Genomic DNA, 57,671 nt, shown 5'->3' with positions numbered 1-57,671 from the left:
AATACAAAACCCACTTTCGGTAAATAGAAATCGGCGTGCTGAACCCGCTCTGCACCAATCGAATAACTGATACTTTGGCCCGTTTCTGTGCCTTTACCTTCACAAGGGGGTGCATTTAATGCATTGGCCTGCAAACTAACGAATTCTAAAGTATCCCCTTTGGTATGACGCTCATATTCTCCCGTCTGGTTAATCGGCACACTAGCATTGCCTTTATTTTGTAGCGCTTTAATTGCCTTCAACGTCTCTTGTAATAACCAAGCCAGACTATATTTCTGCCCTGCATTTGCCTGTTGTTGTAAAGTCTGACTTAAGGTCGTCATGGCTTGCGCTGCTTCTTGTTGTAAGCGCGTTTTAATCGTTGGTTGAATCTTCGGCGTTAAATCGGCCTGACTTGGTTTGCCCATTAAATCAATGAGTGGCACAGCCCAATTACTGAATTTAAGTTTTGGATCTCTTTTCTCTGCTGTTGCACCTACCGATGTGGCAGTCATACTCGTACTTACCGCTGTAGCAGGCACGGATAGGCTCTTTAAAATGCTGCTTCCTAAAGTTGTCGCCTGTGAGAGTAAAGTCGTTAATTTGGCTTGTGTTTCTTGTAAGAATTTTTCTAAATCGCCTGCCACCATTGCATTCAGATGTAAGCCCAAGCGCTTAATATCGGCTTCTTGGATCTTTCCATTTTCAGGATATAAGCATTGAGACATTAAACCGAACATCGGACGTAAAGCCATTCGTGCATGTGCTTCACTACTTGGCTCTGCAAATAATCCAATTAAATTTGCAGCTAGCAAAGCACCCTGTTGTACACCTGCATCCTCGGTTTTACTCTCTGTCGCGTAAAGAACCAGATCGAGTACACTGCCTGTTAAGGCAAAAATATTGGCTACCGTCGGAACATTGGCATTACCCTGTAGCTGCTCTAAACTGGTATTACCACATACCTGTAAATAAAGCTGGATCTGATGGGCAATCATCTGCAAATCAGTCACAGTGTTTACGCTGTCCAAATTAAAAACAGCAAGTTCTACCTTCGACGCTTTTTTATCTGTTGTCTGTTGTGTATTTTCTGTAGCCATTAAACTTAAACCTTAATTCATTTCAATACGTCTATTTTTTAAATCGTTACGCGTTAATTAAATTTGATCCTAACCATTGTTCTTGCCATGAAAACGGTCAACGATGCCTTGCTGAAGTATGGCGTCCACTTTGGTTGCTTGCATTAATTTGCTAGAAGCCTGATCTTTTACAAAATCCATGCCCTGCGCCTTAAGCATATCAACAGACTGACTCGGATTTTTGGCAATTTGCGCAAGACTTTTTATTTGATCTGGCGAAATATTGAGATTTAACTGTTTTGAAACAGCACTTAAAGCAGTATTGCTGACTTGGTCCTTAATTTGCCCAACTGTCTGATCAACCAAGCCGTTCAAAGTATTTTTTCCAATGTTTTTAAGACTATTTTTATCCATTGAAAGTAAACCACTGGTCAACTGCTGTTTCAAATTCTGTCCCAAGGCACTGCTTAATGAAGCTGCAACTTTCTCCACAGGTTCAGCCCACTTATAATCACGTTTAAAGTCACTACTTTGTGCCCATGCACTGGTTTCATCTTTCTCAAAAATAACTTTAGCAGCACCAGGTGCGATGCCTGTGACTTGAGCAAAGCCATTTCCATCGAGCTTGCCAGTAATTTGCTTACCTAATGAATCAATGACTTTATAACTATTCTGTTTAAAGAAATTATTACCGCCATAGCTTCTTAATAGCTGTAATGCGCCTTTCAATGATTTAGCTTGAGGTAACTGTGGTGCATTGCTGCTTGCACTTGCGCCAGAGGCCAACAAATGCTGCCCAGCCTTCGCTTCAAATTTCCCACTGGTCACAGGGAAAATACCTGAGCCATTCAGCTTGATCTGAGAACCACCCGCGGTAATCACAATCTCTTTAGGACTGCTAATCTCAATTCTGTCTTCCGTAGAAATAATTTTTATTCCTGCTTTCGCCAATAGTTCTAAACCATCGCCTTGAGCCTGAACCTCAAACTTACCTTTGGCAGCGACCTGTTTAATCCCATTTTTTGCAGCAAACAGGCTGATTCGGTTTTGCGCATGCGTAATCAGATTCTTCTGTGTACTCAAGTTAATACTGTCGCCCGCAAATTGATTGATCTGCCCATCTGCGGATAAATGAATATCTTCATTGGTGCTTAAGCCAATGCCAGCGGGTGAATTAAGTAATAACAGTGATTTTTTAAATTGGGCGATTTTTTCTTGAATCTGCTCCGCAAATTCTTTGAGCTGATCAAGCGATTCAATCTCATCGGTCTGCTGGTTCTTAGCCACTTCACTTAAGGCTTTGGCATTGCTCTGGTTGCCTTCAAGCTGTTGCTTCGCAGGTTGGGCATCAAGGTGTTCACCTTTGGCTTGATCCTGCTTGTGCGTGGAAAGCAGTAAGCCATCGCCTGCACGGACTGCACCCCATTGATCGGTACGTAGTTCAAACCCTTCACCACGGTCTTCACTTTCAGCCTTGTCTTTAGGATGGCTCAGTTTACCGAGATTGAGTTGGCTGGCAGCATGGCTGCTTTGTAGTTGGGCACTAATTTGTCCTGTGGTGTCATCAAAGCGTAACTGGTTAAAGCCTTCGCCTTGGTATTCTTTGGACTTGATCCCTGCCAGTTTCTTGGTGTCTGGCAGCTTGCCTGCATTGTCGAACTTGGTTGGGCTGCGTTGTGCTTCGTGAATACGACCCACCACAAACGGACGGTCAATATTGCCATCAAAGAAGTCGATCACCACGATTTCATTAATACGTGGTAGGAAGCGGGCTCCATAGCCTTCGCCTGCCCAAGGCGTCAAAACATCGACCCAAGCTGAATCGGTGTCATTGTCATTGGCACCTGCACCACCATCATGGCTGTGGTCTTCATTGCGGGTAAACAGGAAGCGGACTTTAATGCGTCCCCATTCATCGACATGAATTTCTTCGCCACTTGGGCCAACCACTTTGGCGCGTTGTGGAGAGGCTGCTGGTCGGTATTGTAATGGGTTGTATTCAGGTACAATTTTGATGCTGCGGCGTTGCAGGATCAACTGATTGGCTTGGCGCTCGTCATTCTCTTTGCTTTGCCAGTTACTTTGCGTTAGTAACTGTTTGATCTGCTGCTGTAGATCTTTGGGTAAGTTGTTCTGGTTATAGAACTGTTTGCCTGTGATCAGGAATTCTTTGTCTGCGCCACTGTGCTGGTCAATTTCAGGGTGCTCTGCCAGTTCAAACCAGTAACCGACATGGGTGTCACGGACGGTGCTCTTCGCCACGAACTGTTTTGATTGCAGGTCATAGTATTGTCCGAGATTCTGATTGAGCTTTTCAATTTGTGCATTGCCAGATTGGGTTGCGCCATCCTCACCATTGAGGTCTTGCATCCACGCTGGTGAAAAATGCCATGCCTGTTCTAAACCAAGGCTGGCATTGTCATGTTGTTCGCTATGTTTGTGGGTACTCTGTACACTACCTGCACCTTCTTCCTGTTCCAGTGCATCGGCTTGCCAGCGTTGTACATGCACCGCACTCGGTTGCAAGCTACGCTGTCCGACCAGACTGGTCATGCTGTCGTATTGTTCAGTGGCACTGCTGCGATGGTAGCGAATGTGGCGACGGTCTAAAGCTTGGTACTGGCTATTGTCATCAATTAAACGAAGTTTCTGGGCCTGAATCTGTTCACTGGCACTAGCGACTTTTAGCTTTGATTCATCAACCAGCCAGTTAATCCCTTCACTGCGCATCAGACGGGTTAGAAAGTCATAGTCACTTTCATTGGATTGCATGATAAAGGGACGGACGTCATAGTCTTGACTGAGTCCACTTAAATCAAGCGTTAAGCTCGAGGCAAATAAGGGACTTTTTTGTTGCCATTCTTTAAAGACAATTTCCACCACATCACGCACGCTTTTATTCATAAACACGCGGCTGTTACGGCGTTGTTTCCACAGTGCGGTTGGGTCTTCGAGTGTCAGTTTATAGAGGGTTAAGCTACCGTCAGACTGGCCTTGTAAGGCTTGAGTGATAATCCCCGTGACACGGCTCAGTTGGCCCTGATCAGTAACAGTGTCAATTGCGGCTTGGCTGCCAATAAATTGTTTGAGTGGAATGGTGGCATTGGTCGACAGGCAGATCAGTTCTACCTTAAAGCCAGCGTTTAATTCATGCTGGCCATCAATACGTTGCAGGAAGACTTGAGAATTTAAATTTTGATTCGAAAACTGAATATGGATCGCACGTTTCTGTGCTGTGAGGCCTAAACTTTCCAGAGCCTTAAAAATATTGTTCAACATTTTTTATAGAACATTTCATTAAATTTGCCATATTTTACTCAAAAAAACGATTTAATGTCTATACAGTTCTGTCTATAGATGACAATAAATGTCACATTCTATTTATTTTTTTAAACTTCCCTGTTAACTACGCGACACGTCCTTATTAAAAATAAGTTAAAAAATAAACACCTTGTTTTTCTTTAACTTAGCTTCTTTTATTTATTTTACCAAGCGAATGGCTTTTGCATAATGTGTTGGGTTGAGCCTGATCACCAGTATGCTCACCACCACTACCATCGCCAAATGCCAGATCCAGCCGAGTGTATAGCCTCCCGTAAAACCGTGAAATACGGCAAGTAGCCACGGCGCAATGGCTGCAAGTAAGAAACCACCACCTTGCATCAAGGCAGAAAGCTGACCTGCATGTGCGGGATCAGCCAGATGATCGAGCACCACAATCATCAGTAAAGCAAAACTACCACCCAAGCCTGCCCCTAAAACCACGACCCATAGATAAGGCAGATATTCAGGGATAAAAGCCAAGCCCGCAAATCCAAGCAGTTGCATGAGCAAAGTTAAACCAATCCATATCCGCCGGTCTTTATTGGTTCGAGATAAATAAGGCAATAGCAATGCTGCCGCAGCTTGACTGAGTGTCAGTAGCGCCATTAAATTACCGCTTGCTGTTGCACTCCAGCCTCGCTCCTGATAGGCCGGTGCCAGCCATGCCACGATTGAGCTGTAGCCACCATTGATCAGCCCAAAGCAAAAAATTAATAACCATGTCCGTGGCTGTTTCATAAACACGCCAACCGATGGAAGTTTGTATTGAGATTTTGCAGGTCGAGCTAAAAAACAACTGGCAAGCAGCAATGCGGCAATTGCGGGTAAAGTGAAAATAGATAGACCAATTTTCCAGTCCCCACTCATGCTAGTGACCATTGGCGCAATTAAAGCACCCAAAGCCCCGCCGCCCATCAACATGGCCGAATACAGCCCCATCATCGGCCCCAGATGATCCGCAAATTCTCTTTTGATCATACTTGGAAAGCAGGCCTGTACAATCGCCACACCCAAGCCAATAATGGCAGCAGTCAAAATCAAGAATCCACCATTCGGCACAATAAAACGTAATGCACATCCCAGACAGATAATCGCTAAAGCCGTCAGAATGGCCTTACGCTCACCCAGCGCACTTTGTATGGAAGGCCCAACAAAGGCAATGATTCCCATCAACAGCATAGGAACCAAAGTGAGTAAGGCAATCCCTTGCAAACTCAGGCCCGTCCCTGTTCGTATCGGATTCGCAACTGGCCCAATGCTGGTCATAAAAGGGCGTAAATTTAGCCCGACCAATGCCACAGTTGCGATCAGCATCGGACGATGATTAAAGGAGGTCATCATAATTTAGGCCAATGATTTCCAGTAGGCATACAAATCTGGTTTTTGCTCCAGCCGTACAGGGACATAGCGAATCTGCATCGCTTGCTCTGCAAAAGGCTTGGCAAGATCGGCATAAATTGCGGCGGTTGATAGGCCAAAGGGTTCACCTGCTTCATTTGAATAGGCGTAAGTCACGGCCTGTATACCCGCCATACGCATCGCAGCCATACACATCGGACATGGATGGCCACTAGCAAATACAGTGCATCCTTCTAAATTGGCTGAGTTGAGCTGTTTACTGGCAGCACGGATGGCCTGTAATTCTGCATGTGCGGTGGGATCATTGGTGCTGAGAATCTGGTTGACGCCAGAAGCAATCACTTGCCCATCCTTGACAATCACAGCCCCGAATGGACGTCCACCTGCCTCACTATTTTGATAAGCCAGATCAATGGCCTGCCGAAGAAAATCTGTATCGTTAATCATGTTCATACTCTCAGCCTTATTTTGCACCAGCCGCCAATAATGCATTTTCAATCGTCTTGTAACCGCGTGCCTGAGCATGAACCAATGGCGTTACTCCTTCACGATCAGCCAGATTGACATTGGCACCTGCCTGAATTAGAAGGTTGACGATTTGCTGGTATTGCTTATCACCATTGCCCAACATGATGGCTTCCAACAATGCAGTCCAGCCCAGATTGTTGACATGATCAATCTTTACGCCTGCTGCAATCAGTGTTTTGACCGTTTCGACATGACCCCGCTCACAGGCAGGAATCAATGCTGTACCGCCATATCGATTGGTACTTTTCAGGTCTGCACCATGTTGCAACGTCATTTTCAAAATCTCTAAATGCCCTCTTGCACCCGCATAGAGATAAGGACTGTCCTGAATATTATCTTTGGCATTGACATCGGCTCCAGCCTTGATCAAAGCTTGCGCAGCCTGAACATTGTTGGCTCGTGTCGCAATCATCAATGCGGTTGAGCCCGACGAGTCGCGCGCATCTATTTGGGCAGTTTTAGGTAACAGTTGCTCGATTTGGGCCACATCATTTTGTGCCGCAGCCTGACGTAACGCATCATTGTGCATTGGATCTCCTGAGCTTGCATAACCGCATGCGGATAATGTCATCACCAAAGCAGCAGCGATTAGGGACTTGTTCATCGACTTCCTCCATGCAAATACCGAAAAGACAGCAAGATGCAGACAACGCTTTGAGTTGTAGCAATATCATCCTTGCAATCAATCAACTTGTGACTTGAGCATAACGAGATTCACAACTATTTAAAAATTAAATTATTGAATCAAATGTATTAAGATAATGAATATCCATTTAAGTCTTAAATGGAAAAATAATTCCAAACAATGAGTTATTGCGATGTTTGATCCACGCTTGTTACGCGCCTTTGTCACGATTATTGAAGCTGGCAGTTTTACTTTAGCGGCAGAACGCTTGCACATGACCCAATCGACCGTCAGTCAGCAATTGGCAAGACTGGAACAAACTGTGGGCAAACAATTGATTGATCGAAATGCCCGACCACTGCAACTCACCAGTGCAGGCGAATATCTGATTAGCTATGCTCGACGTATTCTGGCACTTCAGCAAGAGGCACAAAATGTGCTCGGTGATCCGACGGGCACCATCCCGATTCATATCGGCTTACCCGAAGATATTATGAATACCGATATGGCGCTGGCATTAAGTGCATTTAGCAAACAGCATCGGAGTATTCGCCTTGATGTGACCGCAGGACTGAGCCGTGATCTGATGGAAGGCTATCGAAATGGACAATTTGATCTGGTCATTGTCAAGGAAACCCTTGCCAGCGCGGATCATCGTGCGACTTTCCCTGAAGAAATGGCTTGGTTTGAAAGTATTGATCATGACGGAAACTGGTCAGATCCGATTCCACTGGTGACCTTTCCACAAGGTGGGCTATATCGAGAAGACATGTTTGAACGAATCGAACGTGATCGGCGACATTGGTATATTGCCTTTACCAGCAATAGTTTAGCCAGCGTACTGGTCGGCGTCGAAACTGGACTCGGCCTGTCGTTGCTACCTGTTGCAACCACCAAAGGCTATCGGGTACGTGAATATCTTCCATTAGGTAAGGCCAATCCGATGACAGTTTCGATCTATGCTTGGGATAAGGACGGCTTGGTGGCAAAGCTGGTGGAGCAAATGACCGCTGTACTGCAAAGACGTTTTGAAATGTCCAAAACAGAAAATTAAATCGTTAGCGTCAATCAAAAACTCAAATGATCCTTAAAATAAAAAGAACAAACCTTTCGATTTGCTCTTTTAGATAAGATCGGAAATGCTTTAAAAACTAAATCCAATATTTAAATTGATGCGGTAAAGCCATTGGTCACTATACGGCGAAACGGTTGAGGTATAGCCTGTAGCATTGGATGCCCCACCAATAATATTGGAGTTTTTACCCCAAGTGTAATCGGCCCACACCATAAATGGCGAAGCAATAAACATCATCCCTGTGGTATTCATTTGTGAAGCCGACCAATCATCACGCTTCTTGTCCATATAGCTATAGTCATTATAGAAACGGATGGCTTTGAGTTTGCCCATATCCTGCACAGGTAAGGTATAAGCAAGGTTTAAACTGGCAACTGTGGCTTCCGAAGCAATGAAATATGCAGGTGTCAGGCCATTGGTACCCATCAAGGTCATATCATTGCTGACTCCATCAGGATTTTTTGCATCATATTGATAATGAATCACAGAGCTTTGTAAATTAAAGCGTTTGTAATTATTATCGGTATGCAGGCCGACCGCATAATACTGACCATTTTTATCAGTGCTTTTATTATGCAATTGCGCAATCGCACCTGAAACGCCAAACTCTTGCTTACCGAATGCGGTTTCCAGCTTGCGTACAATACGCGTGTTAAATTGATGACGCTTTTCGTTTTGATAGGCTTTCTGATTCGGGAAAGCATTTTCTGAAAGATCATCATAAGTTGCACTTTCAGGCGAATAACGCAGACTGGTCTCCAGCATTTGCGGATAATAGCCGAGTTTTACATCCCAGTCCTTGTTATGAAAATTCCAGTTCAAACCTGGCGCAACGTTATTGCCATAGCCGAGGAAGAATGGAATATGGTAAGTCCAGCCATTCTGCGGATAGGGGTAAATTGCAAAAGGTTTATAGACAAAACCTGCTTCTATACTGTTATTTTCATCTAAGTTATAGCCGACATAGGCTTTCTCGACCGAACGCTTTTCCTGATCTTGAAACAGGTAACTGGCATTAAAATAGGCATCATCAAATTTGCCTTTTAAATCCACCCGAAAAATATCGAAATACAGCTTACCGAATCCACCATTCGGCCCTTCCCAATTTTCATAACGCTGATTGAGTCGTACCACACCGCCGACTTGTACTGAATCCGTACCGTCTTCACTTTTCCATTCCAGGGCTGAGCTTTGTGCAAATACATTTGAACTGCTACCCAAATAAAATGCAGCAAATAGCATGGCTATAGAGGTCTTTTTCATCTCTTGATTCCTTGGTTTTTGTTCCAACGATCCTGTTGGCTAGCTTTTTTGTTTTACCTATAAAACATAGTTTTTATCGCTTTATGGACAAAAAAATTTGCCCATAAAGCGGTCTTCACATCAGCACCGACTGCCAATGCTCAGCGGGATTAGTACAATTTTTTCTGTGGTGGCCCTGCAAAGTTCAATGGTCCAATTGAATGCATGTCCAGTTCAATTACGCTTGGGCCTTTGAAATCAACCGCTTCCTGAATCACGGTCTTGAATTCATCCGCACTGCCCACTTTCCAGCTCTTCACCCCCATTGCTTCGCCTAAGACTTTATAGTCTGGGGTATGCAATTCATTGAAATACTGGCGACCACCGAAGTAGTTATTTTGAATACCGCGCATCACGCCATAACCACCATCATTCATGATCATCAGCACCATATTGGTATTTTCTTGCGCCATGGTTGCGATTTCGCCGATGCCTAACATCAAACCGCCATCACCCACCAAGCCAATCACTTTCTTGTCAGGATTGGCTATCGAAGCACCAATCGCTGTTGCCAGACCTAGACCAATGGCACCTGCTAGAGAATGAATATTCTGGTTTGGTGCCTGCACTGGGAATAAGCGACTGCCCCAAGTGCTACCTGACATCGTAATATCACGTACAAAAATGCCATCTTGCGGTAATGCGGCACGTAGGTGATCACAGATCAAGGCATATTGATCAAGCTGCTTGCGTAAAGCATCAATCGCAGCCTGTTTTGCCTGAACCACTGCGGCATCATAATCTGCGTCGACTTTTGAGATACCTTGCAGGCCCGTCAATACACGTTGCAGCACATCTTTGGCGTCACCACAAATGAAATTACGAACTTTGTAATTACGCTGTTGTGCGACTGGATTGGCATCAATCTGGATAATATTGTCAGGGAATTGCACTGAATAGGTCTTGGTTTCATTACTACGTAAACGTGAACCCACCACTACTAATAGATCAGCATCTTTAAGCAACTGCTCTACGCCAGCCGAGTTATGGAATGCGCCTAAGCTACGCGGATGATCATCGGCCAATACGCCACGCGCATGTGTTGATGACACTACAGGAATACCAAGATCAGCAATAGCTTTGACTTCTGCAACGCTATTCAACGTACCACCACCGATCCAGAACACTGGGCGTTTGGCTTTTTTCAGTTCTTCAACAATTAAGTCGACTTCGACCTGTTCAGCTTGTGGCAATTCAAGGGCTTTTACTGGCCCCAAGTTCAGTGGCAAATCGATTTCTGCTGCTTGCACATCAATCGGTAACTCAACGCTCACTGGCCCCATTGGTACTGTCGTTGCCACACGAATCGCTTCACGGATCACACCCACCGCATTGTCAGGGCTGGTGATTCGAAATGCAGCTTTGCTCGATGCACGTAAAAAAGTCAGCTGATCTTTGGTTTCATGAATAAAACTGGCATCACGATCCAAATATTCACGCTCAACTTGCCCGGTTAAATGCAATACAGGACTGCCTGCATTCATTGCTTCAATCAGTGAACCGACTGCATTACCTGCACCCGCGCCAGTACTGGTAAGCGCCACACCGAGTCCTTTAAAACGAGAGTGACCATCTGCCATCGTGACTGCGCCTGCTTCACCGCGAGCCGCTACAAAACGGATTTTTTCACGGCGACCAACTGCATCGGCAATTGGCAAGTTATGGATCGAGATCACGCCATAAATACTGTCTACTTGATGTGCCTCTAAAACACGGGCGATGGCTTCGCCGACATTTACACGTTCTGTCATTTGTATATTCCTCAAAAACTGTTCATTCCATGAATGTATTAATTCGCCCAAGGATTTGGCTGCTCGCTTAATCCCATATAGATACTTTTTTGTTGCATGTAAGACAAAATGCCTAAACGACCTTTTTCGCGCCCGATACCACTTTCTTTAAAGCCACCAAATGGCGCAGAAATCGAGAATTTTTTATAGGTATTGATCCAGACCGTACCGACTTCTAAAGCACGGGCAATTTGCCATGCCTTACGATAGTTTTCAGTCCAGATGCCTGCGGCAAGACCAAAACAACTGTCATTGGCTTGTGCAAGCAAATCTTGTTCATCGTCATATTTCATCACCACCAGCACAGGGCCAAAAATCTCTTCCTGACAGGTTTGTGCTGAATTGCTTAAACCAGTGATGATGGTTGGCAAGTAATAGCTACCTTTGGCAAATTCACCTTCGGTTAGGGCATGACCACCCACAAGGACTTGTCCACCTTCTTGTTTCGCGAGCTGTACATAGTCATCGACAGAAGCCAAATGCTTCGGGTTAATCAAAGAGCCGAGATGTACGCCTGCGGTTTCAGGGTGCCCAACACGCAAGCCTTTGGTAATTTCAACCAAACGGCTTAGGAATTGATCATAGATGCTGCTGTGCACGAACAAACGCGAACCCGCAATACAGGCTTGTCCAGCCGAACTGAAAATACCGTAAGCCACACCTTTTGCAGCTAATTCAATATCTGCATCTGGCAATACAATCGTTGGTGATTTTCCACCCAGCTCCAAAGAGGTTGTGATCAGTTTATCGGCTGCTAAATGTGCCAAATGACGACCAGTCGTGGTTCCACCCGTAAATGAAATTTTACGCACCAAAGGATGCTTTACGATTGCATCACCAATCACAGAACCGCGTCCGACCAATACACTGAGCAAGCCTTTCGGTAATCCCGCTTCTTCAAAGATTTTGGCAAGTTCCAATGCAATCAAAGAAGTCACTTCCGCAGGTTTTAGAATCACTGCATTTCCGCCAGCAAGTGCAGGTGCCAATTTCTGTACTTCACTGGCAATCGGCGAGTTCCACGGGGTAATTGCAGCCACCACACCCACTGGTTCATGCACACTCAAGGTCATGAAATCTGCGGCACGTTGCGTGGTCAGCTCATCATTCAAGGTTTCGCAGGCTGCTGCTACATAACGCGCTGTTGCAGCTGCACTCATGGTCAAGGCACGGGTTTCAGCCAATGGCTTGCCATTATCGCGAGTTTGCAACTTTGAAAGCTCATCTACACGCGCTTCAATAATGTCTGCTACTTTATATAAAATACGGGCACGTTCATGCGGCATGCTGTTGCGCCACTCGGCTTTACGCCAAGCCGCATCAGCCTTTTCAATGGCTTCATTGACATCATCTAAACTCGCCGTTGAAATTTCAGCATTCACCGATTGATCTGCTGGAAATAAACTTTGAATCGTAGCGCCTTTACCTAATCGCCATTCACCTGCGATATAAATTTCCTTTACCATGATCAAATCCTTTTAAATCTGAATTGCTTCAACACTATTGCGGCAAGCGCGAATCACACTTAATGCAGCCAAGGTTGAGGTTTTTGGATTACTCGCCAATGGCACACCGACCAGTTCAATGGTCATTTCACCGAACACACCTTCTGCCACGATAGTGTGCTTGTTTTTGTTGATACTCGGATCAACCGTCAGCTCGACCATCGTGTCATCCATGCCGAGCCCAGCCAGTGCAATCGTGGCGGCCACATTGGCATTGGCTGGAAACTTCAAGGCTGCTTCTCTGGCTGTACCACGGAAAAAAACTGTTGCTTCGCTGACCTGATCGAGGTCAACCAATTGTTCCGCATAGCTACCACGCCAGCTTTTTGGACTCTTACAGCCCTTATAGGTGACCTTTTCCAGACCACCTTCTTTGGCCGCAGAGATCCCATCAATCCCTGCAATGGCACCTGCCAATAAATGCAGGTGCGCATCGTTTTGTTCTGCCGTTTTTTTCAGTTGAATTAAAAATTCGTTATCTGCCAAAGTCCCCACTGAAATCAGGCCAATGGTCCAGCCTTTTTCCAAGACTTTTTGCGCGTGTTCTTTCACCGCAGCCTGTCCTGCCACTTCAATCACATAATCAGGTGTCCCCTGACATTGTTCGATTGAACTAATCACTTGCACATCAGCCGCAACCTGCGCCTGTACTTTTTCTACACTGCGTGTAGGGACCACAATCCATTTAAGTTGCAGGTCTTGTGGCATATGGGCATACACTTCTGCCGCCATCGCTCCAAAACCAATCATCATCAACTGTTTCATGTGAACACCTTATAAATGTTTGTTAAATCCACCAGAGACATCGAGTGTCGAACCTGTGGTATACGATGCTAAAGGCGATGCTAAAAACACCAATGCACGTGCTGGCTCTTCTGGCTTGCCTAAACGTTGCATTGGAATGCCACGGTTTTTGGCAATGTTGCCTGTCCACTGTTCCCATGTTGCATTTGGATCAGAACGGGTTTCAAAACGGCGTTTCCACTGTGCTGATTCCACCATGCCCAAAAGAATTGAGTTGACACGAACACCGTACTGGGTAAATTCATGCGCCAGTGAATGGGTTAAATTCAGCAATGCTGCACGTGCAGATGAAGTCGCAATCATGTGCGGTTCAGGTTGCAGTGCCAGCAAAGAATTCACATTGGTAATCGACCCGCATGCCGAATGTTTTAAATCATTTAAGAATGCACGTACTGGATGTAATACACTGAAATACTTCAGTTCAATTTCTTTCATCCAGTCTTCGTCTTGGGTATTTTCAAAATTAGACACACGCCCCTGACCTGCGTTATTGATCAGCATATCGACATTGCCCAGATTCTGATTGACCTGTTGTGCAAAGCGTTTTACATCTTCTTTATCCAAAACATTGCAAATACTGGTGAAGATATTGGCATGCGGATATTTTTCTAAAATATAGAGTTTTGATGCCGCCAAACGCTGCTCATCTCGACCACACCACGCCACCTTGGCACCTTCTGCAACTAAAATTTCGACTGCAGCCAAACCAATGCCTGACGAGCCACCTGTTACAACTGCTACTTTTCCTTCAACTTGGAAGCTCATATCCATATCTCTCGTTTAAGTCTTAATGTGCCGATAAAACAATGTCGTTAAACTGTTCAGGTTGATCGACATAACTCAGATGACCTGCATCTGTAATGAGATGACATCGGCTCAATTGCATTTCTACAGCAAGTTCCTTGATCGCTTGCGCAGGCGTAATTCCATCCTTGTCACCCGCAATCACCACACAAGGAATTGTAAGTTCTGTTAAATAATTTCGAATTTCGTCATACGCCAGCAAATAAGATGCTCGGGTAAAACCATCTAATGTCAGTTGCCCCATCACCTCACTGACCAAAGCCAGTGCCTGAGGGTCTTGTTTATAAATCAAATGCGGTCCACGGCTGGCAGCCATGCCTGCATTACCCAAGCTTTTCAACATATTCGGGCGTTTCTGATAGACCTGTGCTTTGGTATCGTCATCGGAACGTTGATAACCTTGTGCTGCATTGGCAATGATTAAGGTCTGTATCCGTTCAGGATAAAGATGGGCAACCGCACTGGCCTGTAAAGCACCCAATGAATGTCCAACTACAACGGCTTTGGGAATGTTCAACGCATCCATCAAGCCCAATACTCGCTCCGCATAATCGGCTGCATTGGGTTGATCTGTGTTTAAGCCATCGGATAAGCCATAACCCGGTGCATCCCAGGCAATGACATGAAAATACTGACTGAGTGTCTCCAACTGATTAATCCAAGATGCTGAACCTGAGCTAATTCCATGCAGCAAAATCAGCGGCTGGCCTTGACCTGCTTCACGATAAGCTTGCACAGCGCCATTTACGGCAACGGTTTTGACTGGATAATGAGTTAAACGCTCAATCAGTGTCATCATGTCATTCCTTCAACATTTATAAGATCAATCGGATTAACGTTTGATTTGAGACAACGGATGCTCAGGTGGATAGTTCGGAATGGTTGGTTTACCAGCACCCAACATCACACACATCAAGGCATCTTCCTGACCTGGATTGAACAGACCGCGATAAATACCCGGTGGAATTGAAATCAGGTCACGCTCTTTCAATCTGGTCTCAAATTTTTCCCCGTTATGTTCAATGAACAGGTCAATTTCGCCACGCAACATGAAAAACACTTCTTCAACATCGTGATGAATATGCAAAGGCCCTTCACATTGCGCAGGTAAAACCATGGTTGAAAAAGTAAAGTTTTCAGCTGGAACCGTATTGCCATCATTGACCACACCTGTTGCACCTGTACCCATATAACGCATTTGTGCACGACGATATTTCGGGTCATAGTCCGCTTGGAACTTCAAGGCATCAAAATCATATTTACGTGTTTCAAAGCGTGCGATACGTGTATTCAACCAGTCTTGTAAATTTGTACCTTCAGGTTGTGTCCATGATTCGAATTGTTGAGTAGTCATGTTTTAACTCCTAGGTTTTGTTCAATATTTTGATTAATAACGTTTCAATAAAGGAACTAAGAAGAACGATCCAATCACAGCGACGGCTGCCAAGAAGGTAATTCCTAAATTAAAACTATGTGTTTGCATCACGATGTAACCGATCAGAACAGGTGCAATTGCGCTAGCAAAATTACCCATTCCGTTGAAAATTCCACCCGCAGTTGCACCAACATCGGCAGTTGTTACACGGGCAAGTAAAGCGAATACTGCTGCGACACCAAAGCCCCAAGCCATTGCGCTTAAAGACATTGCTGCGATCACGAGAATCGGATCAGTCATAATGACCATGACATACATAAAGATGCCTGCCACCAACAGGCCACTGAAAACCTGAACAGCACGGCGGCCTAACTTGTCCGAAAGGAAAGCACCGATCACTTCACCAATCAGCATGGCAATAAATGGAAGGCTTGAATAAACACCAAACTCTTTCAGGTTAAAGCCCTTGTCCTGAATCAGATAAGAAGGTACCCAGCTATTTAAGCCCCAGAGATAAGTCATCAATGCAATATTGAAAATGCACACCAGCCAAAAAGCACGGTTCTGTAATAGCACTTTGGTGTTATGAATATGACCTTTGAAATTCAGGCGTTTGCTGGTTGATTCAAGTTCAATGGTTTTCTTGAGTTGTAAATGACGTAGACCAAATGCAATCGCCAGTAGGGCAACCACTGTTAAACCAGACATCACAAAAAATGTGGTGTGCCAGTCGTGCTTCGCAAGCACTGCGGCAGTAATTGGAAAACCCAGAAATGCACCGATCGGCGTACCTAGCAGGAACATGGTCGAAGCACGTGCTTGCTGGCGATCGGTATAGGTTTGCTTCACGATGGCATACGCCAGTGCAAATAAGGGTCCCTCAGCCAAACCAAGCAAAACGCGTAGGATCAACATACCGGTATAGTTGGTGGTAAATCCCATGCAGAACATTAAAATGCCCCACGATGCGACGCTCCAGAACAGCATTTTCTTCGGATTAAAAATATCGCCGAGGAAACTCAAAAAGACCGAGGAAAAACCATAAGCCAACAAGAAGCTGGTCATGAGCCATCCGAGTTTTGCCTTATCTTGTGCAATCCCCATCGCACCTTGGAAGTGCGGGTCAGCAAACAAGACCGCGATACTGATTTTGTCGAAAAATGCCAGAACGACACATACCATCAGGACGAAAGCAGGAACCCAATGCTTTAATCCACTTTTTTCTTCATTACTCATACTTCATCCCTTCGATTGAGTCATGAACCGAATCTAATGTTTATGGTTTTAATTTCATTACATTAAATTCAGGGTCTGCTAATAATTTTGGGTCTAACTCGGTATTCGACTGCATCCAGCGCTTTGCCAGTTTGACCAGTTTTGAATCATTGATTGCGATCATGTTGAGTAAACGGTTTTGCTCATCCAGATATAGATAACTGCATTGATCATCTGCGCTTTTACGAACCACAATCTGCCCTGTTTTTTCAGGTTGATAAGTACCTAAAATCTGAATATTGAAATGATACTGATCTGACCATAACCACGGAATATCGCTATATTCGGTTTCAATACCCAGCATTGATTTTGCAGCGGCAATGGCCTGATTCTGTGCATTGGCCCATGACTGGATGCAATACCCAAGCCCTGGATGAATCGCAACATCACCTGCGGCATAAATATCCTGGTCAGAAGTCTGTCCAAAACAATTCACCACGATGCCATCTTTCACGTCCAAGCCCGCATTAACACCAAGCTCTTTGGCAATATCAGCACCTGCACCTACAACCACACAATCAAACAGTTCGCTTGCATTCGGATGATTGACCACTTCAACTTTTTGCTGACCCGCTTCAATCAAATGCAGATTTTTACTGTCTAAATGAATCTGTGTCCCTTGTTGCTCATGCATGCTTTTTAGGAAAGCAGATACATCAGGGCTAACACTACGTGCACAAAGACGATCGCCATATTCAAAAATATGAACCTCTTTGCCTTGTTTACGTGCCGTCGCTGCAATTTCCAGACCAATCCAGCCACCACCAATCACGGCTAACTTTTGCGAATACTGCAAGATTTCGGCTAAACGCTCACAATCCTGAACATTACGTAAAGTCACCACATTGGGAATAAACTGCCACGTATTCACAGGAACACGCGCACGGCTACCTGTAGCAATCAACAATTTGTCATACGGTAAAACCTGACCGCTTTCCAGAACCACCTGCTTTTGCTGGCGATCTACCTGAGTAGCAACTGCTGGCTTGTGCCATTGGATATTAAAATCCTGCACCTGCTCTGGAGAAAACAGATGCAAGCTTTCATAAGTGGCTTCTTTTGAAAGTACCTGTTTTGACAATGGTGGGCGTTCATAAAACACACGGTCTTCATTTGAGACCACATGAATTTCACCTGAATATCCATTCTGGCGCAAAGTACTGACTGCCCAACCCGCGGCTTGTCCTGCACCCACAATTACGATTCTTTCCATAGCTTGTTCTCCCTGCCTGATCTGTACTTATGCAGGTTTAACCTGACGACGGGTATGATCATCCAGACCGCCTTCAATCGCCCATTCTGTAAAGAGTTCCAGACGATGTTCTTCGATGCGTGGTTGCCATTCTTCAGTCAGGTAGTCATCGTTGGTGTAATACTCAAACGCACCACCGAGCGGTGAATTGACATACCAGAAGTAAGCTGAAGAAATCGGATGACGTCCTGGGCCAATGAACGTTGACCAGTCAGAACGGTTCATGTGTAATCCACCACCAATCACCTCATGGATATCACGAACGACGAATGCGACGTGATTGAGTCCAGCAGGTTTATTAGGTACTGAAAGCAAGAACAGGTCATGGTGGAAACCTTCACCGCGACAGCGTAAGAATGCACCACGATTGCGATAAGCATCTGATAAGAAGAAACCAAGCTTTTCAATATAGAACTGTTCCGTCTTTGCTAAATCAGGCGTGAAAAACACCACATGACCAATCGCAACAGGTTGTCCTTTGTCATATACAGGACTTGCTGCATTGACACGTTGTACATTGCCGTACTGGTTAATGCCTTCTGTTTTCAATGCAGGTAGATCTTGGGTAAAGCTTTTCTGAAAGCGAATCGTCATGCCATTCGGATCCAGACACTGCACCATATCCGCAGTCGCCTGATAACCCTCTACATCATTTAGACGAAGTGCTAAATTTGCCAAATCCTGTGCCGCATCATCTAGCCCCCAAGTCACTTCACGTAAAGTTGAACCTGACTCAATGGCTTTTGGTAAACGATGATCATCACAATCAAATAAGTAAATCTTGCTGCCATTTTGTGTCTGGTAAAGATCAGTGCCTTCAATATCTGACTGACTTTGCTTGAGACCGAAATCTGCCAAAAATTTATTCGAAGCAGCTCTGTCTTCAACGCCAAACTTTAAAATCTCAATCCCTGTAATCATGAGATTACTCCTTAATTAAAGACAAAACCGCCATTTACTAGAATATTCTGTCCTGTCACAAACGAGGACAAATCTGATAGTAAATAAAGGGCTGTTCCGTTCAAATCCTGTGGTAATTGCTGACGTTGAATCGCACGACCATTCACATATAAATCATGGCGTTCTTGTGGCACATAAGCTGTTGCTTCAACCAGAGTTAATCCTGGTGAAAGCGTATTGATACAGATATTGAGTGGCCCAAGTTCTCTCGCCATGGAACGTGTCATTGCGGTTAATGCACCTTTGCTCGCGACATAGGCCATGAGGTTGGGAGCACCCCACAACGCTGTATCCGAAGCCACATTAATGATCTTGCCTGCACTGGACTGTTTAAGATAAGGCACCGCAGCCTTGGTCACTAACCAAGTCCCTTTCACATTAATGTTCATGACACGATCCCAAAGATCTGCGTCATACTCCATCATGCTTTTACCGCCAACATTGGTTGCAAGTGCGGCACAATTCACTAAACCATCCATTCCACCCATGCGCTCAGCTGCTTGCTGAACTGCTTGCTGGATCGAGTCTGCATTTGCCAGATCAATGCTCACCGCATCAACCTTTAAGCCTTGTGCTTGCAAAGCAGCGGCTTCTTCTTGTACCAGATCAGTCAAGATATCAGCCATGACCACTTGAGCGCCTGCTTCCGCAATCGCTTGTGCAAAGTCTCGACCCAAGCCTCTTGCCGCACCTGTGACAAGGACTTTTTTGTCCTGTAACAATGCGACATTAACCATGAACTTCTTCCTGCATTTCAATACGGTTTGAGGTATTCAATGCTGCAATTTTCTTTAACTGTTTTTCCGCTTCTTTTTTCATTAAACGGCGTAAACGAGAGAGACCCACATCATGCTGATAAAGGAATTCGTGTTGACGGGCATTCGGCGCAAGATTTTCTAAAATAATGCGATCCTGTTCCAATACATCCCAATGCAATTTTTCTAAATGGTTACGGTAAAGGAAGCGCCAGACATTACGTTGCCAGCCACTGACTTTACGGCAGCGCCAGAAAAATACACGGGTATTGTTGGCATCAATTGGCGTTGCATAACCCACGATCCAGAACTCGCCGCCTGGGCCAAAGTCTTTACGATACGGAATTGAGAGGCGTAACCAACTTGCACCCGTATTGGCATATTCAACCCAGTCAAAATTTACGCCAATTTGGCCTTCTTTCTCAAAAACAAAACCATTTGGCGTTGAACGGTGTTTCATTTCCGCAGTACGGTCGCCCTCTGCCATTGAGTGCGAGGTGCAATGCAAATAGCTACCGTGCATCGGATCCATGACATTATCAATCGCATACTGATGATTTACTTTCCAGTCCGCCTGACATAAGAATGAACTCCATTCTTCACTTGCCAATTGTTCAGGAAAATCTAGTGGCTTAGGCGCTTCATTGGCATCGATACCAAACCACATGAAAATTGCACCATGCTGCTCAATCACAGGATAGCTTTTGACACATGACGTACCTTTCATTGGACAATCATGTACCGCAGGCACATCTTCCACCACGCCATCATGGCGAACTTCAACACCGTGATACCAGCAAGCTACACGATTGCCTAGATTCCAGCCTAAAGAAAGACGTGCGCCACGATGCGGACAGCGATCTTCCAAAGCATGAACCTGACCTTCTGCGTCACGCCAAACCACGATATTTTCACCTAAACGGGTAATACCGACTGGATTTGCAGCCACTTCCCAGCTTGCTAACACAGGATGCCACTGATCACGTAAACCTAAATCTAAATACTCTTCTACACTTGGAGTAACTGATACTGCTGCGTTCATCACTATTCTTCCTTGAATTAATAACCTAAACGTTGCATTTCTTCTGAGAACTTTTCAGAAGTCCAAAGCTCACCAGATTCACAGCGAAAACCTTGCTGGTTTAAAGACTGGACTAAATCAGTGAGTTCAGTGACGCCTGTAGAAAAGGCTTTGATGAGATGTTGAACAAAATCCTGTTCATAGACAGTTGGCTCTTTATAACGTGTTTGCCAAACCAGTAGCTCTGCCTGTCCCGGTATCTGAATATTGTTAATCCCTGCTTCGGTCGCTGGCGTGGCATGAATCCAGTTCGCTAGCTTCTCATTAAAAGTTTTCATGAGATTCCATCCTTTAAAATAAAACTTATAGTTGAATTTGAACGTCCTGCCCTTCAACACGTACTGGATAGGTGCACAAATCACGGCATCCTGGTCCACTCTTCAACTCACCTGTCTGGATATCAAAGATCGCCTCATGCAATGGGCATTCCACTGTTTGATCTTCGATAAAGCCTTCTGTTAACAAGGCAAAGGCATGTGGGCAAACATTCTCGATGGCAAAGTAATTATCATCGATGAAAAATACGCCAATTTTCTTACCGTCGACTTCAATGGCTTTCGGCTCGTCTTCGGTGATGTCGTCTTGCTGACAAACTGAGATCCAACTCATCCTTGCATCCTCATTTGTTTTATATATAAAACATTATTTGATATAACAAACTTTAGATAAGAATACTCCCATGATGTTTTTTCTGTCAAATTAAATATATTTTTAAAATTCAATAACTTGATTTTTAGAACACATTCTTTTACGTTTTACTAAAAAAATTTTGTTTTATATATAAAAAAATATTTAAACAATCTATTTGCAGTTACAATAGAATCCTAAGAAAACGAAATGTACTGATTTGCGATTTTTTGATAGGAAAATTGAACACATGAATTCAACAATTGAAACAGACTCCCAAGAATCTGATGCAATAAAAAATGAGGAACGCTATTTAGTCCCTGGCTTAGTACGTGGTTTGGCAATCTTGCAAGCGTTTAACCAGCAAACCCAAGAAATGACAATTACAGAAATCGCGGAAATTCTGGACGTGAACCGTTCCAGTGCTTTCCGTCTGATCTATACGCTGGAGTCTTGTGGCTTTTTACGCAAAGCTTCACAGAAAACGTATGCTTTAGACTCTAAGGTCATGGAGCTTGGTTTTAATAGCTTAGCCAAACAGTCATTACTAGACTTGGCAACACCGCTAATGAAAGAGTTACGCGATCAAACTCAACTTGCCGTGCATCTTTCTATATTAGAAGGCACGCATATTGTCTTTATCAACAATATTCAATCCAATGGCACATTCACCAGTAATATTGGCTTAGGCACACGCTGGCCTGCCCATGCAACCGTGATTGGACAAATGCTATTAGCGGATCTGACAGAAACAGAAATTAAAGAGCGCTATAAAGGTTTTAATCAATGGGACACTTTTTCAGAGTTAACCCCGACCAATCTTAAAGCATTGTTACAACGCCTGAGTTTCGTTAAAACCCAACGCTCTATGGTGAGTTGGGGCCATTACAATCACGACATGGCTGCCTGTGCTGCTCCGATTTATAAACAATCTACCCATAAAATGGCTGCCGTTTTATCCGTGAGTTGCCCACTCGGTAGTTATGATGAACACTATTTTAGAAATGATGTTGCCGAGGCGGTCATTCAAACTGCAGAAAAAATTTCTAAATTTATTTATTAATAATCAAAAGCAGCAATTTTCGCTGCTTTTCTTTTATCAAAAAAACGTTAACCTAACTTTTGAGCTTAAGCCTCCGTTTTTAATTTACTTTTTAAGCGCTTATCCATTAACTGAAACAGTGGTCGGGACAGATTCATCATCCATGTCGGTGTCGTATTTAATAATGCATTGGCAACCAGCCCTGCTTTACTACTGACCCGATAAGATTTTCCTTTTATAGCTTTTACAATCCATCCCGCTGCGGCAGGCGTATCCAGCATTTTCATATGTTTATAAATGGCTGTTTTCGACGACATTGGCGTTCTGACCATTGGAAAATACACGATACTGACATCAATTCCTTTGTCCTTTAATTCCATCGACAAAGAACGGGAAAAAGATTCAAGCGCAGATTTACTGGCGAGATAGGCCGAGAACAAAGGAATCGGAACTTGCGTCGACATGGTTGAAATATTCACGATATGCCCTGCACCATTTTTCATAAAATGAGGTAATAAATGCAGTGTCATATTCACAGCAGCAAAATAATTAATCTGCATGGTGCGTTCATAATCATGTAAACGATCAAGTGACTCAAGAATAGGACGTCTGATTGAACGTGCAGCGTTATTTACCAAGACATCGACTTTATTATGCGCTGACAATATTTGGGTTACGCAAGCCTCTAGTTGTTCCTGATCGGTAATATCTGCTGGATAGATAGAGACATCTCCACCTTGAGCTTGAATCTTCGCCTGAATGCGCTGTAACTCTTCAGCTCGACGGGCAATAAGACAAACTTTCGCACCTGCTTGAGCGAGTTGAAGTGCGGCTTCTTCACCGATCCCACTTGATGCACCTGTAATAATGATGGTCTTATTGCTTAAATTCATTGTTTTTCTCCAGCAGTCTAGTATTTAGATCATTACATCGTTGTCATTCAAAAATGTAAGCGCTTTTAATCCTGAATACCAATGAGTTTATTCAATACAAAGAAGAGAGAAAAATTATCCTTTTGTTTTAGCGAGGTTAAAATTCATTTAGAAGGATGAATAAGTTTTAATTTTTAACGAAGTCTAGAAAATAGATTAAAGTAAACAGTTGGATTTTGATGGTGTTTTCATTGTGATATAAGTTTGAGCATAAGCAGCTAAAATGACCATAACGGTGTCAATACACACCCGTTATGACCAAAAAAGCATAATAAATGCATGATATTTGAGTCAGTTAATGCTTGGATATCATGAGGTTAAGATCCAAGCTTAACACTCACATGCACCAAACATATTGTAGACAAAATTGACCGGTGCATCTTCAGGATAGACTTCCGTATCTTTCACCATAAACAAAAGGTTATCAGACAATACAATTAAAGAGCTTCCACTTCGACTCAAGATAACACCCTTTGCTATCTCCTCTTTCACCTTATTAATATAGCTATCAACTTTAATGAAAAATACTTTTCGTCCTGCGGTTATCTCAACTGGATTAATTTTTTTATATAAACCACATTTCCTACACACCCATTTCTTCATTTTGCAATCTCAAAATAAAAGAAATTATAATAAAAATCATAACTTAATAATTAACACAGAAAGCAATTAAAATTACCACTATATTCATTTCTGAAAAATCAAGTAAAAACACAAAAAATTAAAAATAAAAACACTATAGGACAAATATCAAAAAAAACTAACATTTAAAAGAATAAAAAATATAATTGAAAAATATAATAAATATGGATTTTCAAAAATGTCTTCTCTAGACAAAATATCAATAATAGCGCTTATAGGGCATCTTACCAGTTTGACGATAGAAAACTATTCTATTGCAGAAAAGTTCTTTACCAAAGACTTTTGCTATATCGATCAGCAAGAAGATAAATTTATCAATATGATTTATTTTTTCTTAGAAAATATCAACGATAGAGATCACAATTATCAAATTACACAGATGAAGGAAATTTCAGATCAGGTTCACCTTGTACATCTTAAAAATGAGATCTTGATTGAGCCGCAACCTTATCATGACCTACTCAATCCACAGGATACGTTTATTCTCATTATAAAAATGATTGAAGCTCAACCTAAGATATCTTATGTAATCGACCTTAAATATAAGGATTTAAATCCAATCTATTCGGTTCTAAATAAATTCACCTAAATGTGAATAAGAACAAAAATAACTCAATATAATGCTTATAGAAACAATTAAATCACTTTAATAGCAGTTCAATTTAAAAGCAATCAAAGTCAAAATTATGCTAAACCAATGTTTGTTTTATTAAAAACAATATAAGCACCTACCCCTCTCCAAAAGAAATGCTATCAAATATTACAAATTAATTACAGTAAAAATAAAAAATATAGTGAAAAATAAAGCCTCTCCCTTACAGAAATAAACAACAAATTTAAAATAAATTATTATTTATGACTCAACATATATTTCTTAGCCCACTATTTTTTATGCAAATTTATTTTATACTAAATGTTTTTTTCAAAAAATATAGCTTTAGATCTGAGATCCAATCTCTATAAATATCATTTCCGATTACATCCATTCTTTTATCCAACTCAACGATAGATACGTAAAAAAATAAGGCCTCTATCTATAACGATGAGGCCTTTTTTTGCTGTTATTTAAGTCAATCCAAATGCATCACAACTGCCCTGTTATTTTTCTGCTTACGCGTCACAATCAGGCCACAGATCACGACACCGACCGTGACACTTAAAGATAATGTTGTTTCATAACTATATTGCGGTGAAAAGAACATATAAGCCAGTACACTCAGGATAATAATGATCACAAACCACGTCAGCCAAGGAAATAACCACATTTTAAATGGGACTTCTGTTCCAGCTTTTTCCAGTTTTGCTCTGAGACGTAATTGTGAGAATGCAATCACCAGATAAACCAGTAATGCAATTGAACCTGTGCTTGAGAGCAACAGTCCAAAGACCTTCCCAGGAAATGCATAATTGATGATACAGCAGATTAATCCAATAAATGTTGATGAAAAGACAGCCACAGCTGGCACACCAGCATAATTAATCTTGGTGACTTTGCTTGGTGCTTCATGTCGGGTGCCTAAACGGAATAACATACGGGATGATGTATAAATAGCCGCATTCATACAACTCGCAACAGCGATAAACACTACAGCATCAATAATGAGTTTAGTGCCCGGTACATTCAGGCTCATGAGTACATATTGGAAGGTTCCGTATTTTTGCAAATCGGGTGAACGCCAGTCGACCAAGGCGACCGCAATAAACATGGATACCACGAAGAAAAGAATAATGCGGTACAGCACCAGATTGGTGGCACGTCTGATTTTTTGTTGTGGATTCGAAGATTCTGCAGCAGCAATTGAAACGATCTCAACGCCAAAAAATGAAAATGCCGTAATCAGAATCGCCGCTAAAATCCCACCCACACCATGGGGCATAAAACCCGCGTTGTTATATAAATTGGCAACCCCACTCACATTTTGTGCTAAAGGCCAGAAACCAGAAATCGCTAATACACCAATAATAATAAATGCAATAATGGCAACCACTTTGATTAAAGAGAACCAAAACTCGAATTCACCAAAACTTTTGGTACTGAAAAAGTTAGCTAGACTGAGAAAAACAATAAAACAGAAAGCATAAGTAGAAACTGAAAAATAAGGAAACCATGAATATAAAATTTGAGCGCCAGCAATCGCCTCAACAGGAATCGCCAATACCCAAAACCACCAATATAACCAGCCAATGGTAAATCCCGCCCACGGGCCAATCGCTTTACGCGCATAAGTTGAAAATGAGCCAGTATCGGGTTCGAGTACTGCCATTTCACCCAGCATCCGCATCACCAAAAACACCATGATACTGGTGGTCAGATAAGCAAGAATGACTGCTGGGCCTGCCTTGGCAATCGCTGCCGATGAACCTACAAATAAACCTGCACCAATAACACCGCCGATACTAATCATTGTAATGTGGCGATTTGAAAGTCCTTCGCCTAATTTTTTTGTTTTAACACTATCCATATTTTATTCCTTAAAATAATTTGGGTTTGTTAACTACATGCTTAAATTCCTATTCAAATAAAAAGGGAAAACCAGCGGTTTTCCCTTTAACGCAAAAAATCAGTTTAAAGTTGGCATTGCAAATTGTTTGGATTCACGGACCTGTGCAGATGGCCAGCGCTGGGTAATGGTTTTACGGCGTGTATAGAAACGGACACCGTCTGGGCCATAGGCATGTAAGTCACCAAATAATGAACGCTTCCAGCCACCAAAGCTGTGATATGCAACTGGAACAGGTAAAGGTACATTAATACCGACCATCCCCACCTGAATATGGCTGCTAAAATAACGCGCTGCTTCGCCATCACGGGTATAAATACACGTCCCATTGCCATATTCATGCTCATTGATCAATTGCATGGCTTCCTGCATGGTATCCACTCGCATCACTTGCAAGACAGGCCCAAAGATTTCCTGTTGATAGCTGGTCATCTTCGGTGTGACCTGATCAATCAAGGTCGGCCCGACAAAGAAACCATTTTCATAACCTGCAGGTTTGGCATCGCGACCATCTACCACAATTTTTGCACCTTGCTGTTCTGCACTTTGAATATAGGCTTGTACTTTATCTTTATGCACTTGCGTGATTAAGGGGCCAAAATCATTATTGCTATCAGCATAATGCCCAAATTTTAATTTCTGCATTTCGTGAGTCAGTTTATCAATCACAATATCTGCGATTTCATCTCCGATTGCGACAGCAACCGAAAGAGCCATACAACGCTCACCTGAAGAACCGAAAGCAGCACCTAATAATGAGGTCACCACATTATCAATATCTGCATCGGGCATAATAATCGCGTGGTTTTTTGCACCGCCCAATGCCTGACAACGCTTGCCTGTCGACGTTGCGGTACGATAAATATATTCAGCGATTGGCGTTGAACCGACAAAACTGATGGCCTGAATTTTTGGATGATGCAATAAAGCATCTACTGCTTCTTTATCACCGTTCACCACATTAAATACACCATCAGGTAAGCCAGCCTGTTTCAATAATTCAGCCAAGAATAATACGACTGACGGCGCTTTTTCTGAAGGCTTTAATACAAAACAGTTACCACACACCAAGGCCATCGGGAACATCCACAACGCCACCATCGCAGGGAAGTTAAATGGTGTAATTCCAGCGACGACACCTAAAGGTTGAAATTCACTCCACGAGTCAATGTCTGGGCCGACATTTTTCGAATATTCACCTTTGAGTAACTCTGGCGCACCACAAGCGTATTCAACATTTTCAATCCCACGTTGCAATTCCCCTTTTGCATCATGAGAAATCTTGCCATGTTCTTGCCCAATCAATTCACAGATTTTGTCAGCATTTTCTTCGAGTAACTGTTTGAACTTGAACATCACACGCGCACGCTTGATTACAGGTGTATCACGCCATGCTGGAAACGCCTGCTCTGCCACACGAACCACTTCATTCACTGTCTGACGATCTGCAATTTCAACCGCTTTGCTAATTTCACCCGTCGCAGGATTATAAACAGGCTGTCTTTTGGCAGACTTGGAAACCACCTTTCCATTGATAAAATGTCCAACCACTTGTGTTGCCTGTGCAGATTGACCATCATTGCTCTGCGTCGTTTCACTTGAAAAATGTTCTAAGTTATTCATCTCTTGTTCCTTGTATGGGATCATTTCTTCCGATTGATTTGGTTTCTAGTTAAAAATTGAATTTATTTGACCTGATAAAGTGCATCGCCAACCGCATTCATCAATCTCGATAATTGTGCTTCGGTACTATTGAACATTGGGCCAAACTGTAAGGTATCTCCGCCAAAACGAACAAAGAAACCGGCTTTCCAAAGCTTCATTCCAAGTTCAAAACCGCGGATTGTTGCATCGCCATCACGTGGTGCCAGTTGTACAGCGCCAATCAGTCCACAATTACGAATATCCAGAATGTGTGGTGCACCTTTTAATTCGTGTAGAAGCATTTCAAAACTAGGCGCCAATGCAGCAGATTGAGCTAATAAGTTCTGTTTTTCCAACACATCCAGTGTGGCTAAAGCTGCTGCACATGCGACTGGATGTGCTGAGTAGGTATAGCCATGCGTAAATTCAACGGCATGTTCAGGTAAGTCTTGTTGCATAAAGGCATCATAGATTTCATGACTTGCCACAACCCCACCCAACGGAATTGCACCATTGGTAATTTGTTTGGCAAAGTTCAAAATATCGGGTGCTACTCCAAAATACTCGGCTGCGGTCCATTTCCCCATACGACCAAAGCCCGTAATTACCTCATCAAAAATCAGTAAGATATCGTGCTGGTCACAGATTTCCCGAAGTCGTTTTAAATAGCCCGTTGGTGGCACAATACAACCTGCCGAACCAGAAACAGGTTCAATAATGACAGCTGCGATATTGGATGCATCATGCAATTCGATCAACTTGAGCATCTCATCTGCAAGCTCAACACCACCCGTTTCTGCACAGCCTTTGGTAAAACTTAAATCTGGTTGCAAGGTATGGGGTAAATGATCAACATCCATCAATTGACCAAACATTTTACGGTTACCACCAATCCCGCCAAGACTGGTTCCAGCTACATTGACCCCATGATAACCTCGCGCACGACCAATCAGCTTGGTTTTGCTGGGTTTACCCTTAATTCTCCAGTAGGCACGAGCCATTTTGATCGCGGTATCTGCTGATTCTGAACCTGAGTCAGTAAAGAACACATGCTGCAATTTTTCAGGCATGTGCTGAATGATTTTCTCAGCCAGTTGGAATGACAACGGATGTCCAAACTGGAAGCCTGGAGAATAATCCAGTTTTGATAGCTGATGACTGACCGCTTGCTGGATTTCAGGCAACGTGTGACCTGCACCACAAGTCCATAAGCCAGATAAGGAGTCATATACTTCACGGCCTGTGCTATCAACTAAATACGCACCTTTCGCCCCAACAATAATACGTGGGTCTTTATGAAAGTTACGGTTGGCAGAAAATGGCATCCAGTGTGCTTGATAATTCAGGTTCATCTGAGCACTTGGCTGTGTCGCTTCCAATGCATCATCACGGTCATTTGTTGTGTCGATATCAAACATAATCACTCTTCTTGTTTTGTGGTTATATCTGGAGTGTACAGAGCCGAATAGTTTTGATAAATTCAAATTGTCTTGAGTTTAGATATAAAAAAGCAAAACTAAATGAAACCGAAAAAATTAAATCAAGTGACTGATTTTGATATAAAACTTCTAAAAATATTTAAAACGGTTTGCGATTGTCATAGCTTTAGTTCCGCTGAAAGTATTCTCGGGATTAGCCGTTCTGCCATTAGTCTGCACATGAGTGATCTAGAAAATCGCTTGGGCATTCGGCTCTGTCAGCGTGGGCGTGCTGGCTTTGCCCTCACCGATGAAGGACGTGAAATTTTAGAATATATAGAAGTGCTGACTGCTTCTATCGAAGACTTCCGTGCCAAAATCAATCAGATGCACAACCAGCTCAAGGGCGAATTTAATATCGGGATTATTAATAATCTGGTGACCATGCCGAGTCTGTATATCACCAATACACTGGCACAGCTTGCAGAAGAAAATATCGAAGTGGTGATTAATATCAGTATGAGCACCCTCTCAGATATCGAATGTCGGGTACTGGACAACCGTTTACATGCGGGCGTGATTCCTTTGGTGACGCCATTGTCTGGACTGGATTATTTTCATTTATATGAGGAAAAGTCATTTCTGTATTGTGGCAAAAATCATCCCTTATTTAACCATTTGAATGAGATCAAATCGAAGGATCTCAACAATTGGCAAGCCGTGCTTCCGAATTATGCGATTACTGCTGAAGCATCCAAACTACATCAACTTCTGGATTGTTCAGCCACTGCCAGTGACCGTGAAGGGATTGCTTTTCTGATACTGACAGGGAAATTTCTCGGTTTTTTACCTGATCACTATGCCAAGAAATGGGTCGAAGATGGCTTTATGCAATCTATTCTGCAAGAAGTCATGTATTACAGTACCCCGATCTGCCTGACGACGCATAGGGGCAAAAATTACAATATGGTTTTGAAAGCATTTATGGACATCTTGAAACAAAAAATTATACCAGCAACCCCGTCAATTTCCTGACCCAACTGATGCCCTCCATTGATATTCATCAATATTTGATGCATGAATATCAATGAAGGATCAACCCGTAATAATCATTTCTCAGATGTATTAAAAATCATAACTCGCCATCATGTTCACACGATTATCAATCCCGTTACGGCCATCAAAAGTTTCTCGCTCGCCATAAACATATTCGACGCCGAAGGTAATCGGCTTGTACGGGTTATACATCGCATTAATCCAGCCTTGCCATAATTCTTTATTCTGGGTGATATTGGTTTTCTGGATTTCAGCAAAACTGTTGTCGTCCTTGGCCTTCATATAGCCATAACCTAAAGTTGATCGAAGCTGGGAATTAAATTGATGGGTGATCCCCGCAGAAATCGTATCGAACTCGTTGCTTTGAATATTATCTTTATCATCAATCACATAGCTATTATTGGCCCAGAGCAGAAAGCGGCCATCCCCTTTGACATGGTAATAATCGGCTTTTAAGAAGGTTTGCGGACTCAATTGATATTTTCCACCCAGTCCGACACCCCATGCCCATTCATTGTCATGACTGGTTTTTTTCTCAGCCATAAACGTTCGGCCTGACAGTAGCGAGCCATTATCAAATTTATGGTTCAAGCGTCCAACCAAGGCTGGCAAACGCATTTCATTGTCCGGATCAGCAGTTGCAGTATATTTTGGATCTTCAATCGCGACAGCAAAATTGGTTTTTGCCGAGAGGTTATCGCTATAACGCAGCATCGGTGAACGTAGCAAGGCACTACCAACAAAAGTGCCCGCATCTACGGTTTCTGGATAATATTCAGGTGCAATAAACGTCGACCATGTTTGACCAATCAGCCATTGATCAAGGGTGATATAAGCATGACGGATACGAAATTGATCTCGCGTTGTACCGCCAAAGAAATCCATTTCCAGTTTACCGCCCACTTCACCCGCGACACTCGGCGTTTTAAAATTGAGTCCGAAACGCGTAACATTGACAGTTGAGTGCAAACGGTCTTTTTGTTGTGCTTCCTCTGCTGTATGTTCCAGCGGCACACCACTGATATTGTTATACATGGTCGATGCGCCTTTTGCCTGATAAGAGGCATCGGCACGGATATAACCATATAAATTTACCTCTGCACCGCCTTTGCTCAGATTCAGCTTAGGTGCTGTTGTCTCGGTCACTTGCGGTGAAGCCGCCACAGTCACTTGAGTAATAGGTTGTACGGGTGCTTTCTGCTGCACATATTGCTGCAACATCGTTCTTAACTCTTGCACTTCCTGTCGAAGTTGCATAATTTCAGCCTGATCGGTTCCTGCATAAACAGGTGATATCACCATTGCAACAGACACCGCCAATAGGCTTTTTTGTACCGTTAAAATAAATTTATCCATTGAAATCAATTTCCTTGTTCGCAGATCTCAAATACCTTTTAAGATCATTCTTTATTTGTGTTTTTTCCTTTGCCTGAATCGCAATTTCACAGCACATTTTTTATTTTAAAAATCAAAACCATTTGATTTATTTCGTTTTACCTCCTCTGTTTCAATTCTTTTTTAGGTTTTTCTATTATTTTAAAATGACAAAACCAAGCAAAAGCCAAATTGCCTCAACACAACAATAGCAACTGATCAGCTTAATTTTTCTGTGCAATCAAGCCCTGATAGGTCAAGGTCTGGCTAAAAACATGGATATTGCCAAAACCTGCATGATCGAGCAGTTGCTGATAATCCTGTAAAGAGACCGTGAAGAAATCCTGACTCAAACGATCCATCATTGTTTGGCTTTGTGCTTCACTCAGACCAACAGCCTGACATAACAACGGCAAGGCTTTCATTTGCAGAGAATCTTCACAACGCATCAAATCATAGGTCATTAAAATTCCATCTTTTTTTAAGCGTTTTGCAATCTCGGAAAAGAAAGTAGGTTTGGACGCATGCGGAATAAAATGAGCCACGAGAATACAAAGTGCAGCGTCAAACACTGGCAGTTCGGATAAACAATTTGTCTCTCCATGTACAAAGGTAACGCGTGCTTGCTGCCCCATCGCCTGAATCTGCGCTTGTGCCTTTTGCAGCATTGTCAAAGAAGGATCAACAGCCGTGAAAGTCCAGTCAGGATGCCTTTGCAATAAATACTCAAGTTCATAGCCTGTACCACAGCCAACAATCAGAATATGCGCATCATTGCTCAAATTTGCCTGTAAAATGGCATCGACTTGCTGGTGCATCAATTCATAAGCTGGAATCAGTTGACGGATATGATCGTCATAACCTTCCACCACTTTCTGGCTGTTAAAATCTTTGGCCATTTCATCCCCTGTTTTTAATCGCGTCACTCTCAGCAATCGCTAAAATACTGCGTGATCTAATCATCCCAATTTTAGTCAAAGACTTCGGCTGTCAGGTTTAACTCCGCACGCATGATTTCCTGTAATTTAAACTTTTGCGCTTTGCCTGAAGCAGTCATTGGAAACTCAGCAAAGAATTTGACATAGCGTGGCACTTTATTATGTGAAATATGTTCTTTACAGAAGTGACGTATCGCATCTTCATCACATTGATGATGTTCATGCAAAATAATACAGGCACAGAGTTCCTCACCATAACGGCTGTCTGGTAAACCAATCACCTGAACATCAGAAATATCTGGATGGGTATATAAAAAGTCTTCAATTTCTTTTGGAAACAGGTTTTCTCCACCACGAATCACCACATCTTTAATGCGGCCTTTGATTTTGATAAAACCGTCTTGATCCATTTCCGCAATATCGCCGGTATGCATCCAGCCGGCTGTATCGATGACTTCTCTAGTTTTTTCAGGTTCATCCCAATAACCCGCCATCACCGAATAGCCACGCACACAGAGTTCACCCAGTACACCTTGCGGAACGATATCACCCTCTAGATCGACAATTTTGACTTCCAAATGCGGATGGACATGCCCAACGGTACTCACACGTTTATCAATCGAATCGTGAATATAACTTTGTACACTGACAGGCGAAGTTTCAGTCATGCCATAACAGATGGTAATTTCAGACATGTGCATACGGTCGATGACACGCTGCATGATTTCACGAGGACATGGACTACCTGCCATGATGCCTGTGCGTAAGCTGGATAAATCGAATTCGGCAAATTGCTCATGCTCTAACATGGCAATAAACATGGTCGGAACACCATAAGACGCAGTACATTTTTCCTGATGGATGGTTTTTAAAGACTCAAGCGGATTAAAAACGGCGGCTGGATAAACCATGGTTGCACCATGTGTGATACAGGCCAGATTGCCCATTACCATGCCGAAGCAATGAAATAATGGCACAGAAATACAGACCCGATCTTTTGATGTTAAACCAATGCCTTCACCAACAAAATAACCATTATTGAGAATATTGTGGTGGGTCAGCATGGTGCCTTTCGGATTACCTGTGGTGCCAGAAGTAAATTGAATATTAATGGTTTCATCAAACTGCAAATGCTTCGCTAAAGCATGCAGCTGATCTAATTGCTGTTGTGTCGGTTGTCCGACCAAATCGCTAAAACGGTGAATACCAGTATGCTGCTGCTCATCAATTTTAATGACATATTTTAAATGCGGTAAACGCGCTGAATTGAGTACCTTATCCGCACTCGATGCCAGTTCAGGTGCAATCTTGCTTAGTAATTCCTGATAATCTGTAGTCTTGAATTGTGCTGCAATCACCAATCCTTTACAGGCAACCTTGTTCAGCACATATTCCAGTTCATGACTTTTATAAGCCGTGTTCAGATTGACCAGAATAATACCTGTTTTTGAGGCTGCAAACTGGGTCACAGTCCATTCTACACAGTTCGGAGACCAGATGGCTAAGCGATCACCTTTTTTTAATCCTAGTTTCAACAAACTACATGCAAAGGCATTCACCTCATCCTGCAATGCCTTATAGGTCAATCGTCTATTCTGATGCGCACTGACAATAGCCTCCTGTTCAGCATATTGCACACAGGCCTGATCAAATTTTTCTCCAATCGTCATCCCCAACAGGGGCTGCGAACTTGTTCCAGAGGCATAGCTTAACCGTTGTTGTTGCATTGAATCACTCTCCTTGATTCTTTGTAATTCTGTTCTTCAGTCATTTAATTATTGTGAGTACAGCTACTTTTCCAACATCCTGTTGTGCAATTTTAATGATTGTGTTTGCCTTATTTCTTCTGCACTGCATCCACACAAAAGTCAGCAATCTGTTTGGAAAAATAGTTTTTATGCTGCTGATCAAACTTGGTATTTTGCGCTGGATCTAAGGGTTCAACCACCACATAAGTCATGGCACCCACCACACACAAAGCTGCGGTATTGAGATCATCCAGAACAAACTCACCACTCGCATTTCCATCTGCAAGGATTTTCTTAATACTTTGTTTAATCAACTGTTTCACACGAAAACGCTCATGTTCAACTGTTGAATCAACCGGTTCAAACATGAGTGAATATGCAAGCTGAGGACTATTCAGCGCCCGTTTTACAAAGGTGGTTACTGCTTTATGTAATTTCTGTTTTGCCGATAAATTACTTTCAGTAATTGAATCAATCACCAATAGTTCGGTGTTAATGGCCTCGGACAAAACCTCAATCAGTACCTGACTTTTATTATCAAAATAGCGATAGACCAGACCACTTGAAACGCCTGCTTGCTCTGCAATAGTTTGTATTTGTGCGTCTTTAAACCCTCCCTCCGAGATTAATTTTCTGGCTGAACTCAAAATCGCTTTGCGATTTTGTTCCATCCTCTCCTGCATCAAAGATGATCGTTTATAGCTCATGAATTTTATTCTCTACCAAATAAAATGAATTGTAAATCATTTTATGAATCACTATTCACTTTTTCAAAAAATCATTGTATGGTACTTCTTAAGCACATACAACAACGCTTTTTGGAACAACAAATATAACCAATGGGATGACAACACAATGAACCTACGTAGCTTGAATTTTGGTCTGGATGAAACGTTAATTGCACTACAAGATTCAGTTGCTGCATTTTGTGCAAAGGAGATTGCACCAATTGCCCAACAAGTTGATCAGGACAATCTATTCCCCGCGCATCTCTGGAAAAAATTTGGTGATATGGGCCTGCTCGGTCTTACCGTTTCTGAAGAATATGGCGGCACCAATTTAGGTTATCTGGCACATATCATCGTGCTACAGGAAATTTCACGTGCATCGGCATCTATCGGGCTTTCTTATGGCGCGCATTCTAACTTGTGTATCAACCAGATTAACCGCAACGGTAGCGAACAACAGAAACAGAAGTATTTACCAAAACTGATTTCAGGTGACTTTGTCGGTGCTTTGGCGATGTCGGAACCGAATGCAGGATCGGATGTGGTCAGCATGAAACTGCGTGCAGAACAAAAAGGTGACCATTTTGTTCTCAATGGTTCGAAAATGTGGATTACCAATGGCGGTGATGCGGATGTATTAGTGGTTTATGCCAAAACTGATCCGCAAGCAGGTGCCAAAGGTATGACCGCCTTTCTTATTGAAAAAGATATGAAAGGCTTTAGTCATGGCAGCCATTTAGACAAACTCGGTATGCGCGGTTCCAATACTTATCCGCTATTTTTTGACAATGTCGAAGTGCCTGCCGAAAACGTATTGGGCGGTGTCGGCAACGGTGCCAAAGTGCTGATGAGTGGTCTGGATTATGAGCGTGCGGTGCTCAGCGCTGGCCCACTCGGGATTATGGATGCTTGTCTGGATGTGGTTATTCCTTACCTACATGAGCGTGAGCAATTCGGTCAGGCTTTAGGTGAATTCCAGCTTATGCAAGGCAAACTTGCCGATATGTATTCAACCTGGTTGGCATGTAAAGCCCTCGTCTATGCCGTAGGTGCTGCCTGTGACAAAGCTGATCATGACCGTAGTCTACGTAAAGATGCGGCCAGTGCCATTTTATATGCTGCTGAAAAAGCAACATGGATGGCTGGTGAAACCATTCAGACTTTAGGCGGCAATGGTTATATCAATGAATACGCTGCGGGCCGTTTATGGCGTGATGCCAAACTTTATGAAATTGGTGCAGGAACCTCTGAAATTCGCCGCATGCTGATTGGCCGCGAACTGTTCAATGAAACCAAATAATAATCATAAATAAGGACGCAGTGTATGAACCAATTACAAAGCAAGATGAATGTTCGTAGTGAGGACTTCAAAACCAACCAGCACGCCATGCAAACCTTGGTCACAGATCTAAAACAGGTGGCTCAAAAAGTAGCATTGGGCGGTGGTGAAAATGCCCGTCAAAAGCATCTGGCGAGAGGTAAACTACTGCCACGCGATCGCATTGATCAACTGATTGATGTCGGTACTGCTTTTTTAGAAATTGGTCAATTGGCGGCCTATCAGGTTTATGAGGATGATATTCCAGCGGCAGGTGTGATTGCAGGGATTGGTCAGGTAAATGGTATAACCTGCATGATCGTTGCCAACGATGCAACAGTCAAAGGTGGCACCTATTATCCCCTAACCGTGAAAAAGCATTTACGCGCACAGGAAATTGCTGAACAGAATCACTTGCCTTGTATCTATCTGGTGGATTCTGGGGGGGCGTTCTTACCTATGCAAGATGAGGTATTCCCAGACCGCGACCACTTCGGGCGTATTTTCTATAATCAGGCACGCATGTCGAGCCTAGGTATTGCCCAAATTGCTGTGGTGATGGGAAGCTGTACCGCAGGTGGTGCCTATGTGCCTGCCATGTCTGATGAAACCATTATTGTCCGTAATCAAGGGACGATTTTCTTAGGCGGCCCTCCTCTGGTAAAAGCTGCGACTGGCGAAGTAGTGAGTAGTGAAGATTTAGGCGGTGGTGATGTGCATACACGTCTTTCGGGTGTAGCTGACCATTTAGCTGAAAATGATGAACATGCGATTGCGATTGCTCGGAACATTGTTGCGAATCTCAATAAAAAGCCAAACGACTTAAATAAACAAGTTGATGAACCATTGTTTGATGCATCGGAACTCTATGGCGTGGTGCCAAGTGATGCACGTAAACCTTTTGATGTGCGTGAAGTGATTGCACGTATCGTAGACGGCTCGCGTTTTGATGAGTTTAAAGCACGCTTTGGTTCGACACTCATTACCGGTTTTGCTTCACTCTATGGAATGCCAGTCGGCATTATTGCCAATAACGGGATTTTATTTTCAGAGTCTGCACAAAAAGGTGCGCACTTTATTGAGCTATGCACACAGCGCAATATTCCATTGTTATTCCTACAAAACATTACGGGCTTTATGGTTGGCCGCCAGTATGAAAATGAAGGGATTGCAAAAAACGGCGCCAAACTGGTGATGGCCGTTGCCACCGCAAATGTACCTAAACTTACCTTGATTATTGGTGGTTCGTTTGGTGCAGGTAACTATGGTATGTGTGGCCGCGCTTATTCACCACGCTTTTTATGGACTTGGCCGAACTCTCGTATTTCAGTGATGGGTGGCGAACAAGCAGCAAGCGTACTCTCGACTTTAAAACGTGATCAGATTGAGCAAAAAGGTGCCGAGTGGTCAGCGCAACAAGAAGACGAATTTAAACAACCGATTCGTGAACAATACGAGCGTCAGGGTCATCCGTACTATGCTTCTGCCCGCCTTTGGGATGACGGCGTCATTGACCCAGCGCAAACTCGTCAGGTACTCGGTTTAAGTCTTGCCGCTGCGATGAATGCCCCAATCCAGCCAACCAAATTTGGCGTGTTTCGCATGTAAGAGGTGTATATGAGCTATCAATTTTTACAACTCGAACAACAAGGTCAGGTTGCCTATGTTTGGCTGAACCGTCCTGAATTGCACAATGCTTTTAATACGACAGTCATTGAGGAATTGCATGCTTGCTTTAAGCAAATCAATACACGTGATGATATACGTGTTGTGGTTTTAGCGGGTCGCGGCAAAAGCTTTTCGGCAGGTGCCGACCTCAACTGGATGAAACAGGCAGGTCAGGCATCTTCAGCAGAAAATGAAGCAGATGCATTAAAACTTGCACAAATGCTTGATGCACTGGCAACACTTAAACAACCGACCATTGCCCGTGTACATGGCATTGCCTTTGGTGGCGGCATGGGTTTAGCGTCAGCATGTGATATTTGCATTGCTAGTACGGATGCCAAGTTTGCAACATCTGAAGTTCGTTTAGGGCTTGCCCCATCTACCATTAGTCCCTATGTAATTCGTGCAATTGGCGCAAGACAAGCTTCTCGTTACTTCTTAACTGCCGAGCGAATTTCGGCACGTGAAGCCAAACAAATTGGCTTGGCGCACGAAGTAGCAGATGCTGAAGATTTAGACAGAAAAGTTCAAGAAATTATTGATGCACTCTTACTCGGCGGCCCGCATGCTCAAGCGGCATCAAAACAACTCATTCAAATGGTGAGCAACCAGACCATGAGCAATGACTTGCTGCAACAGACAGCACATCATATTGCTCAAGTTCGTCAAGGCAGCGAGGCAAAAGAAGGTCTGAGTGCCTTTTTAAATAAACAGCAGCCTGCTTGGGTTTCTAACTCGAATAACAACAATTAAGGACGATCATCATGTTTGAAAAGATTTTAATTGCGAACCGTGGCGAAATTGCTTGCCGTGTGATTCGCACAGCTAAAAAATTAGGGATTGCAACGGTTGCTGTTTACTCCGATGCAGATGCAAATGCACAACATGTCAAACTTGCCGATGAAGCGGTTTATATTGGTCAGTCCCCTGCAACACAAAGTTATTTGCAAGCCGATCGCATTATTCAAGCAGCAATTGATACAGGCAGCCAAGCGGTGCATCCGGGCTACGGCTTCCTTTCAGAAAATGACCAGTTTGCACTCGCTTGCCAACAACACAATATTTGCTTTATTGGGCCACCAGTGGATGCCATTTTAGCGATGGGCTTAAAAGCGACCTCTAAAGCCTTGATGGAAAAAGCAGGCGTTCCTTTAACACCGGGTTATCACGGAACCAACCAAGATGCCGACTTTTTAAAACAACAGGCAGACCGAATTGGCTATCCTGTTTTAATTAAAGCAAGTGCTGGCGGTGGTGGTAAAGGTATGAGTCTGGTTGAACGCAGTGAAGACTTTCTGCATGCCTTAGCCTCTTGTAAACGTGAAGCTAAATCGAGCTTTGGTAATGATGACGTGTTAATTGAGCGTTATGTGATTCAACCGCGCCATATTGAAGTCCAAGTGTTTGGCGATACACATGGCAACTATGTGCATTTGTTTGAACGCGACTGCTCTGTACAACGCCGCCACCAAAAAGTGCTAGAAGAAGCCCCTGCTCCACAAATGCCAAGTGAAAAGCTCGATGCAATGCGTCAAGCGGCAATTGATGCGGCACGTGCGGTAAATTACGTTGGCGCAGGTACGGTTGAGTTTATTGTGGAGCAAGATGGAACCGCGTATTTCATGGAAATGAATACCCGTTTACAAGTCGAACACCCTGTCACTGAAATGATTACAGGTGAAGACTTGGTTGAATGGCAACTTCGTGTGGCTTATGGCGAACCTTTACCTAAACTACAAAACGAATTGCAGATTCACGGCCATGCGCTCGAAGCACGGATCTATGCAGAAGAACCAGAAAAAGGCTTTTTACCAGCCATCGGTAAAATTGACTATCTGCACTACCCAACACAGAACCAATATGTACGTGTAGACAGCGGTATTGTTGAAGGCGATGAAATCACGACCTATTACGACCCAATGATTGCCAAACTGATCGTATGGGGTAAAAACCGTGAAGCTGCGCTTATTCAAATGCAACATGCTTTAAGCCAATTCCATGTCGATGGCTTAGGCAACAATATTGCCTTTCTGGAAAAAATTGTTCGTAGCGAATCGTTTAAACAAGCCAAATTGGATACCAACCTGATTCAACGTGAACATGATTTTCTGTTTAACACACAACAGACAAAACCTGAGATTATTGTCGCAGCGGCATTTATTGAATTTCTGAGTAAATTTAATAACAATCGCTCAAGCCAAAAACAGCTTTGGCAGGCTCAACCACTTTGGCGTTTAAACATTGCTTATCAGCACAGTATTAAACTGAACTATTTAGATCAGAACATTAAAATTAAATTTGCCTCAAATGAACAAGGCTTCACCGCTGAATATAACGGACAAAGCTACCCAATTTCAGGTCAATTGATTGATACACACACCGCATCTATTCAAATTGATGGGACTCAGCAAAAGCTGTCTTTTAACCAAAGTCAGCAAGGCATTACCTTGTTCCAAAATGGACAAAGCTACAAGTTTGCTTATATCCGCCAAGACTTTAATCAGGCAGATCACCAAGCTGACGAAGGCCATTTAAAAGCACCAATGCCGGGTGTGGTCACGCAAGTGCTAGTAAGCGCAAATCATAGCGTGAAGAAAGACGATATTTTAATGACGCTTGAAGCGATGAAGATGGAATACACCATCCGCGCCCCTAAAGACGGTGTGATTGTAGATTCCTACTTCCAAGTCGGTGATCAGGTCAAAGCTGGCGATGAGCTTGTGGAATTTCAGCCTGCTCAGGAGGAAGTTGCATGAGTGAATTTGTCAAAATCGTAGAGGTCGGTCCCAGAGATGGCCTCCAAAACGAAAAACAGGCTTTAACCGTCGAACAACGCTTAAACTTTATTAATGACCTGATTAATGCAGGTCTGAAATCTATTGAAGTCGGTTCATGCGTTTCGGCAAAATGGGTGCCGCAAATGGCTCAAAGTGATGAGCTATTTAGGCAACTCCCCCAAACAACCGATGTGCAATTTAGCCTGCTCACGCCCAATATCAAAGGTTTTGAAACTGCTCAAGCGGTAGGATGCAAAGAAGTTGCGGTGTTTACTGCAGCTTCTGAAAGCTTTACACGTAAAAATATCAACTGCTCTATTGATGAAAGCTTTGAAAAATTTAGCGATGTCCTGAGCGCGGCAAAAGCAAATAACATCCGTGTACGTGGTTATGTCTCTTGTATTGTCGATTGTCCTTATGAAGGTGCAATCGCACCTGAGCAAGTGGTGAAAGTTGTGAAACGACTCTATGACATGGGCTGCTATGAAGTGTCTTTAGGTGAAACTATTGGCACAGCAACACCAGATCGCGTTCAAAAGGTTTGGCAAGCCTGTCTGGCTGAACTCGACAGCAAGGTTTTGGCTGGGCATTTTCACAATACCTATGGCATGGCGATTGCCAATATTTATCAATCTTTACAGCAAGGCATTCGCATTTTCGATTCGTCTCTTGCAGGACTGGGTGGCTGCCCTTATGCCAAAGGCGCTTCTGGCAATGTATCGACCGAAGATCTGTTTTATTTGCTATCACATATGGGCTTTGAAACGGGCATTGACTTGGAAAAACTGATGCAAGCCAGCCAAAATATTAGCAATGTACTCAACCGAAAAAGCTTGTCTAATTATGCAAATGCTTATTGGCAAACGAAATGCGCGTAGCCATATAGATTTGTATTCTCTTACTGTCAGGCAATATGCTTAATCAATTAAGTTTGATCAGAGCTCAACGTTCTCTCATTCTGCTCAAGAATTGGGGCTAAATCCCTCATGTAATTTTTTAAATCTATTATTTATATCGGTATGAAATGCCTCTTTCTAAAGAAGCATTTTCTACTTTTAATTTTAATCCTTATTATTCTTTTTCTAACGCTCTCTCAAATTACTTATAAAAAATAATCTGTATCTTGCTGTATTTTCGGAGAAATATGTTGCTCGACCCACTCCAACCATGTCCGCGTTTTTACATCCACAAAATCCCGTGAAGGCAATAAGGTATACACCCCGATATCAGGAGAACGCCACGCTGGTAAAATACGGCGTAATCGCCCTGTGCGGATTGCATCAATCGATGAAAAAGTTGGCAATAAGGCAATGCCCATATCTTGTTGAACTACATCCAGTAACAACTCAGGCGTATCGGCAATGAGTGGGCCATTAATATCAATCTGATACGAACAGCTATTTTCACTGGTCAGATGCCATTGCGGAGTAATGGATGGATTGACCAAGCGTAAACAGGCATGCTTCTGCAAATCATCCAGCGATTGAGGTTCACCATGCTTTTCCAGATAAGCAGGTGAAGCACATAACACCGAAAAAATCGTACCAATACGACGGGCGACAAATCTCGAATCCGCTAGAGATTCAGTCAAATAGAGACTTACATCAATGCCCTTACCTAAAAGATCGGGTACATTTTGTGAGGTTCGATATTCAACCGTCAAATCAGGATAGGTTTGACAGAACTCCGCCATCATCGGTGCAAGATAGTGATGACCAAAGCTGGCCATACTCAGTACCCGTAAACGCCCTTGCGGTTTTGTTGCCATACCCATTGCCTGTGCTTCAGCTTCTTCCACCATGGCAAGCACCTGACGACACTGCTCGGCATAGGTCTCACCAATCTCGGTCAAGGCATGCTGTCGGGTTGATCGTTGTAGTAGTTTTGTACCTAAACGCCCTTCTAATTCGCTAATTAATCGCGAAACTTGCGCAGTTGTCAGTTCCATCTGTTCAGCGGCAGCCGTGAAACTCCCGCTATCAATCACTTTCAGGAAGGCATTCATTGCATGCAAGAGTCCACCATCAAGATTTTTGCGCATAACGTAAATATCTTTTTCTAAATTACGCATTGTTGCACCAGTTTGGATCAACCACAATGACATTAATGTACATACATTGATCAGGTCTTTTTTTATCCCGAACTGTTCAATCTTTTTAATTGTTATGTACTTACTCCAAATATTCAACCGGATGTTGAAAAAACAAGTAGTCAAAACTACGAGAATTCTAAGGAGATATAAATGAATATAGCGACAAAAGTTACTCCAAAAATGATCGCTACTAAAGATGTATCACTGGATGATAAATATATCAGTGATCACGGTTCAGCCTACATGACAGGCATTCAGGCACTCGTTCGGTTACCTCTAGCACAGACTCGCCGTGATGAATTGAACGGGTTGCATACAGCTGGCTTCATTTCAGGTTATCGCGGTTCCCCTGTAGGTAATTATGATAATTTCCTTTGGCAAATTGGAGGTATACTTAAAGATCATCATGTCGTCTTTCAACCCGGTATCAATGAAGATTTAGCAGCAACCGCAATCTGGGGCACCCAGCAAGCCAACCTTGCAGGCCAGGGAAAATATGATGGTGTCACCTCATGGTGGTATGGCAAAGGGCCAGGTGTAGACCGTTCAGGTGATGTGCTGCGTCATGCCAATCTTGCCGGAACTGCTGAACATGGCGGTGTGGTTGCTTTATTTGGTGATGATCACTCCTGTAAATCATCTACGGTTCCACACCAATCTGAACATGTCATGATTGGCTGCGGTCTTCCGATTTTCTATCCGACCTCAGTGCAACATATTCTTGATCTTGGTGTGCATGCTGTGGCAATGTCCCGTTTCGCTGGGGTATGGACCTCAATGAAACTGGTCAGTGAAATTGTAGAAACTTCGGCTTCCGTCAATGTAGATTTAGATCGGGTCGTTCCCGTGATTCCAGAAGACGTGGACTTCCCTGCCGATGGAGTCAATATCCGCTGGCCTGATCATGGCATCCAGCAAGAACAACGCCTGTATCAACATCGCTTACCTGCTGTGCTGGCCTATGCACGTGCCAATCAGCTGAATCAGACCACTTGGCCTTGTGAAAATGCCCGCATCGGGATTGTTGCCAGTGGTAAAGGTTATCTCGATACCATTGAAGCCTTACGCATTTTAGGAATTGAGAATGAAACGGCTCAACAGCTTGGGCTACGGGTTTATCAAGTTGGGTTAATCTGGCCTTTAGAACCGCAAGGTATTCGTGAATTTGCCGAAGGACTAAAAGAGCTGATTGTGGTTGAAGAGAAACGTCCTATTCTTGAATCACAGATCAAAGATGAACTGTATTCCCTGCCTGATGAGCAACGTCCACATGTGATCGGCAAAGCAATTCATGGTAAAGGTGAATGGAGTACCTCCATCGAGGAAGCACCGCTAATTGGTCATTACGAGTTCCAGCCTGAACCCATTGCCAAAATGCTTGCAGCACGTTTTCTACAACTCGATTTACATGAGAATTTAAGACAACAAATTCAGAATCGCATCGATTTATTGCAAAAAGCAGAACAAGAGTCACGCCGTGTGCTGGATCTGGCAGACCGCAAACCTTATTTCTGTAGCGGTTGTCCGCATAATACCTCCACCGTTGTGCCAGAAGGCAGTCGCGCCTTAGGTGGCATCGGTTGTCACTATATTGCAGTATCACTGGATCGCGGCACCGAAACTTTCTCGCAAATGGGCGGTGAAGGCGTGAGCTGGGCGGGTGCATCGCACTTTACCAATGAAAAGCATATTTTTGCCAATCTCGGTGATGGAACCTACTTCCATTCAGGCTATTTGGCAATTCGACAAGCCATTGCAGCCAATATCAATATCACCTATAAAATCCTTTATAACGATGCAGTTGCCATGACAGGCGGACAACATGTCGATGGACATTTGAGTGTCGCGCAACTGACCCGCCAGCTAGACGCGGAAGGGATTAAAAAACAGGTCATCGTAACGGATGAACCAGCGTTGATTCATGCAGAAGAACACCTTGCACCCAATGTAGAAATCCGCCACAGAAATGATTTAGATAACGTGCAACGTGATTTGCGTGAGGTTTCTGGTGTCACCGCTTTAATTTATGTTCAGACCTGTGCCAGCGAAAAACGTCGTCGCCGTAAACGTGATGCTTATCCTGACCCTGCTGAACGCCTTTACATCAATACTGATATCTGTGAAGGCTGTGGCGATTGCTCGAAAAAATCAAATTGTCTTTCAATTGAGCCAGTAGAAACGGCTTTAGGTACTAAACGTCAAATTAACCAAAGCAGCTGTAATAAAGACTTCACCTGTGTAGAAGGTTTCTGCCCAAGTTTTGTGACCGTGCATACACGCGATATGAAACGTCCAGCCAAGTTTGAGGGTTTTGCTACGGGCTGGCCTGAGCGTCCGATTCTTCCTCAACTTGATACAGCACCAAGCCGAATCATGGTTGGTGGTGTGGGTGGTACAGGTGTGGTCACCGTCGGCGCATTATTGGGAATGGCCGCGCATCTGGAAGGTAAAGCAGCACGCGTCATGGACATGGCAGGACTGGCTCAAAAAGGCGGTACAGTTTATTCCTATGTTCAATTGGCCTCAGATGACGAGCAAATTTCCGCAACCAAAATCCCTGCGGGTCAATGTGACCTTCTTATTGGTGCCGACGCAGTAGTGGCAGGCAGTAATGCAGCCTTGTCACGTTTAAAACCAAATGCGATGGTCATTGTCAATGAAGATGGCTCACCGACATCTGACTTTATTAATAAACGTGACTGGTTTGCGCCAATTACGGATTTGATCAATCGTCTTCGTGGTCATGTCGACCAAGGTAAACTGGTATCTTTACCTGCTGCGCGTATTGCCACCCAAGTCTTGGGTGATGCCATCTTTGCCAATCAGATCTTACTGGGAATGGCATGGCAATCTGGTCAGATTCCATTACTGCGCGAAAGTATTGAAAAAGCGATTCAACTGAATGGCACAGCAGTTGAAAAGAATCTTGAAGCTTTCCGCGTAGGTTGTCATCTTGCAAGCGATCCAGATCTGGCGAAGCGTCTACTCGACAGTTTGCCAAAACAGAATGCGCCGCAAACGCTGCCAGAACTGATTCATGATCGTTCAGTCCGTTTGCAAGATTATTGGAATGATGCTTATGCTGATACATATAGAAATCTTGCAGAACAAGCGTCTAAAATGTTGCCTGAAGCACTTGCAACCACAATCGCCACACAGCTGTATCGTGTAATGGCCTATAAAGATGAGTATGAAGTTGCCCGCTTGCTGACAGGTGCTAGCTTTAAAAAATCAATCGAATCGCAATTCGGGCGTGGTGTGCGTTTATCCTATCACCTTGCACCACCGACACTAGGTACCAATGTACGCAAACGTATTTTTGGTTACTGGATGCGTTTCCCGATGATGCTACTTGCCCGCTTACAATGGCTGCGCGAAACCTTCCTTGATCCATTTGCACGTCAAGAAGAACGTCAACATGAACATGCATGGCGTGATCGTTACATTGGATTTGTGAAAGCACTTGTTGCAGCACCACAACAGCATGATTTGACAGTAGCTGCACAAATTGCCAAGCTTCCTGCAGAAGTACGCGGCTTTGGTCATGTCAAAATGCAGTCGATGCAAAGCGCAAATCAACGTTGGGATGAGCTATCTAAAGAACTCAGCAATAAAGGCTAATGCCTTAAAATAAATCACTGACTGGGCATGTCAAATAACAAATGATAGGCTCAGCCAGTCGATTCACAATTAAAAGTTGGTAGGACTGACTGATGATTTGAACTGAGAATATTTATCCATTAATACCCCTTCAAAGTGTCCACCTGATTTAATAATACTTGCCCTTGAATAACACGCTGATCATTTTCTAAAATTTGATTCACCACAACCGACCAAGGTGCATGTGACGCAACATGTGGTGTGATTACCACTTTTTCATGTTGCCAAAGTGGATGATTTTCAACTAAGGGTTCTTTTGCAAAGACATCCAGAATCGCGCCACGTAAACGTCCAGAATCCAGATAATTTATTAAATCCTGCTCAACTAGGTGCTGACCACGACCACAATTGATGATACAGGCCTGTTCAGGAAGCTGATCAAATAAAGATTTTGATAAAATACCCTGATTATTTTCCGTAAGTGGCAATAAATTAATCAGAATTTCAGCCTGTCCTAAAAACGTGTCAAAGTCTTCATCACCTGCATAACAGCTCACATGTGCAATATTTTTCGAGCTACGAGACCAACCAGATACTTGATAACCGAGCGCAGCAAATTGCTTTGCCATATATCCGCCCATTTGCCCCAAGCCCATAATTCCAATTTTCAATTCAGCATGTTCTCGTTGGGGATACTGCCGCCAACGTTGTTGCCGCTTTTGTACAAATGCCTGATCAAAAAAACGTTGATAATATAAAACGCCCCATTGCAAATAATCGAACATTCCCTTTTGATGAAGCTGATCAACCACTCGGCATACTTTATATTGTGTGCCAATTCGATCTAAATTGAGGTGTTCAACACCCGCCGCCATCGAATGAATCAATTTTAATTCAGGCAACTTTTCTAAATGATCTAAATCTGGAAACCACGACACAGCAGTCGTTGCATAAATCGCTTGTTCGCTGTCGGCTAGGCAATAGGAGCCTTGTGGTGCGTATTGTAAAAATGCATCTTCAAGCCATTTTTGAACTTTTGGTACTGTAGTGGAAATCACAATCATGCGCAGTATTCCTCACGCTGCTGTTCAATTAAAGACAAGGCCGCATTCCAAGCATTTAAAATAATCTGTTCCACACCTTTTGATTCGAACTGCTTGGTTGTATGTTCACATACCAGTTCGGAAGGAAAATGCAATTCTGCCCCACCTGCAAGTGCCTTAATTTGCGCCTGACATGCACGTTCTAAAAAATAAATTTCATGAAATGCACGCTGTACACTATCTCCTGTTGCCAACAATCCATGATTTCTTAAAATCATGACACGATGATCACCCAGATCCTGCACCAGTCGTGTCCTCTCTTCAGTCGATAGTGCGACACCTTCATATTCGTGATAACTGACTTTTTTATAAAATTTTAGTGCGTGTTGCGATATTGGCAACAAACCATGCTTCTGTGCTGAAACTGCAATTCCATCTGCGGTGTGAGTATGAATCACACAGTGAACGTCGGGACGAGCGGCATGCAATGCTGAATGAATAACAAAACCAGCAACATTCACCGTTTTACCTGCATCATAATGTTCTACGATATTACCTTCACCATCAATTTTAACCAAATCAGAGGCTTTCATTTTTTCGAATGGAATGCCGTAGTGATTAATCAGAAAATGTCCATTCTCATTTGGTACACGTAGGCTGATATGGGTATCAATAAGATCTGTCATCCGATAATAAGCAATTAACCGATATAAGGCTGCTAACTGACAGCGAGCATCCCATTCATTTGCCGATACAATCTCTTTTAGACTCATGTTATATCCCTATTTGAAGTACTTTCGACCTAAAGTACTGTTTTCATTTTCCAGAACTAAATATTATTAATATCTAATACTTCTAGCTAAAGTCTGGTTTTCTCTTTTCCATAAAGGCAGCCACTCCTTCTTTATAATTATCTGATTGTCCTGCAATACGTTGAAATTCACGCTCCAGTTGCAATTGCTCAACAAAACTGTTGTCTGTTGCGCAGTTTAAAGCTTTTTTAATCAATGCAATCGAACTACTGGGCTGCTCAGCTAACTGTTCAGCCAATGTGGTAACACTCGCTTCGAAAAGTTCATCTTCGTAAACCTCCCAAATCAATCCCCAATTCAAGGCTTTTTGAGCAGATAACTTATCACCCAACATGGTGAGCCCTTTTGCGCGGGCCAAACCGATCAAATGCGGTAAATTCCATGTGCCACCTGCATCAGGAATTAAACCAACTTTGCAAAAAGACTGTATAAATGAAGCAGATTGTTTCGCCACCACCAAATCACAGGCTAAAGCCAAATTGGCACCAGCACCAGCAGCCACACCATTCACAGCAGCGATTACAGGTTTGGTCATATCTGTAATTTTAAGTACCAGCGGATTATAGAATTTTTCTAAAGCCGCGCCTGCATCATAATCTGGTGCAGCAATGACATCATGACTTCTTGATCTTAAATCCTGTCCAGCACAGAAACCTTTGCCTGCGCCAGAAATCACAATAACTTTTACTTTCTTAGAAACCGCCCACAGGTCTAAAACTGCCGCAATTTCAAGGTGCATTTGTTCATTGAAACTATTCAGCACTTCTGGGCGATTAAGCGTCAAATACCCGACACGGTTGTGTTGACGAATCAAAATATGTTCAAAATCCATTTCTCGCTACTCTCTGAAAAAATTTACAATCCGTGGACCAGACTCAGAATGAAAAGGCGTCTTCATCAAGTTCCATCACTGACTCTGCTCCAGAAGCAATAGAAGCCGCATGTGCTTGTGTACGATGTAATAGCTTCTGAAAGAAGAACTTCGCTGTGCTGAGTTTGGCCTGATAGAATTTTTGTTCTTGCGTGCCTTCAGCCAGTTTTTCATGGGCAACTTGTGCCATACGTGCCCAAAGATAGGCGAATACCACATAGCTAGAAAAATACAGATAATCGACTGAAGCGGCACCAATTTCTTCAGGATTTTGCTTGGCTTTTTGTGCAACGTCTTCGGTGATAGATAACCACTGCTGCTTCAATTCAGCCAATTTTTCCGTATAAGCAGACAATGCTGTATTTGATTGATTCGTCGCAATAAACTGCTCAATTAAATCGGTCATGTTTTTTAGCAGTTTTCTATCAGACTTCAGTACTTTGCGCGCCAGTAAATCTAAAGACTGAATTTCGGTCGTGCCTTCATATAAGGTGGATATCCTTGCATCACGTACAATTTGCTCCATCCCATGTTCAACAATAAAGCCATGCCCACCAAAGACCTGCACCCCATGCTTGGCGGATTCATTCCCCGATTCAGTTAAAAATGCTTTGGCAATTGGAGTTAAAAAGGCCAATAACTCATCCGACATTTTCCGCTGCTCGGGATCATCTGAAGTCTCAACAATATCGACATGCTGAGCCAGAAAATAGGCTAATGCACGTCCACCTTCTGAAAATGCTTTTTGAGTCATTAACATGGAACGTACAGCTGGATGAACAATAATTGGATCGGCATTTTTATCAGGACATTTTGCTCCAGATAAAGAACGCATTGCCAAGCGATCTTTTGCATAAGCTAAAGCACCTTGAAATGAAATTTCAGAAGCAGCGAGTCCTTGTACTGCGGTTCCAATACGTGCGGTATTCATAAAGGTAAACATACAATTGAGCCCGCGATTTTCAGGACCAATCAAATAACCTTTCGCACCATCAAAATTCAGTACGCAGGTGGCATTTCCATGAATACCCATTTTATGTTCAATCACGCTACAGACGACTTTATTACGGTCTTCTAAATTACCTTCATCATCTACATTAAATTTAGGCACAATAAATAAAGAAATACCTTTAGTGCCTGTCGGCGCACCTGGTAAGCGAGCCAACACAATGTGGATAATATTTTCTGAAAGATCATGTTCCCCTGCGGAAATAAAAATCTTTTCTCCTGTTATGGCATAACTCCCATCTGAATTCGGCTCGGCCTTGGTACGAATCAAGCCTAAGTCTGAACCAGCATGAGATTCCGTTAAGCACATGGTTCCTGTCCAGACACCACGAATCAGCTGAGTTAAAAATGCCTTTTTTTGCTGCTCAGTACCATGGTGCTCAATGGTTCTCATCGCGCCATGAGACAAACCTGGATACATTGCCCACGCCCAATTAGAACCACATAACATTTCAGAAATAGCGATCCGCAACAATGTCGGTAAGCCTTGCCCACCATATTCCGGATCGGCCGTTAACGAGGTAAAACCTAACTCAGCATATTTTTGATAGGCTTCTTTAAAACCTTTTGGCGTTGTGACTACGCCTTGATTTAAATGACACCCTTCCTGATCACCATTTTGGTTAATCGGTGCCAACTCATTTTCACAAAAATCTGCTGCTGCTTCTAAATATTGATCAATTAATTCTCGATTTACGCTTTCCTGATATTTACTTAAACCTTGATAGTTCTGTTCTGTTTGAAGCATTTCATGCAGCACAAATTGCATATCGCGTAATGGAGCTTTGTATAAAGGCATAGTTTTTCCCTTTCACGTTACTGCCTGTGTGATAAGCAGATATCGTTTTTTCCTTGAATAGACTTTTATTGTTTCAATCTCACCAAAATATCAAAAAATTTCTTATAGCAAAATATATTTTCACTAATTTAATAAAATTATTGTCACCCAAATATAGGTATAAAATGTAAGTTCATGTTTTAAAGTACAAATATTAGAAATAAAATAACGGATATTGTTTATAAGAATAATTTTAAATTTTGTATTGCAAAATTTTATTCCGTAAAAATACAATTTATAGTATTGTGGTTAGATTGCTTAATCATCCAAGGACGATTCATGGAAAGCCCGAAATACACAGGTCTTGAGTTTTTAACCGCTTTAAAAAATGGTGAGGTATCTCCTTCTCCTATGGCTCACACGATACCGATGGAACTCGTTGCAGTTTCCGAAGGTAAAGCGACTTATAAAGTTACCCCTCGCAAAGAACATAGAAATATACAAGGCGGTGTACACGGCGGCTTCTGCGCCACGGCTCTGGACACCGCTACAGGTAGTGCAGCTCACACTTTACTTGAACATGGCGTTGGCTATGGAACCATTGATTTAAATGTAAAAATGATTCGCCCCATGCAAGTTGACACGTCTTACTATGCGACAGCCGAGTTGATTAATGCAGGCCGTAATATTATTAGTACCGAAGGTAAAATCGTAGATGAGAATGACAAAGTGTATGCCTTTGCCTCGGCAACCTTAATGATTATTCGCAAATAATAAAGTTTTAAAGCTCCTGCTTATGGAGCTTTTTCTTGCTTTGCAATCTTGCCCATTTCATAAAAATCTAAGCGATCAATCAAGAAACTCGTTATTGCCATCGCCATACCTAAAGCAGCACACGCTTCCCATCCCCAATGTTTCCACGCATACACTGCAATAAAAGAACCTAAGGCGGCTCCGCCAAAATATAAGGTCATATAAATTGAATTAATACGAGAACGCGCTTCCGCCGAAATTCGATAGACTAGATTTTGATTTAAAACATGAAATGCCGACAAACCGAAATAAGCCATAACAACTCCAACAGCGTAAGCAACTAGAGACTGCTGTGCAAAAAATAGCGGTATCCATGCACTTATTAATAGCCCCATACAAATCACTGCAATTTTATTTTCAAGCCCTGCCGCAATTTTCTTACCTGCCCAAGGGGTCGCAAATACGCCAGCCAGTCCAACAACTCCAAATAAACCAATCTGGAAATCGTTAAAGTGATAAGGCGCATTCGCCAAAATAAAAGTCATCGTGGTAAAAATCAATGCCAAAATACCAAAGCCAATACCGCCCGCCAAACCACGGCGCAGTAAATGTGGTTGATGAACTGCTAATGAAAATAATGAACCATAAATCTGTAGAATATTGAGTTGGTGGGATTTTCGCGCAACCGGCAACTTCATCCACATCACCCATGCAAACACCAAAATGACGATTCCGCTAATTAAATAAACCGCATGCCAAGACCAAACTGTAGAAAGTAAGCCTGCAATAGAACGCGCCAATAATATTCCCAAAAACAAACCACTCATGAGAGTGCCTACAACTTGAGGACTTTTTTTCGGGCTAGCTAATCCTGCGGCGAAAGGAACTAAAACTTGAGTTGCAATAGAAAAGAATGTCGCTAAGAAGGTAAAGCCATATAAAACTGGCAAGGTTTGACTCAAGGATAGCCCTACTTGTGCAAGGCCTGTACAACACATAAGCAAGCAAATATAACTTCGCTTTTCAAAAAAATCTCCTAAGGGAACCAATATAAAAAGGCCAACTGCATATGACAGTTGGCTAATTACAATGGTTAAAGCAACTTGATCGGCATTGACTTTTAATGCTTCTGCAATTGAATAGATTAAGGGCTGGTTGTAATAGTTTGAACCCGCACAAATTCCACATGTCATCGCCATGATAAAAATAAAGCTTTTTGACAATATCGCGTCTGTATCGAGCCGAGCTATTTTATCCATGTTCCTTTGCCTTATTTTTAAAACTTATACATCGACACAAAGTTAAGGCGTGACACATCCGCCGTTCTGCCATCAAATACCTCACGTTTTCCTTGATGATATTCCATACCAATATCGATTTGCTCGGCAGGTGAATAGAAGACATTGACAGCGTAATCGGTTAAGCGTTTGTTAGCATCCTGATTCAGTTTGGCATATTCAGTGTTGTCATCATATTCAAATAGCGAAGCTGATATATTGGCACGCCATTGATCATTGAATTTATACGAATAACCAAGATTAAAACTGTTTAGCTTATTCATCATTAAATCGGTTTTATCCTGATCTAAAGAGAAATCCCCCGCTGCATTCAATGCGGTAGCATTCGCCAATCCACCTTGGGTGGTATAAGGCATGAACTTTTGATCACCCACAATATATTGATAGTTGGCCTGAACAGATTGCTGCGGATCAAGTTGATATTTAAGTCCAGCACCGGCACCCCAACTCACTTTTTTAACCGTGTCTTTTGCCACATCTACAGATTTCTCGTTCACAAAGCCTTGGGCCAATGCCATTAACGGTCCTTGCTTAAATGTATATCGACCCGTCAATGTTGGAAAAGCGGAAACACGTGACCCCGTATATTCAAATGCCACTTTCAAATCATGATTCTGATCAATTTTCCAGTCATAACGCACCTGAGGTGTGCGTGTATACGATGTACCAATAAACTGGGTGTAATCGACCGATTCCGTTCGAGTTTCCATATTAGACATCAATGACCAAGTTTGACCAAAGGTCCAGTCTTTATAGGTAAAATAAGCATGGCGAATACGAAACTTCCCATCACCAGTTCCCATGTTAGAGCTATCAAAGAAATCGGCTTCCACATTTCCTGTGATCGCTTTATCTAGACTGTTGAAATAAACACCTAATCGGCTTGCATTAATCATGGCATCCGAACGGGAATGGTTTGAGCGTTGCGCGCTTTCAAATGGAGTTCGATAGATACTGCTTGTGGTTCTACCGCCTGAATCTGGAGAAGACTTAAAATCAACTGCTGCATCTAGTCGGGCAATACCGTAAACCTTCACATTATCCGTCCAAGTGACCCACGAAGGAGCAACGGGCTTCTCTGTTACAGTCGCTTTAGTTTTTTCGATGTTCTCTTCGATCTTTACTTGTTTGACCTGTAAATTATTTTGAGTTTGTTTTTGAGCAGCAACTTCTGCTTTTAATTTTTGCAGCTCGGTTTCTAGCAAATTAATTCTTTGTTCTGTCGTATCTGAAGAATTTGCAAAAATAGTCCCTGAGGCCGCAGCGCAAGCTGCAGCTAAAATTAATTTTTTCATCTTTTAATCCTTAAAGAAGCGTTTTTCCGTGTGTATTTAGGCTACACGTGCATCGATTAGCTCACAGTCTGTGACTGCTTGTAATTCATCAAAACTAAGACCTTCCACCATTTCTGTGACATAAGCTTTTTGGTCTTTAAGTTCAATAATGCATAAATCGGTATAAATACGATTGACACACTGCTCGCCTGTCATTGGGTATGTGAGTTCTTTTACAATTTTGGACTCACCTTTTTTAGTGACATGTTCCATATAGACATAAATCGTTTTTGCGCCGACCGCCAAATCCATAGCACCACCGACTGCCGGTACATCATCTGCTTTACCAGTATGCCAATTTGCCAAGTCCCCATTTACCGCAACTTGGAATGCCCCAATTACGCAAATGTCCAAATGACCGCCACGCATAATGTCAAACGAGTCACCATGATGCATAAAGCATCCACCATCTAATAAGGTGACAAGTTCTTTTCCAGCGTTCACTAAATCTTGGTCTTCTTCACCCAGTTGTGGCGGTGGACCAAAAGCCAGAACACCATTTTCCGAATGTAAAAAGATTTCTTTGTCTTTGGGTAAAAATTTAGCAACGTTGGTCGGTAAGCCAATGCCTAAATTGACATAGGAACCTTCCGGAATATCATTGGCAATGAGTTTGGCAATATCTTCACGAGAACGCTTTTGAACTGACATTAGATATCTCCTACTTTTACAACGTGCTGAACAAAAATTCCCGGTGTAATAATGCACTCTGGGTCAAGCGTTCCTAGCTCTACGGTGTCATTCACTTGAACAATTGTGGTCTTGGCGGCTTTTGCCATAATTGGGCCAAAATTGCGGGCTGCTTTGCGATAAGTTAAATTGCCCCAGCGGTCGGCTTTATCGGCATAAATCAGTGCAAAATCAGCTTCAAGTGGATATTCAAGTACATAGTTTTTACCGTTAATGGTGCGGGTCTCTTTACCCTCGGCAACTTTAGTGCCATAGCCAGTCGGAGTAAAAATAGCCCCTAAGCCAGCACCCGCTGCCTGAATACGACATGCCAAATTACCTTGCGGAACCAGTTCCAACTCAATTTTTCCCGCTCGATATAAGTCTTGAAAAACGGTTGATCCAGCAGATTTCGGAAATGAACAAATCATTTTTTTAACACAGCCTGCAATAATGAGCTTGGTTAAACCACGATCACCAGAAGCCGCATTGTTATTTACAATGGTCAGTTCTTTTTTTCCTAAATCAATTAAGGCTTCAATTAATTCAGCAGGTTGCCCCGTTACACCAAACCCTCCTGTCATGATGGTTGCTCCATCAGGAATCGCTTTTAAAATCGGTTCAATGTCACTGGTGATTTTATTTATCATCTCACTTGTCCCTTTTCATCCTTAATTTAAGGTGACAGATTGATCTGTCACTCTGCCTTTTGGGGGTTAAATAGTCGGTCTTTGATAAATAACAATGGAATTACCCCGCAGATAAAATAAGCCGCAGCCATCACCAAAAGCCCTAAGCCAATAGAACCGTTTTGCGATAGATAACCAATTGTTAATGGAGAGAAAATTGAAAGTACTTTGCCAATGTTATAAGCGCCGCCCACTGCCGAACCTCGGATAGACGTCGGGAAGCTTTCTGTCATATAGGTGGCATTAATTGCGTATGGAATACCGTAAAGGAAACCGAAGAACAGCATCATCCATAAAATATTGGTTGGTGTATTTAAATAGACAATGACTGGAATAAATAAAGCTGTACCAATGGTTCCGAAAGCAAATACAGCGCGACGTCCTAATTTATCGGCAACGATCCCTGCAATCACTTTGGCAAACATCATAATCAGGAAAGTACCGACCATATACATGGCCATTTCTTTAAATTTGATGCCAAGATCAGACTCTAAATAAGCAGGTAACCAGTTACTTACGCCGTAATAGCCAAACTGCAATGCGCCCGTACTAATAATCCAAAGCACAAACATAGTGCCATGTTTCTTATCTCTTAAAATTTCAAGATATGGGTTTTGACGTTTTTTAGGTTGGCTACTTTGAGTGACTTCTAGCGCTTTTAATTGACGAGATTTTTTCCATGATTCAGGTTCAGGTACACAAAAGTGCATTAAAACTGACAACACCACAGGCGTAATTGCAATCCAGTACAGGAAACGCCAGCCATGTTCAGGAATAATATGCCCTGCCAATAAAGTCGCTAACAAAGAACCTAAGGTATAACCCGTCATGAGAGTAGCCAAAACAGTCGAGCGATGTTTGGTTGGCACCATTTCTGACATTAAAATATTACAAGCAATATAGAGCGCGCCTAAGCCCATCGCTCCAAAAGTTCTTAAAACTGCAAATTGCATATAAGAATCAGTAAAACCCAGTGCGCTGGTTAAAACTGAAGAATAAGCAATAAAGAACACAATAATGCGGACCCGCCCAAAACGGTCACATGCCCAACCACCAATCAGGCCACCAATTGCTGAACCTAAAAGTGTTAAACTGCCTAACGTTCCAGCTTGTACACCGGTTAAATGAAATTCTGTTTTAAGACTGGTCAGGCTTAATGCCAAAAAACCTAAGTCTGCCCCATCACACAACAATGTTAAAAAAGCGAATATAAATGCGGTAATCCAAATTTTTTTGGGTGTTTGGATAGCTTCACTGCTAGCCGTATTTTGTGCAACTGTTTCTGTTGTCATGTCCATATCCTCTGAAGGAACATGAGGCATCCAATGCCTCATGGCATTTATTTTTTATTAGGTAGTCGCTTCCCTAATCATGTTCTTGGCAATAATAATTTGTTGAACTTGCGTGGTTCCTTCATATAAGCGGAACAAACGTACATC

At 42.9% G+C, this 57,671-nt stretch carries 50 protein-coding genes (2 of these 50 running past the window's edge); 11 read left to right on the top strand and 39 right to left on the bottom strand.

What is annotated here, in order from left to right:
* The 5 genes from EC846_RS08385 to EC846_RS08365 all read right to left on the bottom strand — a co-directional run.
* On the bottom strand, window positions 1-1,079 hold the 5' portion of the coding sequence (locus EC846_RS08385; RefSeq protein WP_123774861.1) for an RHS repeat-associated core domain-containing protein. Its footprint begins 3,715 nt before the window's first position; 1,079 of the gene's 4,794 nt are visible here — the first part of the coding sequence; the start codon lies at window positions 1,077-1,079; its stop codon lies beyond the left edge, outside the window.
* Window positions 1,080-1,148: 69 nt separating this feature from the next.
* Entirely contained in the window at window positions 1,149-4,337 is a 3,189-nt protein-coding gene (locus EC846_RS08380; RefSeq protein WP_123774860.1) for a type VI secretion system Vgr family protein, read from the bottom strand.
* Between the two features lie 201 nt (window positions 4,338-4,538).
* A complete protein-coding gene (locus EC846_RS08375) occupies window positions 4,539-5,723 on the bottom strand; it encodes a cyanate transporter (protein ID WP_123774859.1) in 1,185 nt (394 codons plus the stop codon).
* Window positions 5,724-5,726: 3 nt separating this feature from the next.
* Entirely contained in the window at window positions 5,727-6,188 is a 462-nt protein-coding gene (locus EC846_RS08370; protein WP_123774858.1) for a nucleoside deaminase, read from the bottom strand.
* 16 nt (window positions 6,189-6,204) lie between these two features.
* Window positions 6,205-6,840, bottom strand: a complete 636-nt coding sequence (locus tag EC846_RS08365; protein ID WP_416332315.1) for an ankyrin repeat domain-containing protein — start codon at window positions 6,838-6,840, stop codon at window positions 6,205-6,207.
* Between the two features lie 247 nt (window positions 6,841-7,087).
* Between EC846_RS08365 and EC846_RS08360 the strand changes: the two genes are divergently transcribed.
* Window positions 7,088-7,948: a LysR family transcriptional regulator gene (locus EC846_RS08360; RefSeq protein ID WP_123774856.1), complete on the top strand. Its 861-nt coding sequence runs from the start codon at window positions 7,088-7,090 to the stop codon at window positions 7,946-7,948.
* Window positions 7,949-8,038: 90 nt separating this feature from the next.
* Here EC846_RS08360 and EC846_RS08355 read toward each other — a convergent pair whose 3' ends face one another.
* From EC846_RS08355 to EC846_RS08290, 14 genes are all read right to left on the bottom strand, one after another.
* A complete protein-coding gene (locus EC846_RS08355; protein WP_123774855.1) occupies window positions 8,039-9,232 on the bottom strand; it encodes a hypothetical protein in 1,194 nt (397 codons plus the stop codon).
* A 149-nt stretch (window positions 9,233-9,381) separates the two neighbouring features.
* Window positions 9,382-11,022 (bottom strand): thiamine pyrophosphate-binding protein, encoded by a 1,641-nt coding sequence (locus tag EC846_RS08350; protein ID WP_123774854.1) that lies wholly within the window; start codon window positions 11,020-11,022, stop codon window positions 9,382-9,384.
* A gap of 38 nt (window positions 11,023-11,060) precedes the next feature.
* Window positions 11,061-12,527: an aldehyde dehydrogenase gene (locus EC846_RS08345; protein ID WP_123774853.1), complete on the bottom strand. Its 1,467-nt coding sequence runs from the start codon at window positions 12,525-12,527 to the stop codon at window positions 11,061-11,063.
* A 12-nt stretch (window positions 12,528-12,539) separates the two neighbouring features.
* Complete coding sequence (locus tag EC846_RS08340) at window positions 12,540-13,331, bottom strand: aspartate dehydrogenase (protein ID WP_123774852.1); 792 nt, start codon at window positions 13,329-13,331, stop codon at window positions 12,540-12,542.
* Between the two features lie 9 nt (window positions 13,332-13,340).
* Window positions 13,341-14,135 (bottom strand): SDR family oxidoreductase, encoded by a 795-nt coding sequence (locus EC846_RS08335; protein WP_005202798.1) that lies wholly within the window; start codon window positions 14,133-14,135, stop codon window positions 13,341-13,343.
* A 22-nt stretch (window positions 14,136-14,157) separates the two neighbouring features.
* Window positions 14,158-14,973: an alpha/beta fold hydrolase gene (locus EC846_RS08330; RefSeq protein WP_123774851.1), complete on the bottom strand. Its 816-nt coding sequence runs from the start codon at window positions 14,971-14,973 to the stop codon at window positions 14,158-14,160.
* A gap of 33 nt (window positions 14,974-15,006) precedes the next feature.
* Window positions 15,007-15,528, bottom strand: coding sequence for a cupin domain-containing protein (locus tag EC846_RS08325; protein WP_004652930.1), 522 nt, complete (start codon window positions 15,526-15,528; stop codon window positions 15,007-15,009).
* A gap of 33 nt (window positions 15,529-15,561) precedes the next feature.
* Window positions 15,562-16,785 (bottom strand): MFS transporter, encoded by a 1,224-nt coding sequence (locus tag EC846_RS08320; protein ID WP_123774850.1) that lies wholly within the window; start codon window positions 16,783-16,785, stop codon window positions 15,562-15,564.
* A gap of 40 nt (window positions 16,786-16,825) precedes the next feature.
* Entirely contained in the window at window positions 16,826-18,037 is a 1,212-nt protein-coding gene (locus EC846_RS08315) for an NAD(P)/FAD-dependent oxidoreductase (RefSeq protein WP_123774849.1), read from the bottom strand.
* A 27-nt stretch (window positions 18,038-18,064) separates the two neighbouring features.
* The gene (locus tag EC846_RS08310) at window positions 18,065-18,997 is read right to left on the bottom strand and encodes a VOC family protein (protein WP_123774848.1); all 933 of its coding nucleotides are present in this window, start codon (window positions 18,995-18,997) and stop codon (window positions 18,065-18,067) included.
* Between the two features lie 11 nt (window positions 18,998-19,008).
* Window positions 19,009-19,773: an SDR family oxidoreductase gene (locus EC846_RS08305; RefSeq protein WP_123774847.1), complete on the bottom strand. Its 765-nt coding sequence runs from the start codon at window positions 19,771-19,773 to the stop codon at window positions 19,009-19,011.
* Window positions 19,766-20,833, bottom strand: a complete 1,068-nt coding sequence (locus EC846_RS08300; protein ID WP_004772872.1) for an aromatic ring-hydroxylating oxygenase subunit alpha — start codon at window positions 20,831-20,833, stop codon at window positions 19,766-19,768. Before EC846_RS08300 ends, EC846_RS08305 begins: the two co-directional genes overlap by 8 nt.
* A gap of 17 nt (window positions 20,834-20,850) precedes the next feature.
* Entirely contained in the window at window positions 20,851-21,150 is a 300-nt protein-coding gene (locus EC846_RS08295; protein ID WP_004772875.1) for a recombinase-like helix-turn-helix domain-containing protein, read from the bottom strand.
* Window positions 21,151-21,175: 25 nt separating this feature from the next.
* A complete protein-coding gene (locus tag EC846_RS08290; RefSeq protein ID WP_004772876.1) occupies window positions 21,176-21,481 on the bottom strand; it encodes a non-heme iron oxygenase ferredoxin subunit in 306 nt (101 codons plus the stop codon).
* Between the two features lie 268 nt (window positions 21,482-21,749).
* Between EC846_RS08290 and EC846_RS08285 the strand changes: the two genes are divergently transcribed.
* Window positions 21,750-22,562, top strand: coding sequence for an IclR family transcriptional regulator (locus EC846_RS08285; protein ID WP_123774846.1), 813 nt, complete (start codon window positions 21,750-21,752; stop codon window positions 22,560-22,562).
* A gap of 65 nt (window positions 22,563-22,627) precedes the next feature.
* On the opposite strand, the gene EC846_RS08280 is transcribed toward EC846_RS08285, so the two are convergent.
* Both EC846_RS08280 and EC846_RS08275 read right to left on the bottom strand, forming a co-directional pair.
* Entirely contained in the window at window positions 22,628-23,434 is an 807-nt protein-coding gene (locus tag EC846_RS08280; protein WP_123774845.1) for an SDR family NAD(P)-dependent oxidoreductase, read from the bottom strand.
* A gap of 369 nt (window positions 23,435-23,803) precedes the next feature.
* Entirely contained in the window at window positions 23,804-24,076 is a 273-nt protein-coding gene (locus EC846_RS08275; RefSeq protein WP_004772882.1) for a hypothetical protein, read from the bottom strand.
* A 217-nt stretch (window positions 24,077-24,293) separates the two neighbouring features.
* Between EC846_RS08275 and EC846_RS08270 the strand changes: the two genes are divergently transcribed.
* The gene (locus EC846_RS08270; protein ID WP_123774844.1) at window positions 24,294-24,704 is read left to right on the top strand and encodes a hypothetical protein; all 411 of its coding nucleotides are present in this window, start codon (window positions 24,294-24,296) and stop codon (window positions 24,702-24,704) included.
* 481 nt (window positions 24,705-25,185) lie between these two features.
* Here EC846_RS08270 and EC846_RS08265 read toward each other — a convergent pair whose 3' ends face one another.
* The 3 genes from EC846_RS08265 to EC846_RS08255 form a co-directional block, all read right to left on the bottom strand.
* Window positions 25,186-26,577: an amino acid permease gene (locus EC846_RS08265; RefSeq protein ID WP_004772886.1), complete on the bottom strand. Its 1,392-nt coding sequence runs from the start codon at window positions 26,575-26,577 to the stop codon at window positions 25,186-25,188.
* 99 nt (window positions 26,578-26,676) lie between these two features.
* Window positions 26,677-28,239 (bottom strand): CoA-acylating methylmalonate-semialdehyde dehydrogenase, encoded by a 1,563-nt coding sequence (locus EC846_RS08260; RefSeq protein ID WP_123774843.1) that lies wholly within the window; start codon window positions 28,237-28,239, stop codon window positions 26,677-26,679.
* Between the two features lie 62 nt (window positions 28,240-28,301).
* On the bottom strand, window positions 28,302-29,684 hold the full coding sequence (locus EC846_RS08255) for an aspartate aminotransferase family protein (RefSeq protein WP_171410002.1): 1,383 nt from the start codon (window positions 29,682-29,684) through the stop codon (window positions 28,302-28,304).
* Window positions 29,685-29,780: 96 nt separating this feature from the next.
* On the opposite strand from EC846_RS08255, the gene EC846_RS08250 reads away from it, so the two are divergent.
* Complete coding sequence (locus tag EC846_RS08250; protein ID WP_123774841.1) at window positions 29,781-30,713, top strand: LysR family transcriptional regulator; 933 nt, start codon at window positions 29,781-29,783, stop codon at window positions 30,711-30,713.
* Window positions 30,714-30,803: 90 nt separating this feature from the next.
* Here the strand turns inward: EC846_RS08250 and EC846_RS08245 are convergent, their stop codons facing one another.
* The 4 genes from EC846_RS08245 to EC846_RS08230 form a co-directional block, all read right to left on the bottom strand.
* Window positions 30,804-32,090: a DcaP family trimeric outer membrane transporter gene (locus EC846_RS08245; protein WP_123774840.1), complete on the bottom strand. Its 1,287-nt coding sequence runs from the start codon at window positions 32,088-32,090 to the stop codon at window positions 30,804-30,806.
* 242 nt (window positions 32,091-32,332) lie between these two features.
* Window positions 32,333-33,007, bottom strand: a complete 675-nt coding sequence (locus EC846_RS08240) for a class I SAM-dependent methyltransferase (protein WP_123774839.1) — start codon at window positions 33,005-33,007, stop codon at window positions 32,333-32,335.
* 71 nt (window positions 33,008-33,078) lie between these two features.
* Window positions 33,079-34,773, bottom strand: coding sequence for an AMP-binding protein (locus tag EC846_RS08235; RefSeq protein WP_123774838.1), 1,695 nt, complete (start codon window positions 34,771-34,773; stop codon window positions 33,079-33,081).
* A 110-nt stretch (window positions 34,774-34,883) separates the two neighbouring features.
* A complete protein-coding gene (locus tag EC846_RS08230; RefSeq protein ID WP_004772899.1) occupies window positions 34,884-35,501 on the bottom strand; it encodes a TetR/AcrR family transcriptional regulator in 618 nt (205 codons plus the stop codon).
* A gap of 148 nt (window positions 35,502-35,649) precedes the next feature.
* On the opposite strand from EC846_RS08230, the gene EC846_RS08225 reads away from it, so the two are divergent.
* From EC846_RS08225 to EC846_RS08205, 5 genes are read left to right on the top strand one after another with little or no spacing between them, the layout of a single operon-like run.
* Window positions 35,650-36,822, top strand: a complete 1,173-nt coding sequence (locus EC846_RS08225; RefSeq protein WP_004772902.1) for an isovaleryl-CoA dehydrogenase — start codon at window positions 35,650-35,652, stop codon at window positions 36,820-36,822.
* Window positions 36,823-36,846: 24 nt separating this feature from the next.
* Window positions 36,847-38,448, top strand: a complete 1,602-nt coding sequence (locus EC846_RS08220; RefSeq protein WP_123774837.1) for a carboxyl transferase domain-containing protein — start codon at window positions 36,847-36,849, stop codon at window positions 38,446-38,448.
* 9 nt (window positions 38,449-38,457) lie between these two features.
* Window positions 38,458-39,261, top strand: coding sequence for an enoyl-CoA hydratase/isomerase family protein (locus EC846_RS08215; protein ID WP_123774836.1), 804 nt, complete (start codon window positions 38,458-38,460; stop codon window positions 39,259-39,261).
* A gap of 11 nt (window positions 39,262-39,272) precedes the next feature.
* Window positions 39,273-41,264 (top strand): acetyl/propionyl/methylcrotonyl-CoA carboxylase subunit alpha, encoded by a 1,992-nt coding sequence (locus tag EC846_RS08210; RefSeq protein WP_123774835.1) that lies wholly within the window; start codon window positions 39,273-39,275, stop codon window positions 41,262-41,264.
* Complete coding sequence (locus tag EC846_RS08205) at window positions 41,261-42,163, top strand: hydroxymethylglutaryl-CoA lyase (RefSeq protein ID WP_123774834.1); 903 nt, start codon at window positions 41,261-41,263, stop codon at window positions 42,161-42,163. The genes EC846_RS08210 and EC846_RS08205 overlap by 4 nt, the downstream gene beginning before the upstream one ends.
* Before the next feature lie 224 nt (window positions 42,164-42,387).
* On the opposite strand, the gene EC846_RS08200 is transcribed toward EC846_RS08205, so the two are convergent.
* Complete coding sequence (locus EC846_RS08200; RefSeq protein WP_032810694.1) at window positions 42,388-43,326, bottom strand: LysR family transcriptional regulator; 939 nt, start codon at window positions 43,324-43,326, stop codon at window positions 42,388-42,390.
* A 201-nt stretch (window positions 43,327-43,527) separates the two neighbouring features.
* Here EC846_RS08200 and EC846_RS08195 point away from each other — a divergent pair, with 201 nt between their 5' ends.
* On the top strand, window positions 43,528-46,998 hold the full coding sequence (locus tag EC846_RS08195) for an indolepyruvate ferredoxin oxidoreductase family protein (RefSeq protein WP_123774833.1): 3,471 nt from the start codon (window positions 43,528-43,530) through the stop codon (window positions 46,996-46,998).
* Between the two features lie 119 nt (window positions 46,999-47,117).
* Here the strand turns inward: EC846_RS08195 and EC846_RS08190 are convergent, their stop codons facing one another.
* The 4 genes from EC846_RS08190 to EC846_RS08175 all read right to left on the bottom strand — a co-directional run bounded on the left by EC846_RS08190 (window position 47,118) and on the right by EC846_RS08175 (window position 51,510).
* Window positions 47,118-48,041, bottom strand: a complete 924-nt coding sequence (locus tag EC846_RS08190) for a 2-hydroxyacid dehydrogenase (protein ID WP_123774832.1) — start codon at window positions 48,039-48,041, stop codon at window positions 47,118-47,120.
* Window positions 48,038-48,793: a class II aldolase/adducin family protein gene (locus EC846_RS08185; protein WP_123774831.1), complete on the bottom strand. Its 756-nt coding sequence runs from the start codon at window positions 48,791-48,793 to the stop codon at window positions 48,038-48,040. Before EC846_RS08185 ends, EC846_RS08190 begins: the two co-directional genes overlap by 4 nt.
* 82 nt (window positions 48,794-48,875) lie before the next feature.
* Window positions 48,876-49,664 carry a 2-(1,2-epoxy-1,2-dihydrophenyl)acetyl-CoA isomerase PaaG gene (gene paaG / locus EC846_RS08180; RefSeq protein ID WP_123774830.1) on the bottom strand — a complete coding sequence of 263 codons (789 nt, stop codon included), beginning with the start codon at window positions 49,662-49,664 and terminating at the stop codon, window positions 48,876-48,878.
* 43 nt (window positions 49,665-49,707) lie between these two features.
* On the bottom strand, window positions 49,708-51,510 hold the full coding sequence (locus tag EC846_RS08175) for an acyl-CoA dehydrogenase C-terminal domain-containing protein (RefSeq protein WP_123774829.1): 1,803 nt from the start codon (window positions 51,508-51,510) through the stop codon (window positions 49,708-49,710).
* A gap of 303 nt (window positions 51,511-51,813) precedes the next feature.
* On the opposite strand from EC846_RS08175, the gene EC846_RS08170 reads away from it, so the two are divergent.
* Window positions 51,814-52,263, top strand: coding sequence for a PaaI family thioesterase (locus EC846_RS08170; protein WP_123774942.1), 450 nt, complete (start codon window positions 51,814-51,816; stop codon window positions 52,261-52,263).
* Between the two features lie 20 nt (window positions 52,264-52,283).
* Here EC846_RS08170 and EC846_RS08165 read toward each other — a convergent pair whose 3' ends face one another.
* The 6 genes in view from EC846_RS08165 to EC846_RS08140 are tightly spaced (at most 57 nt apart) and all read right to left on the bottom strand, a layout consistent with a single transcriptional unit that may run on beyond the window.
* Window positions 52,284-53,501, bottom strand: a complete 1,218-nt coding sequence (locus EC846_RS08165; RefSeq protein WP_123774828.1) for an MFS transporter — start codon at window positions 53,499-53,501, stop codon at window positions 52,284-52,286.
* Between the two features lie 17 nt (window positions 53,502-53,518).
* Window positions 53,519-54,835, bottom strand: a complete 1,317-nt coding sequence (dcaP, locus tag EC846_RS08160) for an outer membrane trimeric porin-like protein DcaP (protein ID WP_123774827.1) — start codon at window positions 54,833-54,835, stop codon at window positions 53,519-53,521.
* Between the two features lie 36 nt (window positions 54,836-54,871).
* Window positions 54,872-55,525, bottom strand: coding sequence for a 3-oxoacid CoA-transferase subunit B (locus EC846_RS08155; protein ID WP_123774826.1), 654 nt, complete (start codon window positions 55,523-55,525; stop codon window positions 54,872-54,874).
* The gene (locus EC846_RS08150) at window positions 55,525-56,193 is read right to left on the bottom strand and encodes a 3-oxoacid CoA-transferase subunit A (protein ID WP_000608696.1); all 669 of its coding nucleotides are present in this window, start codon (window positions 56,191-56,193) and stop codon (window positions 55,525-55,527) included. Before EC846_RS08150 ends, EC846_RS08155 begins: the two co-directional genes overlap by 1 nt.
* Window positions 56,194-56,240: 47 nt before the next feature.
* Complete coding sequence (locus EC846_RS08145; RefSeq protein WP_213071307.1) at window positions 56,241-57,524, bottom strand: MFS transporter; 1,284 nt, start codon at window positions 57,522-57,524, stop codon at window positions 56,241-56,243.
* Window positions 57,525-57,581: 57 nt separating this feature from the next.
* A protein-coding gene (locus tag EC846_RS08140; RefSeq protein ID WP_123774824.1) for an acyl-CoA dehydrogenase family protein crosses the window boundary here: on the bottom strand, window positions 57,582-57,671 show its end. 1,065 nt of this gene lie beyond the right edge of the window; 90 of the gene's 1,155 nt are visible here — the last part of the coding sequence; its start codon lies off the right edge, out of view; its stop codon occupies window positions 57,582-57,584.

This window comes from Acinetobacter sp. BIGb0102 (genome assembly GCF_003815055.1).
GTDB lineage: Bacteria > Pseudomonadota > Gammaproteobacteria > Pseudomonadales > Moraxellaceae > Acinetobacter > Acinetobacter vivianii.
This window is presented reverse-complemented; position numbering and strand designations above follow the sequence as displayed.

Excerpts from the sequence above, each read along its gene's own strand:
- EC846_RS08380 (WP_123774860.1), bottom strand. The coding sequence starts at position 4,337 with ATGTTGAACAATATTTTTAAGGCTCTGGAAAGTTTAGGCCTCACAGCA.
- EC846_RS08375 (WP_123774859.1), bottom strand. The coding sequence starts at position 5,723 with ATGATGACCTCCTTTAATCATCGTCCGATGCTGATCGCAACTGTGGCA.
- EC846_RS08370 (WP_123774858.1), bottom strand. The coding sequence starts at position 6,188 with ATGATTAACGATACAGATTTTCTTCGGCAGGCCATTGATCTGGCTTAT.
- EC846_RS08365 (WP_416332315.1), bottom strand. The coding sequence starts at position 6,840 with ATGACATTATCCGCATGCGGTTATGCAAGCTCAGGAGATCCAATGCAC.
- EC846_RS08360 (WP_123774856.1), top strand. The coding sequence starts at position 7,088 with ATGTTTGATCCACGCTTGTTACGCGCCTTTGTCACGATTATTGAAGCT.
- EC846_RS08355 (WP_123774855.1), bottom strand. The coding sequence starts at position 9,232 with ATGAAAAAGACCTCTATAGCCATGCTATTTGCTGCATTTTATTTGGGT.
- EC846_RS08350 (WP_123774854.1), bottom strand. The coding sequence starts at position 11,022 with ATGACAGAACGTGTAAATGTCGGCGAAGCCATCGCCCGTGTTTTAGAG.
- EC846_RS08345 (WP_123774853.1), bottom strand. The coding sequence starts at position 12,527 with ATGGTAAAGGAAATTTATATCGCAGGTGAATGGCGATTAGGTAAAGGC.
- EC846_RS08340 (WP_123774852.1), bottom strand. The coding sequence starts at position 13,331 with ATGAAACAGTTGATGATGATTGGTTTTGGAGCGATGGCGGCAGAAGTG.
- EC846_RS08335 (WP_005202798.1), bottom strand. The coding sequence starts at position 14,135 with ATGAGCTTCCAAGTTGAAGGAAAAGTAGCAGTTGTAACAGGTGGCTCG.
- EC846_RS08330 (WP_123774851.1), bottom strand. The coding sequence starts at position 14,973 with ATGATGACACTGATTGAGCGTTTAACTCATTATCCAGTCAAAACCGTT.
- EC846_RS08325 (WP_004652930.1), bottom strand. The coding sequence starts at position 15,528 with ATGACTACTCAACAATTCGAATCATGGACACAACCTGAAGGTACAAAT.
- EC846_RS08320 (WP_123774850.1), bottom strand. The coding sequence starts at position 16,785 with ATGAGTAATGAAGAAAAAAGTGGATTAAAGCATTGGGTTCCTGCTTTC.
- EC846_RS08315 (WP_123774849.1), bottom strand. The coding sequence starts at position 18,037 with ATGGAAAGAATCGTAATTGTGGGTGCAGGACAAGCCGCGGGTTGGGCA.
- EC846_RS08310 (WP_123774848.1), bottom strand. The coding sequence starts at position 18,997 with ATGATTACAGGGATTGAGATTTTAAAGTTTGGCGTTGAAGACAGAGCT.
- EC846_RS08305 (WP_123774847.1), bottom strand. The coding sequence starts at position 19,773 with ATGGTTAATGTCGCATTGTTACAGGACAAAAAAGTCCTTGTCACAGGT.
- EC846_RS08300 (WP_004772872.1), bottom strand. The coding sequence starts at position 20,833 with ATGAACGCAGCAGTATCAGTTACTCCAAGTGTAGAAGAGTATTTAGAT.
- EC846_RS08295 (WP_004772875.1), bottom strand. The coding sequence starts at position 21,150 with ATGAAAACTTTTAATGAGAAGCTAGCGAACTGGATTCATGCCACGCCA.
- EC846_RS08290 (WP_004772876.1), bottom strand. The coding sequence starts at position 21,481 with ATGAGTTGGATCTCAGTTTGTCAGCAAGACGACATCACCGAAGACGAG.
- EC846_RS08285 (WP_123774846.1), top strand. The coding sequence starts at position 21,750 with ATGAATTCAACAATTGAAACAGACTCCCAAGAATCTGATGCAATAAAA.
- EC846_RS08280 (WP_123774845.1), bottom strand. The coding sequence starts at position 23,434 with ATGAATTTAAGCAATAAGACCATCATTATTACAGGTGCATCAAGTGGG.
- EC846_RS08275 (WP_004772882.1), bottom strand. The coding sequence starts at position 24,076 with ATGAAGAAATGGGTGTGTAGGAAATGTGGTTTATATAAAAAAATTAAT.
- EC846_RS08270 (WP_123774844.1), top strand. The coding sequence starts at position 24,294 with ATGTCTTCTCTAGACAAAATATCAATAATAGCGCTTATAGGGCATCTT.
- EC846_RS08265 (WP_004772886.1), bottom strand. The coding sequence starts at position 26,577 with ATGGATAGTGTTAAAACAAAAAAATTAGGCGAAGGACTTTCAAATCGC.
- EC846_RS08260 (WP_123774843.1), bottom strand. The coding sequence starts at position 28,239 with ATGAATAACTTAGAACATTTTTCAAGTGAAACGACGCAGAGCAATGAT.
- EC846_RS08250 (WP_123774841.1), top strand. The coding sequence starts at position 29,781 with ATGAAACCGAAAAAATTAAATCAAGTGACTGATTTTGATATAAAACTT.
- EC846_RS08245 (WP_123774840.1), bottom strand. The coding sequence starts at position 32,090 with ATGGATAAATTTATTTTAACGGTACAAAAAAGCCTATTGGCGGTGTCT.
- EC846_RS08240 (WP_123774839.1), bottom strand. The coding sequence starts at position 33,007 with ATGGCCAAAGATTTTAACAGCCAGAAAGTGGTGGAAGGTTATGACGAT.
- EC846_RS08235 (WP_123774838.1), bottom strand. The coding sequence starts at position 34,773 with ATGCAACAACAACGGTTAAGCTATGCCTCTGGAACAAGTTCGCAGCCC.
- EC846_RS08230 (WP_004772899.1), bottom strand. The coding sequence starts at position 35,501 with ATGAGCTATAAACGATCATCTTTGATGCAGGAGAGGATGGAACAAAAT.
- EC846_RS08225 (WP_004772902.1), top strand. The coding sequence starts at position 35,650 with ATGAACCTACGTAGCTTGAATTTTGGTCTGGATGAAACGTTAATTGCA.
- EC846_RS08220 (WP_123774837.1), top strand. The coding sequence starts at position 36,847 with ATGAACCAATTACAAAGCAAGATGAATGTTCGTAGTGAGGACTTCAAA.
- EC846_RS08215 (WP_123774836.1), top strand. The coding sequence starts at position 38,458 with ATGAGCTATCAATTTTTACAACTCGAACAACAAGGTCAGGTTGCCTAT.
- EC846_RS08210 (WP_123774835.1), top strand. The coding sequence starts at position 39,273 with ATGTTTGAAAAGATTTTAATTGCGAACCGTGGCGAAATTGCTTGCCGT.
- EC846_RS08205 (WP_123774834.1), top strand. The coding sequence starts at position 41,261 with ATGAGTGAATTTGTCAAAATCGTAGAGGTCGGTCCCAGAGATGGCCTC.
- EC846_RS08200 (WP_032810694.1), bottom strand. The coding sequence starts at position 43,326 with ATGCGCAAAAATCTTGATGGTGGACTCTTGCATGCAATGAATGCCTTC.
- EC846_RS08195 (WP_123774833.1), top strand. The coding sequence starts at position 43,528 with ATGAATATAGCGACAAAAGTTACTCCAAAAATGATCGCTACTAAAGAT.
- EC846_RS08190 (WP_123774832.1), bottom strand. The coding sequence starts at position 48,041 with ATGATTGTGATTTCCACTACAGTACCAAAAGTTCAAAAATGGCTTGAA.
- EC846_RS08185 (WP_123774831.1), bottom strand. The coding sequence starts at position 48,793 with ATGAGTCTAAAAGAGATTGTATCGGCAAATGAATGGGATGCTCGCTGT.
- paaG (WP_123774830.1), bottom strand. The coding sequence starts at position 49,664 with ATGGATTTTGAACATATTTTGATTCGTCAACACAACCGTGTCGGGTAT.
- EC846_RS08175 (WP_123774829.1), bottom strand. The coding sequence starts at position 51,510 with ATGCCTTTATACAAAGCTCCATTACGCGATATGCAATTTGTGCTGCAT.
- EC846_RS08165 (WP_123774828.1), bottom strand. The coding sequence starts at position 53,501 with ATGGATAAAATAGCTCGGCTCGATACAGACGCGATATTGTCAAAAAGC.
- dcaP (WP_123774827.1), bottom strand. The coding sequence starts at position 54,835 with ATGAAAAAATTAATTTTAGCTGCAGCTTGCGCTGCGGCCTCAGGGACT.
- EC846_RS08155 (WP_123774826.1), bottom strand. The coding sequence starts at position 55,525 with ATGTCAGTTCAAAAGCGTTCTCGTGAAGATATTGCCAAACTCATTGCC.
- EC846_RS08150 (WP_000608696.1), bottom strand. The coding sequence starts at position 56,193 with ATGATAAATAAAATCACCAGTGACATTGAACCGATTTTAAAAGCGATT.
- EC846_RS08145 (WP_213071307.1), bottom strand. The coding sequence starts at position 57,524 with ATGACAACAGAAACAGTTGCACAAAATACGGCTAGCAGTGAAGCTATC.